Source organism: Robertmurraya sp. (assembly GCF_036676585.1).
GTDB lineage: Bacteria > Bacillota > Bacilli > Bacillales > Cytobacillaceae > Robertmurraya_A.
In genome coordinates this window covers 1-56,043 of sequence record NZ_JAKFCQ010000118.1, presented here as the reverse complement: position 1 = coordinate 56,043, position 56,043 = coordinate 1, and the positions used below count along the sequence as shown (strand labels likewise).

Annotated in this window: 66 protein-coding genes and 1 pseudogene; 20 read left to right on the top strand and 47 right to left on the bottom strand. The window is 39.2% G+C overall.

Annotated elements, in window-relative coordinates; translation table 11 throughout:
• Positions 1 to 31: 31 nt before the first annotated feature.
• Both ACGLXV_RS16080 and ACGLXV_RS16075 read right to left on the bottom strand, forming a co-directional pair.
• On the bottom strand, positions 32 to 589 hold the full coding sequence (locus ACGLXV_RS16080) for a DUF5366 family protein (RefSeq protein ID WP_391559465.1): 558 nt from the start codon (positions 587 to 589) through the stop codon (positions 32 to 34).
• 63 nt (positions 590 to 652) lie between these two features.
• Entirely contained in the window at positions 653 to 865 is a 213-nt protein-coding gene (locus ACGLXV_RS16075; RefSeq protein WP_391559464.1) for a hypothetical protein, read from the bottom strand.
• 294 nt (positions 866 to 1,159) lie between these two features.
• Here ACGLXV_RS16075 and ACGLXV_RS16070 point away from each other — a divergent pair, with 294 nt between their 5' ends.
• Genes ACGLXV_RS16070 through mnhG form a run of 7 tightly spaced genes read left to right on the top strand, consistent with a single transcriptional unit; the run spans position 1,160 to position 6,905 of the window.
• The gene (locus ACGLXV_RS16070; protein WP_391559463.1) at positions 1,160 to 3,565 is read left to right on the top strand and encodes a Na+/H+ antiporter subunit A; all 2,406 of its coding nucleotides are present in this window, start codon (positions 1,160 to 1,162) and stop codon (positions 3,563 to 3,565) included.
• Positions 3,562 to 3,984, top strand: coding sequence for a Na(+)/H(+) antiporter subunit B (locus ACGLXV_RS16065; protein ID WP_119709770.1), 423 nt, complete (start codon positions 3,562 to 3,564; stop codon positions 3,982 to 3,984). Before ACGLXV_RS16070 ends, ACGLXV_RS16065 begins: the two co-directional genes overlap by 4 nt.
• Positions 3,984 to 4,325 (top strand): Na(+)/H(+) antiporter subunit C, encoded by a 342-nt coding sequence (locus tag ACGLXV_RS16060; RefSeq protein WP_119709771.1) that lies wholly within the window; start codon positions 3,984 to 3,986, stop codon positions 4,323 to 4,325. Before ACGLXV_RS16065 ends, ACGLXV_RS16060 begins: the two co-directional genes overlap by 1 nt.
• Positions 4,318 to 5,799: a Na+/H+ antiporter subunit D gene (locus ACGLXV_RS16055; protein WP_391559462.1), complete on the top strand. Its 1,482-nt coding sequence runs from the start codon at positions 4,318 to 4,320 to the stop codon at positions 5,797 to 5,799. Before ACGLXV_RS16060 ends, ACGLXV_RS16055 begins: the two co-directional genes overlap by 8 nt.
• Before the next feature lie 5 nt (positions 5,800 to 5,804).
• On the top strand, positions 5,805 to 6,281 hold the full coding sequence (locus ACGLXV_RS16050; RefSeq protein ID WP_391559461.1) for a Na+/H+ antiporter subunit E: 477 nt from the start codon (positions 5,805 to 5,807) through the stop codon (positions 6,279 to 6,281).
• The gene (locus tag ACGLXV_RS16045) at positions 6,281 to 6,565 is read left to right on the top strand and encodes a Na(+)/H(+) antiporter subunit F1 (RefSeq protein ID WP_119709774.1); all 285 of its coding nucleotides are present in this window, start codon (positions 6,281 to 6,283) and stop codon (positions 6,563 to 6,565) included. Before ACGLXV_RS16050 ends, ACGLXV_RS16045 begins: the two co-directional genes overlap by 1 nt.
• Complete coding sequence (gene mnhG / locus ACGLXV_RS16040; RefSeq protein ID WP_119710705.1) at positions 6,549 to 6,905, top strand: monovalent cation/H(+) antiporter subunit G; 357 nt, start codon at positions 6,549 to 6,551, stop codon at positions 6,903 to 6,905. The genes ACGLXV_RS16045 and mnhG overlap by 17 nt, the downstream gene beginning before the upstream one ends.
• 36 nt (positions 6,906 to 6,941) lie before the next feature.
• Here the strand turns inward: mnhG and ACGLXV_RS16035 are convergent, their stop codons facing one another.
• Positions 6,942 to 7,322, bottom strand: a complete 381-nt coding sequence (locus ACGLXV_RS16035; RefSeq protein ID WP_391559460.1) for a PaaI family thioesterase — start codon at positions 7,320 to 7,322, stop codon at positions 6,942 to 6,944.
• Entirely contained in the window at positions 7,319 to 7,933 is a 615-nt protein-coding gene (locus ACGLXV_RS16030; RefSeq protein ID WP_391559459.1) for a DedA family protein, read from the bottom strand. The genes ACGLXV_RS16035 and ACGLXV_RS16030 overlap by 4 nt, the downstream gene beginning before the upstream one ends.
• Before the next feature lie 178 nt (positions 7,934 to 8,111).
• Here ACGLXV_RS16030 and ACGLXV_RS16025 point away from each other — a divergent pair, with 178 nt between their 5' ends.
• Positions 8,112 to 8,540: a YuzC family spore coat inner layer protein gene (locus tag ACGLXV_RS16025; protein ID WP_391559458.1), complete on the top strand. Its 429-nt coding sequence runs from the start codon at positions 8,112 to 8,114 to the stop codon at positions 8,538 to 8,540.
• A gap of 88 nt (positions 8,541 to 8,628) precedes the next feature.
• Here the strand turns inward: ACGLXV_RS16025 and ACGLXV_RS16020 are convergent, their stop codons facing one another.
• Positions 8,629 to 8,832 (bottom strand): hypothetical protein, encoded by a 204-nt coding sequence (locus ACGLXV_RS16020; protein WP_119709778.1) that lies wholly within the window; start codon positions 8,830 to 8,832, stop codon positions 8,629 to 8,631.
• A 161-nt stretch (positions 8,833 to 8,993) separates the two neighbouring features.
• Positions 8,994 to 9,185 carry a hypothetical protein gene (locus tag ACGLXV_RS16015; protein WP_119709779.1) on the bottom strand — a complete coding sequence of 64 codons (192 nt, stop codon included), beginning with the start codon at positions 9,183 to 9,185 and terminating at the stop codon, positions 8,994 to 8,996.
• A gap of 204 nt (positions 9,186 to 9,389) precedes the next feature.
• Between ACGLXV_RS16015 and ACGLXV_RS16010 the strand changes: the two genes are divergently transcribed.
• A complete protein-coding gene (locus ACGLXV_RS16010) occupies positions 9,390 to 9,860 on the top strand; it encodes a WASHC3/CCDC53 family protein (protein ID WP_119709780.1) in 471 nt (156 codons plus the stop codon).
• A 1-nt stretch (position 9,861) separates the two neighbouring features.
• The gene (locus tag ACGLXV_RS16005) at positions 9,862 to 10,935 is read left to right on the top strand and encodes an alpha/beta fold hydrolase (protein WP_391559457.1); all 1,074 of its coding nucleotides are present in this window, start codon (positions 9,862 to 9,864) and stop codon (positions 10,933 to 10,935) included.
• Positions 10,936 to 11,073: 138 nt separating this feature from the next.
• Here the strand turns inward: ACGLXV_RS16005 and ACGLXV_RS16000 are convergent, their stop codons facing one another.
• The 6 genes from ACGLXV_RS16000 to ACGLXV_RS15975 form a co-directional block, all read right to left on the bottom strand.
• Entirely contained in the window at positions 11,074 to 11,910 is an 837-nt protein-coding gene (locus tag ACGLXV_RS16000) for an undecaprenyl-diphosphate phosphatase (RefSeq protein WP_391559467.1), read from the bottom strand.
• Between the two features lie 46 nt (positions 11,911 to 11,956).
• Positions 11,957 to 12,568 carry a DedA family protein gene (locus ACGLXV_RS15995; protein WP_119709783.1) on the bottom strand — a complete coding sequence of 204 codons (612 nt, stop codon included), beginning with the start codon at positions 12,566 to 12,568 and terminating at the stop codon, positions 11,957 to 11,959.
• Positions 12,569 to 12,691: 123 nt separating this feature from the next.
• Positions 12,692 to 13,285, bottom strand: coding sequence for a sulfite oxidase-like oxidoreductase (locus tag ACGLXV_RS15990; protein WP_391559456.1), 594 nt, complete (start codon positions 13,283 to 13,285; stop codon positions 12,692 to 12,694).
• A 79-nt stretch (positions 13,286 to 13,364) separates the two neighbouring features.
• A complete protein-coding gene (locus tag ACGLXV_RS15985) occupies positions 13,365 to 14,678 on the bottom strand; it encodes a Na+/H+ antiporter family protein (protein ID WP_391559455.1) in 1,314 nt (437 codons plus the stop codon).
• Positions 14,679 to 14,830: 152 nt separating this feature from the next.
• Complete coding sequence (locus tag ACGLXV_RS15980) at positions 14,831 to 16,336, bottom strand: leucyl aminopeptidase (RefSeq protein WP_391559454.1); 1,506 nt, start codon at positions 16,334 to 16,336, stop codon at positions 14,831 to 14,833.
• Positions 16,337 to 16,389: 53 nt separating this feature from the next.
• Entirely contained in the window at positions 16,390 to 16,773 is a 384-nt protein-coding gene (locus tag ACGLXV_RS15975) for a DUF309 domain-containing protein (protein WP_391559453.1), read from the bottom strand.
• Positions 16,774 to 16,897: 124 nt separating this feature from the next.
• Here ACGLXV_RS15975 and ACGLXV_RS15970 point away from each other — a divergent pair, with 124 nt between their 5' ends.
• Positions 16,898 to 17,374 (top strand): divergent PAP2 family protein, encoded by a 477-nt coding sequence (locus ACGLXV_RS15970; protein ID WP_119709788.1) that lies wholly within the window; start codon positions 16,898 to 16,900, stop codon positions 17,372 to 17,374.
• 86 nt (positions 17,375 to 17,460) lie between these two features.
• On the opposite strand, the gene ACGLXV_RS15965 is transcribed toward ACGLXV_RS15970, so the two are convergent.
• The 5 genes from ACGLXV_RS15965 to ACGLXV_RS15945 all read right to left on the bottom strand — a co-directional run bounded on the left by ACGLXV_RS15965 (position 17,461) and on the right by ACGLXV_RS15945 (position 20,831).
• Positions 17,461 to 18,168 (bottom strand): 3D domain-containing protein, encoded by a 708-nt coding sequence (locus ACGLXV_RS15965; RefSeq protein WP_391559452.1) that lies wholly within the window; start codon positions 18,166 to 18,168, stop codon positions 17,461 to 17,463.
• A gap of 133 nt (positions 18,169 to 18,301) precedes the next feature.
• The gene (locus ACGLXV_RS15960; protein WP_160546241.1) at positions 18,302 to 18,625 is read right to left on the bottom strand and encodes a YuiB family protein; all 324 of its coding nucleotides are present in this window, start codon (positions 18,623 to 18,625) and stop codon (positions 18,302 to 18,304) included.
• A 124-nt stretch (positions 18,626 to 18,749) separates the two neighbouring features.
• Complete coding sequence (locus ACGLXV_RS15955) at positions 18,750 to 18,881, bottom strand: YuiA family protein (RefSeq protein ID WP_391559451.1); 132 nt, start codon at positions 18,879 to 18,881, stop codon at positions 18,750 to 18,752.
• Between the two features lie 153 nt (positions 18,882 to 19,034).
• Positions 19,035 to 19,526: an NUDIX domain-containing protein gene (locus ACGLXV_RS15950; RefSeq protein WP_391559450.1), complete on the bottom strand. Its 492-nt coding sequence runs from the start codon at positions 19,524 to 19,526 to the stop codon at positions 19,035 to 19,037.
• 87 nt (positions 19,527 to 19,613) lie between these two features.
• On the bottom strand, positions 19,614 to 20,831 hold the full coding sequence (locus tag ACGLXV_RS15945) for an NAD(P)/FAD-dependent oxidoreductase (protein ID WP_391559449.1): 1,218 nt from the start codon (positions 20,829 to 20,831) through the stop codon (positions 19,614 to 19,616).
• 377 nt (positions 20,832 to 21,208) lie between these two features.
• Between ACGLXV_RS15945 and ACGLXV_RS15940 the strand changes: the two genes are divergently transcribed.
• Entirely contained in the window at positions 21,209 to 22,207 is a 999-nt protein-coding gene (locus ACGLXV_RS15940) for an NAD(P)/FAD-dependent oxidoreductase (RefSeq protein ID WP_391559448.1), read from the top strand.
• A gap of 156 nt (positions 22,208 to 22,363) precedes the next feature.
• On the opposite strand, the gene ACGLXV_RS15935 is transcribed toward ACGLXV_RS15940, so the two are convergent.
• Positions 22,364 to 22,726, bottom strand: coding sequence for a HesB/IscA family protein (locus ACGLXV_RS15935; RefSeq protein WP_119709794.1), 363 nt, complete (start codon positions 22,724 to 22,726; stop codon positions 22,364 to 22,366).
• A 292-nt stretch (positions 22,727 to 23,018) separates the two neighbouring features.
• Here ACGLXV_RS15935 and ACGLXV_RS15930 point away from each other — a divergent pair, with 292 nt between their 5' ends.
• Entirely contained in the window at positions 23,019 to 23,711 is a 693-nt protein-coding gene (locus ACGLXV_RS15930) for a DUF2225 domain-containing protein (RefSeq protein WP_119709795.1), read from the top strand.
• Positions 23,712 to 23,748: 37 nt separating this feature from the next.
• Here ACGLXV_RS15930 and ACGLXV_RS15925 read toward each other — a convergent pair whose 3' ends face one another.
• Positions 23,749 to 23,988, bottom strand: a complete 240-nt coding sequence (locus ACGLXV_RS15925) for a YuzB family protein (RefSeq protein WP_066055496.1) — start codon at positions 23,986 to 23,988, stop codon at positions 23,749 to 23,751.
• A gap of 259 nt (positions 23,989 to 24,247) precedes the next feature.
• Here ACGLXV_RS15925 and ACGLXV_RS15920 point away from each other — a divergent pair, with 259 nt between their 5' ends.
• Entirely contained in the window at positions 24,248 to 25,312 is a 1,065-nt protein-coding gene (locus ACGLXV_RS15920; RefSeq protein WP_391559447.1) for an NAD(P)/FAD-dependent oxidoreductase, read from the top strand.
• Between the two features lie 47 nt (positions 25,313 to 25,359).
• On the opposite strand, the pseudogene recQ reads toward ACGLXV_RS15920, so the two are convergent.
• Together recQ and ACGLXV_RS15910 are read right to left on the bottom strand one after the other, a co-directional pair.
• Positions 25,360 to 27,132 (bottom strand): annotated as a pseudogene (gene recQ, locus ACGLXV_RS15915) (DNA helicase RecQ); the annotation flags it as partial.
• A 16-nt stretch (positions 27,133 to 27,148) separates the two neighbouring features.
• Positions 27,149 to 27,466, bottom strand: coding sequence for a YuzD family protein (locus tag ACGLXV_RS15910; protein ID WP_391559446.1), 318 nt, complete (start codon positions 27,464 to 27,466; stop codon positions 27,149 to 27,151).
• Positions 27,467 to 27,613: 147 nt separating this feature from the next.
• Between ACGLXV_RS15910 and ACGLXV_RS15905 the strand changes: the two genes are divergently transcribed.
• Complete coding sequence (locus ACGLXV_RS15905) at positions 27,614 to 27,850, top strand: NifU family protein (protein ID WP_119709799.1); 237 nt, start codon at positions 27,614 to 27,616, stop codon at positions 27,848 to 27,850.
• 46 nt (positions 27,851 to 27,896) lie between these two features.
• On the opposite strand, the gene thrB is transcribed toward ACGLXV_RS15905, so the two are convergent.
• The 4 genes from thrB to yutH form a co-directional block, all read right to left on the bottom strand.
• Entirely contained in the window at positions 27,897 to 28,817 is a 921-nt protein-coding gene (gene thrB, locus ACGLXV_RS15900) for a homoserine kinase (protein ID WP_391559445.1), read from the bottom strand.
• Entirely contained in the window at positions 28,814 to 29,875 is a 1,062-nt protein-coding gene (thrC, locus tag ACGLXV_RS15895; RefSeq protein WP_391559444.1) for a threonine synthase, read from the bottom strand. Before thrC ends, thrB begins: the two co-directional genes overlap by 4 nt.
• A 3-nt stretch (positions 29,876 to 29,878) precedes the next feature.
• Positions 29,879 to 31,171, bottom strand: coding sequence for a homoserine dehydrogenase (locus ACGLXV_RS15890; RefSeq protein WP_391559443.1), 1,293 nt, complete (start codon positions 31,169 to 31,171; stop codon positions 29,879 to 29,881).
• Between the two features lie 168 nt (positions 31,172 to 31,339).
• Positions 31,340 to 32,341, bottom strand: coding sequence for a spore coat putative kinase YutH (gene yutH, locus ACGLXV_RS15885; protein ID WP_391559442.1), 1,002 nt, complete (start codon positions 32,339 to 32,341; stop codon positions 31,340 to 31,342).
• Between the two features lie 194 nt (positions 32,342 to 32,535).
• Between yutH and ACGLXV_RS15880 the strand changes: the two genes are divergently transcribed.
• Complete coding sequence (locus tag ACGLXV_RS15880; RefSeq protein ID WP_119709804.1) at positions 32,536 to 33,036, top strand: phosphatidylglycerophosphatase A family protein; 501 nt, start codon at positions 32,536 to 32,538, stop codon at positions 33,034 to 33,036.
• Between the two features lie 80 nt (positions 33,037 to 33,116).
• Here the strand turns inward: ACGLXV_RS15880 and ACGLXV_RS15875 are convergent, their stop codons facing one another.
• The 3 genes from ACGLXV_RS15875 to ACGLXV_RS15865 all read right to left on the bottom strand — a co-directional run bounded on the left by ACGLXV_RS15875 (position 33,117) and on the right by ACGLXV_RS15865 (position 36,146).
• A complete protein-coding gene (locus ACGLXV_RS15875) occupies positions 33,117 to 33,881 on the bottom strand; it encodes a TIGR01457 family HAD-type hydrolase (RefSeq protein ID WP_391559441.1) in 765 nt (254 codons plus the stop codon).
• A 489-nt stretch (positions 33,882 to 34,370) separates the two neighbouring features.
• Positions 34,371 to 34,808: a DUF86 domain-containing protein gene (locus tag ACGLXV_RS15870; RefSeq protein ID WP_391559440.1), complete on the bottom strand. Its 438-nt coding sequence runs from the start codon at positions 34,806 to 34,808 to the stop codon at positions 34,371 to 34,373.
• Positions 34,809 to 34,844: 36 nt separating this feature from the next.
• Positions 34,845 to 36,146 carry an EAL domain-containing protein gene (locus ACGLXV_RS15865; protein ID WP_391559439.1) on the bottom strand — a complete coding sequence of 434 codons (1,302 nt, stop codon included), beginning with the start codon at positions 36,144 to 36,146 and terminating at the stop codon, positions 34,845 to 34,847.
• 177 nt (positions 36,147 to 36,323) lie between these two features.
• On the opposite strand from ACGLXV_RS15865, the gene ACGLXV_RS15860 reads away from it, so the two are divergent.
• Together ACGLXV_RS15860 and ACGLXV_RS15855 are read left to right on the top strand one after the other, a co-directional pair.
• Positions 36,324 to 36,590: a DUF3055 domain-containing protein gene (locus tag ACGLXV_RS15860; RefSeq protein ID WP_119709808.1), complete on the top strand. Its 267-nt coding sequence runs from the start codon at positions 36,324 to 36,326 to the stop codon at positions 36,588 to 36,590.
• Between the two features lie 54 nt (positions 36,591 to 36,644).
• Positions 36,645 to 36,944: a cytosolic protein gene (locus tag ACGLXV_RS15855; RefSeq protein WP_391559438.1), complete on the top strand. Its 300-nt coding sequence runs from the start codon at positions 36,645 to 36,647 to the stop codon at positions 36,942 to 36,944.
• A gap of 10 nt (positions 36,945 to 36,954) precedes the next feature.
• Here ACGLXV_RS15855 and ACGLXV_RS15850 read toward each other — a convergent pair whose 3' ends face one another.
• Positions 36,955 to 37,254, bottom strand: a complete 300-nt coding sequence (locus ACGLXV_RS15850; RefSeq protein WP_119709810.1) for a YutD family protein — start codon at positions 37,252 to 37,254, stop codon at positions 36,955 to 36,957.
• A 109-nt stretch (positions 37,255 to 37,363) separates the two neighbouring features.
• Here ACGLXV_RS15850 and ACGLXV_RS15845 point away from each other — a divergent pair, with 109 nt between their 5' ends.
• Positions 37,364 to 38,023 carry a YhcN/YlaJ family sporulation lipoprotein gene (locus ACGLXV_RS15845; protein WP_391559437.1) on the top strand — a complete coding sequence of 220 codons (660 nt, stop codon included), beginning with the start codon at positions 37,364 to 37,366 and terminating at the stop codon, positions 38,021 to 38,023.
• 41 nt (positions 38,024 to 38,064) lie between these two features.
• Here ACGLXV_RS15845 and lipA read toward each other — a convergent pair whose 3' ends face one another.
• Positions 38,065 to 38,982, bottom strand: a complete 918-nt coding sequence (gene lipA / locus ACGLXV_RS15840) for a lipoyl synthase (RefSeq protein WP_119709812.1) — start codon at positions 38,980 to 38,982, stop codon at positions 38,065 to 38,067.
• Positions 38,983 to 39,215: 233 nt separating this feature from the next.
• Between lipA and ACGLXV_RS15835 the strand changes: the two genes are divergently transcribed.
• On the top strand, positions 39,216 to 40,178 hold the full coding sequence (locus ACGLXV_RS15835; protein WP_391559466.1) for a M23 family metallopeptidase: 963 nt from the start codon (positions 39,216 to 39,218) through the stop codon (positions 40,176 to 40,178).
• A gap of 43 nt (positions 40,179 to 40,221) precedes the next feature.
• Here ACGLXV_RS15835 and ACGLXV_RS15830 read toward each other — a convergent pair whose 3' ends face one another.
• The 17 genes from ACGLXV_RS15830 to ACGLXV_RS15750 form a co-directional block, all read right to left on the bottom strand.
• Positions 40,222 to 40,329 carry a methionine/alanine import family NSS transporter small subunit gene (locus tag ACGLXV_RS15830; RefSeq protein WP_119709813.1) on the bottom strand — a complete coding sequence of 36 codons (108 nt, stop codon included), beginning with the start codon at positions 40,327 to 40,329 and terminating at the stop codon, positions 40,222 to 40,224.
• The gene (locus tag ACGLXV_RS15825) at positions 40,329 to 41,846 is read right to left on the bottom strand and encodes a sodium-dependent transporter (RefSeq protein WP_119709814.1); all 1,518 of its coding nucleotides are present in this window, start codon (positions 41,844 to 41,846) and stop codon (positions 40,329 to 40,331) included. The genes ACGLXV_RS15830 and ACGLXV_RS15825 overlap by 1 nt, the downstream gene beginning before the upstream one ends.
• A gap of 334 nt (positions 41,847 to 42,180) precedes the next feature.
• Positions 42,181 to 42,921, bottom strand: a complete 741-nt coding sequence (gene yunB / locus ACGLXV_RS15820; RefSeq protein ID WP_119709815.1) for a sporulation protein YunB — start codon at positions 42,919 to 42,921, stop codon at positions 42,181 to 42,183.
• 88 nt (positions 42,922 to 43,009) lie between these two features.
• Complete coding sequence (locus ACGLXV_RS15815; RefSeq protein ID WP_391559436.1) at positions 43,010 to 44,107, bottom strand: HD-GYP domain-containing protein; 1,098 nt, start codon at positions 44,105 to 44,107, stop codon at positions 43,010 to 43,012.
• A gap of 230 nt (positions 44,108 to 44,337) precedes the next feature.
• A complete protein-coding gene (locus tag ACGLXV_RS15810) occupies positions 44,338 to 44,640 on the bottom strand; it encodes a YunC family protein (protein ID WP_340905284.1) in 303 nt (100 codons plus the stop codon).
• A gap of 71 nt (positions 44,641 to 44,711) precedes the next feature.
• On the bottom strand, positions 44,712 to 46,076 hold the full coding sequence (locus ACGLXV_RS15805) for a bifunctional metallophosphatase/5'-nucleotidase (protein ID WP_391559435.1): 1,365 nt from the start codon (positions 46,074 to 46,076) through the stop codon (positions 44,712 to 44,714).
• A 24-nt stretch (positions 46,077 to 46,100) separates the two neighbouring features.
• Positions 46,101 to 46,943, bottom strand: coding sequence for a DUF72 domain-containing protein (locus ACGLXV_RS15800; protein WP_391559434.1), 843 nt, complete (start codon positions 46,941 to 46,943; stop codon positions 46,101 to 46,103).
• Between the two features lie 82 nt (positions 46,944 to 47,025).
• Positions 47,026 to 48,423 (bottom strand): Fe-S cluster assembly protein SufB, encoded by a 1,398-nt coding sequence (sufB, locus tag ACGLXV_RS15795; RefSeq protein WP_119709820.1) that lies wholly within the window; start codon positions 48,421 to 48,423, stop codon positions 47,026 to 47,028.
• Between the two features lie 44 nt (positions 48,424 to 48,467).
• Positions 48,468 to 48,902, bottom strand: a complete 435-nt coding sequence (gene sufU / locus ACGLXV_RS15790; RefSeq protein ID WP_391559433.1) for a Fe-S cluster assembly sulfur transfer protein SufU — start codon at positions 48,900 to 48,902, stop codon at positions 48,468 to 48,470.
• Complete coding sequence (locus ACGLXV_RS15785) at positions 48,892 to 50,121, bottom strand: cysteine desulfurase (RefSeq protein WP_391559432.1); 1,230 nt, start codon at positions 50,119 to 50,121, stop codon at positions 48,892 to 48,894. Before ACGLXV_RS15785 ends, sufU begins: the two co-directional genes overlap by 11 nt.
• Positions 50,121 to 51,431 (bottom strand): Fe-S cluster assembly protein SufD, encoded by a 1,311-nt coding sequence (sufD, locus tag ACGLXV_RS15780; protein ID WP_119709823.1) that lies wholly within the window; start codon positions 51,429 to 51,431, stop codon positions 50,121 to 50,123. The genes ACGLXV_RS15785 and sufD overlap by 1 nt, the downstream gene beginning before the upstream one ends.
• A 16-nt stretch (positions 51,432 to 51,447) precedes the next feature.
• Positions 51,448 to 52,233: a Fe-S cluster assembly ATPase SufC gene (sufC, locus tag ACGLXV_RS15775; protein WP_119709824.1), complete on the bottom strand. Its 786-nt coding sequence runs from the start codon at positions 52,231 to 52,233 to the stop codon at positions 51,448 to 51,450.
• Between the two features lie 256 nt (positions 52,234 to 52,489).
• Positions 52,490 to 52,630, bottom strand: a complete 141-nt coding sequence (locus ACGLXV_RS15770) for a YuzK family famiily protein (protein ID WP_391559431.1) — start codon at positions 52,628 to 52,630, stop codon at positions 52,490 to 52,492.
• A gap of 238 nt (positions 52,631 to 52,868) precedes the next feature.
• Positions 52,869 to 53,240: a carboxymuconolactone decarboxylase family protein gene (locus ACGLXV_RS15765; RefSeq protein WP_119709825.1), complete on the bottom strand. Its 372-nt coding sequence runs from the start codon at positions 53,238 to 53,240 to the stop codon at positions 52,869 to 52,871.
• A gap of 116 nt (positions 53,241 to 53,356) precedes the next feature.
• The gene (locus ACGLXV_RS15760; RefSeq protein ID WP_391559430.1) at positions 53,357 to 54,205 is read right to left on the bottom strand and encodes a MetQ/NlpA family ABC transporter substrate-binding protein; all 849 of its coding nucleotides are present in this window, start codon (positions 54,203 to 54,205) and stop codon (positions 53,357 to 53,359) included.
• 11 nt (positions 54,206 to 54,216) lie between these two features.
• Entirely contained in the window at positions 54,217 to 54,885 is a 669-nt protein-coding gene (locus ACGLXV_RS15755) for a methionine ABC transporter permease (RefSeq protein WP_119709827.1), read from the bottom strand.
• A complete protein-coding gene (locus tag ACGLXV_RS15750) occupies positions 54,878 to 55,903 on the bottom strand; it encodes a methionine ABC transporter ATP-binding protein (RefSeq protein ID WP_119709828.1) in 1,026 nt (341 codons plus the stop codon). The genes ACGLXV_RS15755 and ACGLXV_RS15750 overlap by 8 nt, the downstream gene beginning before the upstream one ends.
• Between the last annotated feature and the right edge of the window lie 140 nt (positions 55,904 to 56,043).

The following is a 56,043-nucleotide window of genomic DNA, read 5'->3' as shown; positions in this document are numbered from 1 at the left end:
AAACCCCGGATGAGTTCTTCATCCGGGGTTCTTATACTGGTAAACTAGCAACGATGCTGTTGTATACTTTTAACGCAATAAATACGACACCTAACACGAGGGTTGACCAGGTAAGGACCTGAAAAAAAATCAGTCCAATAATTCCAGACAGTGACAGCTTCGAACTTACCTTATACACAAAAAAGACAAAGTAACTTATCGTTGTAATGGCAAAAACGATAGCTAGTATGGTTACATGGGCAGATCCTAAAAGCGATAATACAGAGCCTGAAAAATAAATAATCGCCCCTGCACGCACATCCTTTAAGCTTTCGCCGTTAAAATCCTTCGAAAAAAAGAGTAAGGACAGCTCATTGATCGTATCAGCAATCAGCTTTAAAGCCGCAAAAACCATAAAAAAGACAACGAGTAATAAGATAAGCAACGCAAGCTTGATTCCACTTCTAGAAAAGAATTCTAGCATTCCCACATAAATACCGGTAGCATTTAAAAATTTAAAAAGATGCACCTCAACTAGCATCGCAAAGGACAAGCTAAATAATAAAATAGACACCAAAGGAAAGTAACTTGTTAAATACGTATTTTTCATTGAATTCTCCACATATGATATTCTTTCATTATTATGAAAGATAGGAGAACATATTACAAGTCTTTATGGTCTCTCAATTCTTACATATTCCCTTGCCTTAAACATGCGATACTTCTTTTTCTGAATCTCTAATCCTGGGTCAGTGGTAAAAATCTCAACAACATCGCCCTCCTCATCAGGACTATAAAATTCACGCTTATCTTTTTTATCTAATGTCCATGCCAAGGACACTAAGAGGAGAAAAATGGACAATGAAGCTAGTATTTTCTTTTTCATCCTCACACCTCACTTTAAAATTATTTTGAGGATAAAAGTCTGATTTTATTCAAAAAAATAAAATTTTTTCACTATTTCTTCTGCGTTTCTACCTATTTATTAGTTTAGCTTCAAGTAAGGGATGTTGTGCGCTTAGGGCATGCAAGGTCTGTTTTTTTACGTTATACTTTTTTATATGGCTGTTTCGGTAAAAGAAAGAGGAAAGCATGTTCGGAGAAAAATATGGAAATAGTAATAGGCAGTATTACTTTTAAAAAAACAGTTTTTACTTACATATAAAGAGGGGGTTTTGTTTTGTCTTTGCTACACTTGGCCATTGTTTCACCTCTATTGCTTGCGGTCATCATACCCATTTTTTCCAAAAGCATTAGACAAATACATACAGGATGGTTTGTACTACCATTACCAGTTGTATTATTTAGCTATTTTCTTTCGTTTATTAGTACCACTTCGCACCAAGGTACAGTATATGAAAGCTTTGAGTGGATTCCTTCTCTTGGCATTAATTTTGCGGCTAAAATAGATGGACTTGGATTACTCTTTGCTTTGCTTATTTCAGGAATTGGGGCATTAGTTGTTCTTTATTCGATTTATTATTTAGCAAAGGATAAGGAACAGCTCGGGAGCTTCTACGTGTATCTTCTTCTCTTTATGGGAGCAATGCTCGGTGTGGTCCTTTCCGATAATTTAATTGTTATGTACGGCTTTTGGGAGCTGACTAGTTTTTCATCCTTCTTACTTATCGGCTACTGGTATCATCGAGAAAAGTCGAGATATGGTGCACAAAAGTCTATGTTAATTACCGTTTTCGGTGGACTTGCTATGCTAGGAGGAATCATCCTGCTATACATCATGACAGGATCCTTTAGCATTTCAGAAATTGTCACACAATCAGACGTTGTGTTAGAGCACACCTTACTTATTCCAGCAATACTATGCTTTTTACTTGGTGCTTTTACTAAATCAGCTCAGTTTCCATTCCATATTTGGCTACCTGATGCAATGGAAGCTCCAACACCTGTTAGTGCCTATCTCCATTCGGCAACCATGGTTAAGGCGGGTATTTATCTTGTAGCGAGAATGAGTCCCGTGTTTGCTGAATCACCTGTTTGGCTCTGGCTTGTCGGAGGGTTCGGTATCGTCACATTGTTCTGGGGTTCTTTTTCAGCTGTCAAACAGACTGACTTAAAGAGCATACTTGCCTTCTCTACCGTTAGCCAATTAGGGTTGATTATGTCTCTGTTAGGTGTTGGTGCTGCTGCCCTACACTATGATGGAATAGACGATAATGTTTTTACCGTTGCAACGACAGCTGCTGTCTTTCACTTAATTAATCATGCTACCTTCAAAGGAAGCTTGTTCATGGTCGTAGGAATTGTTGACCATGAAACAGGAACACGTGATATAAGGAAACTTGGCGGTTTGATGCATTTGATGCCGATTACCTTTACGCTTGCACTTATCGGTGCGTTTTCTATGGCTGGCTTGCCACCATTTAACGGATTTTTAAGTAAAGAAATGTTTTTTACTGGTATGGTAAATATTTTAAAATTGGACCTTTTCTCTCTAAGCACTTGGGGATTATTATTTCCTGTTCTTGCTTGGATCGCCAGTGTATTCACGTTTATATACAGTATGAAGCTTGTGTTTAAAACGTTTACTGGTAAATACAAACCGGAACAATTAAAGAAGAAACCACATGAGGCACCGCTTGGAATGCTCATTTCACCAGTTGTACTCGGCTCTTTAGTCATTATTTTTGGATTGTTTCCGAATATTCTTTCCCATAATTTAATTTCACCGGCGATGGCTTCGATTTTACCTAGCCTGCTTTCTCCAGGAGATATGTTTGACGTTCATATTTACTTTTGGCACGGTCCAACTCCAGAATTATTTATGACTCTAGGGGTCGTGATTCTTGGGATTCTTCTGTATTTGACATTACCGAAATGGGAAAGAACCTATGACTTACTGCCTGAAAAATTAACCTTGAACAAGCTATATGACAAAGGACTAGAATCGATTCAATCTGGTTCGTTTAAGCTAACAAGATTTTATATGAATGGCTATATCCGGACGTATTTGGTCTATATTTTTGCATTTTTCATTCTGATTTTAGGCTACACGCTTTATAAGAAAGACGCGTTTTTGATCGACACAGCAAATGTATCAAGCATTGGTATTTATGAGCTGGTTCTTTCCTTGCTTATAGTCGTAGCTACCATTACCATTCTGTTTGCTAAATCAAGACTCACCTCTATTATCTTGCTAGGAGCAGTTGGGTATACGGTTGCCCTTTTCTTTGTTGTTTTCCGTGCACCGGATTTAGCACTTACTCAGCTGGTCATTGAAACAGTGTCTGTTGCATTGTTTCTACTGTGTTTCTATCATTTACCGAAATTCAAAAAGGAAGAATCAAAAATTCCTTTTAAACTCACAAATGCTGTTATTTCTATAGGAGTAGGTGCGATTGTCACCGCTATTGCACTTTCTTCTTATAGTACAAAGCTATTTGATTCGATCTCACAATTTTACGTAGACAATACGTATATCCGTGCTGCAGGGAAAAATATGGTAAACGTCATTCTTGTTGACTTCCGTGGCTTTGATACGTTATTTGAAATCTGTGTACTTGCGATTGCGTCACTTGGTATTTTTGCAATGATTAAACTACGTCTAACAAGGGGGAAAGAAGGATGAGAACGAATGACCTCATTCTACAAACGGTAACAAAAGTGACTTTGTTCATCATTCTCCTCTTCTCTATTCATCTTTTCTTTGCTGGACATTATTATCCGGGTGGAGGATTCATTGGAGGATTGATGACAGCAGGAGCTCTTGTACTCTTGCTGCTAGCGTTTGATATGAAGACGGTGGCCAATATATTACCCGTCAATTACCGCATTATGACGGCAATTGGGCTTCTTTTTTCGATCGGAACAGGGGCAGGATCATTGCTGTTTAATGTTCCATTTTTGACTCATGCATTTAATGATGTTTACTTGCCTATCCTTGGCAAAACATCGTTGCACACAGCAGTGTTATTTGATATCGGTGTGTATCTTGTCGTTATCGGTGTCACAATGACCATTATTCAAACAATAGGGGAGGACGAATAATGGAAATCGTTATGGCGTTTGTAGTTGGTATTATTTTTATGGCAGCCACTTATTTAATGCTTTCTAAAAGTTTACTTCGAATTATTATCGGAACGGGACTTTTAAGTCATGGCACACATTTATTGGTTTTAACTATGGGAGGCCTAAAAAATGGCGCTGCTCCCTTACTTGGAGAACATGCTGCCGGGTACAATGATCCATTGCCACAGGCATTAATATTAACGGCTATCGTTATTGCCTTTGGTGTAACTTCCTTTTTCCTAGTATTAGCTTATCGCGCGTACCAAGAGCTAGGAACGGACAACATGGATCGCTTGAGAGGGACGAAAATAAATGAATAATTTGCTTTTATTACCTATACTGATTCCGCTTTTTACAGCAGTCATATTAATCTTTTTGAATCGCTTTACGATAGCCTCTAGGTGGGTGTCCGTTTTATCCTTATTATCCACCGTATTTGTGTCTATTCTACTTTTTCAAAAGGTTCGAACAGATGGAATTCAAACATTAAACTTAGGAAATTGGGAAGCACCTTTTGGGATTACGTTAGTATCTGATATGCTTTCTTCCCTTCTTGTTTTGACTACAAGTGTCATTGCTTTCGCTTGCTGTCTCTATTCCTTCCGGGCAATTGGAGAGGAAAGAGAAAAGTTCTACTATTATTCTATTTTGCAATTTCTGATTGTCGGGATTAATGGTGCATTTACGACGGGAGATATTTTCAACCTTTTCGTCTTCTTTGAAGTGATGCTTATGAGCTCCTACGTGCTATTGGTTCTAGGCGGAACAAAGGCTCAGCTTCGCGAATCGGTGAAATATATTTTAGTGAATATTATCTCTAGTTCGTTGTTTGTTATTACCGTTGCTTACCTTTACTCGGTCGTAGGAACGCTAAATATGGCACATATCTCCACAAGAATTGCAGAAGTGGGACAGCCTGGTATTTTAACAGTCATTGCCGTGTTATTTTTAATCGTTTTCGGCTTAAAAGGAGCCATTTTCCCGCTTTATTTCTGGCTACCTGGCTCGTATTACGCTCCTCCTGCACCTGTTTTGGCGTTGTTCGGGGCTCTTTTAACCAAGGTTGGGGTCTACTCTATCATGAGGACGTATACACTCTTTTTCCCTCATGACCCTGGCTATACTCACGAGCTCTTAGGGGGACTTGCGGTCATCACGATTATTGTTGGCATTATTGGAGCAATAGCGTACTGGGATATTAAGAAGATTATTATTTATAACATTATCGTTGCTGTTGGGGTTATTTTGTTTGGTGTATCGGTAAATACAACTGAATCTTTGACAGGTGCAATTTTCTATTTGATTCATGACATGCTCATTAAAGCCGCATTATTCCTGCTTGCTGGAGTAGTCATTGCGATTACAGGAACGAGCAACTTAAAGAAAATCAGTGGATTGATTAAGAATTATCCTTTATTAGGCTGGATGTTCTTAGTATCTGCCCTTGCTTTAGCTGGAATTCCCCCATTAAGTGGCTTTGTTGGTAAGCTGTTGATTGTTAAGAGTGGTTTTGGGGCAGAAGCCTATTGGGGTGCTGGAATTGTGTTAATGTCGAGTCTCCTTGTTCTTTTTTCTGTTATGAAAATCTTTATTAATGGGTTTTGGGGCATTCATCGCACATACGAAAAGGAAGAAAAAGCTCCTGTTAGCTGGTTGCTTATCTCTCCCGCTATTTTAGTGATTATTTCTGTGTTGTATGGAGTTGGAGCGGAGCTGGTTTACCCGTATATTTTAGAAGCTGCGGAAACACTTACTAATCCTTCCACCTACATCAATGCCGTCATGAAGGAGTGATAACAATGGCATTTCAAATTCTATTAAATGTTTTTCTAGCTCTTGTTTGGATGTTTTTAAAAGTCTCTAATGAACCGATAGATTTCTTTGTTGGCTACTTTTTCGGGTTATTGCTCGTCTTTACCTTTCGACGTTTTTTCCCTTCCCGCTTTTACTTATTAAGAGTGATAGCAATAATCAACCTGATTGCCATCTTTATTAGAGAGCTTCTTTTATCTAATATAGCTGTTTTAAAGGTAATCATTAAACCAAAGCTTGATATCCAGCCAGGAATTTTTGCTCTTCCTACTGAACTAAAAAATGATTGGGAAATCACTTTGTTATCCAATCTGATCACATTAACACCTGGGACATTAGTTGTTGATATTTCAGATGATAATCGAACTCTTTATATCCATGCGATGGACGCTTCAGATGTGGAGGCAGCCATCTCTAGCATCAAAAATACATTTGAAAAAGCAATCATGGAGGTGAGCAGGTAATGTTACAGTGGGTCATAACCATTTCTTTAGTTTGTATTACCTTATCCATGCTTGCTATGGTGTATCGGGTCATTAAAGGTCCTACAACACCAGACAGGGTGGTTGCACTTGATGCACTAGGAATCTGTCTAGTTGCCATCATCGCGCTTGTTTCCATCATGTTAAAATCAAATGCTTTCCTAGAGGTTATCTTGTTGATTGGAATTTTAGCTTTTATTGGTACAGTTGCCTTCTCCAAGTATTTAGAAAAGGGGGTCATCCTTGAACGTGATCGAAATAGTTAAGGTTATTATCGGGATATGCATCGCACTTGGAGCACTTCTAACGGTCGTTACAGCCGTCGGCCTTATCAGATTACCAGATGTGTATACACGCACACACGCTGCGTCTAAAGCCGCTACATTAGGAGTTATGTTTGTTTTAGCAGGTACCTTTCTATACTTCTACCTATTAGAAGGCCATATGAATTCTCGACTGATTCTTGGAATTGTGTTTATTTTTATGACCTCGCCTGTAGCCGGACATCTTATTGCTAGAGCTGCGTACAATACTAATGTAAAACTTTGGGAAAACAGTGTTCAGGACGATTTAGCTGCAGTGAAAAAAGAACGTGCTGGGGAATAGGAAAAATCCATGTGTGACTTTCACACATGGATTTTTTTATCTTTTTTCAATTACAGCTATTGTACAGCGTGAGACACTAATAAGCTGGTCTTGTTCGTCTGTTATTTTAATATCCCATACCATTGTGGTCCGACCTTGATGAAGCACTGTTCCAGTAGCGGTTACGATACCGTCTCTTTTTGCTTTAATATGATTGGCATTGATTTCTAATCCAACGACTACTTCCTTTTCCTTATTAACCAATTCGTACGCTCCGATTGAAGCAACGCTTTCTGCAAGTGCAACTGATGCACCACCATGGAGAAGGCCGAACGGTTGACGTGTGCGGTCATCTACAGGCATCGTAGCTACGACTCTTCCTTTTTCAATCTGCTTAAATTCAATTCCTAGCGTTTGAATTAATGAGTTTCCCTTCATAAAGTTGAAGACCTCCTAAGCTTTTTTACTTTTTTCCGATTGATCACTTTTATTAAAAGAAACGAACATACAAAAAAGATACTTCCCATTAGTAGTAATTCTGTTTCATACTCGACTAAGATCTCCTTCTGATCACCAAACCAATATCCAAGCGAAAAAACGATACTCAGCCAAATAAAAGCCCCACTGTAGGCAAACAGGGCAAAAACTTTATAGGACAGCTTGCTTAGTCCGTAAATAAATGGGACAAAGTTTCGTAATCCAGGGATAAAGTAACTGAACAGAAGGGAAAAAGCATGGTACTTTTCAATTGATTGGAAGGAACGGTCAATGGTTCGAGCCATCCGTTTGCTCTTTTGAAAGAATGGAAGGAGTCTAACACCTATGTACTTTCCTGCGAGGTAGCTTGTAGTTAGTGCAGCGACTATTCCTAGATACGTAGAAAGAAAGATGCATACTGGATTTAAGGTACCTAGGGAAGCCGCTAAACCCACCGTCATGGCGATTATTTCATTAGGTACCGGCATGCCTACTACTCCAAACCAAAGCCAAAGGAACAGCCCAATATATCCATTTTCCTCAATTATATCAAGAATAAAATCTAACTCCATTCTATCACCTCCAAAAACCACTTTAACAACATAAGTATCTAAGTAAAATTAATTATAGCAAAATATAGAACCAACTAGGTCATTTTAACATTTTTGTAATGTTATCATTAGACATTCTTTCAGAAACATATATTATGTTGGAAATATACCCCATTTTCTAATAAAGGATGTGAAATGGTTGTATTGCTACGATCCTAGAAACCTTCAATACTATTCCGTACCTTTTCAAGCCTATCCACACTACTCTCCATATTACTTCGTAGGCGCACGTCAGTCACCTTGCTATTATCAACCCAATTATTACTTCAGGCCTTTTCAAGAGGTAAATCCACAGTTATTTATGACTTCTGCTAAATATATGCAATCACTGATGAAAGATGCAAGTGTACTTCTTGAAAGAATGGCCGATTCAAAGGAGTTTGCCAAACAGCTTATGAGCAACGCACAAGAATCGAAGCAGAAGCTTGTCGAGGATCAAATAAAGCATACGGGAATTCAGAACATCCCTGTTGTAAGCTATACACCAGATGGTTTAAAACTAGACTTCAGCAGGGATATAGATACGATGAATTGCTGCAACTTGACTCTTACAGTCAGGTGGATGTAAGAGTGTTTGCCAGAATAAAAAGGTTGAAATCCTTAGATGCGATTTCAACCTTTTCGTCGTCACTTTTAGTTTTCTAACATAATTTTTATTAATAGTATGGATAACCATATCCATATGCTGGTGGATAGTATGGATAAGGATATGGATATGGGTATGGGTAGAATGGTCTTGGACGAAAAAATGCGCCACCTAGTAACCCTCCAGCAAAACCACCTAATAATCCAGCCGCAAATGGTGCGCCGAAGAAGAATCTATCTCCACGATGATGTGGTCCAACGTAATGATGTTGCATGCGTATACCTCCTTTTCGTGTCTGTACTTCCCTACACTACTTCATATGCAACAAACACCTAGTTGGAATAGGCTAACGTCCATCATGTGGAAAGATATCATCAAACACATGCTTCTACAAAAAAAAACGTGAATTCTATTAGAATTCACGCCTGTACCCCTTTACTCCTGACCTAAAACTCCAGCTGTTTGGTCACATGATTGTAGGGCTGAGTTTACTTGTTGCAAAGTTTGCTCGATGCGGTCACGGTTAGATCCCTTTTCCACTGTATTTAAAGCATTTTGTAAGCAATCCTTTGCTTCTGATAAGGCACTTACTGAATCTTGAACATATCCTCTAGCATTTTTCTGCATGAAAAAAACCTCCTTATATATGGTACGGAGATATTATTTACCTTTTACAGTAGAATATTCTTTTCCAATGCACATAGTATTGGCATTTTGTTGACAGTTGAGAAATAAGGCAGAGGCAAAAATCCATTTTTCGCACCTTCCCTTAATGCCTGTCTATAATATATAGTGATATTTTTCGTACATTATAAAAGGGAGCTGAGATCATTGCGCAGCGAACAGCTTGATGATTTATATAGCCAAATTAAATTAACTGGATCGAAAGCGGAGGCTTTAGTAAACGATTGGATAAAAAATCGAGTAAACAAAGAGGATATCGTCGGACTACTAGGCAGAAGAACCCAATGGTATGGCAAGCTCATTAAGGAGCTTCAAGATGCTGTGGAAACAGCTTCGGTCCCATTAAACATTCCTACCAAAAGAGATGTGGCAAGTGTTGCAAAACTTACGATTCAAAATGAAGATCGGCTGGAGGATATCCAGCAAAGATTAGCACAAATAGAAACAACCCTACAGCGTTTAGAAGCTACATTGGGCACAAAACCTTCTTCTACCAAAGCCCCCTTACAAAAAGCAAGTAGAAGACCTCTTGACCGTAAAGAAAGAGCAAAGCTTGTTCAAGAAAACCTTGCAAGGCTCTCAGATGCTTTATTAAATCAGTCAAAGCTTGGTGATTAATATGGAAGCTGAACGATTTTCACTTGAGAAAACTCGATGGAATTCACTGTTCCGTGTGTTTACGGACGGAACTCCCATCACAGCATCAACACCTAGACAAGCACTCTGGAAAAGAAACAAAGCCACTTTATGGTACTACCCTGCACCTGTTAAAAAATATCATACACCGCTTTATTTAATTTATTCTTTAGTGAATCAACCAACGATATTGGATTTATTGCCAAACACAAGTTTGATTGGTGCTCTTACCAATGCTGGCTATGAGGTGTATATGATAGACTTCGGAATTCCAAGATACGAAGATCGCGACATGACCATCGACGATTATGTACTCAAGTATATTCAGCCAGGTGCAAGGGTCGCTCTGAAACACTCAAAAAGCGATAGCATTAGTGTCATGGGATTTTGCCTTGGAGGAACACTCGCTGCTATATACGCAGCCATAGCCAAGGAACCGATCGAGAATCTTATTCTCTTTGTCACTCCTGTCGACTTTTCGTATTTTCCAAAGTTTGATCTCCTGCACCAAGCCATCAAGGATGAAACAATCGACCTATCACCTCTTATAGATGGGCTAGGAATTATACCAGCAGCCTTTATGAATTATGGAGTTCGACTGATCACTTCCCCTATCTATATTTCTCCGTATTTATCACTATTAGAAAAAGGACATAACAAGGAATACGTACACAAATGGTCATTATTCAATCAATGGACAAAGGAGCATATTGCCTTTCCGGGTGCCGCCCTTAAGCAAATCGTGAATGACCTAATCATCCACAATAAGTTACTAACAGGAAAATTTACGGTTGGTGGAAAACCAGTACGATTACAACAAATACTTGCTAACCTATTAGTGATTGCTTCAACAAATGATGAACTCGTACCAATAGAGCAAGCTTTGCCTATGATGACATTAGCAGGTAGCCAAGATAAGGAGCTTATTCAGTTGCCAAATGGACATACTGGTATTGCTTCCGGAGCAGGATTACCCACCAACCTTTTTCACTGGTTAGCAAGCCGTTCTCATCCAGTACACATAGTAAGCGAGGAGGGTAATCTAAATTGGAAATAGGAATGTATGATGGAGTTTATGAGTATTTAGGGTTTGCTTATATTGTATTTCAAATGTTTTTTGAAAAAGGAAATGATGTGTTTTATATGGATTTTTTCGAATAAAAGTAAAAGGCCCCCACATGGAGGCCTTTCACTTCTATAAGATAAATACAACAAAGATAATCGTTGCAAGAACAATTCGATAAATCGCAAATGGAATTAATTGAACTTTGTTGATTAGCGCCAGGAAAAAACGAATGGAGATAAGGGCGAATACGAACGCACTAATAAAGCCTGCAATAAAGAATGGCAGTGCATCCATTGTGAAGTATTCCCAGCTATTTAAAAGAGAAATTAAGCTTGCACCAGCCATGATTGGAACAGCCATAATGAATGTAAAATCAGCTGCTGCACGGTGACTTAATCCTAAAATGACTCCACCAGACATTGTCGAACCCGAACGAGAAAATCCTGGCCATAATGCAATACATTGGAACAATCCAATAATAATGGCTTGCTTGTACGAAATCTGATCGACCGTTTCCACCTTTGGCTTTTTATCCTTTGGCATTAGATCAGCAATAATCATGAGTACAGCACCAGCAACAAGTCCGATTAATACCGTTTCAGTTGTAAAAAGATGCTCATCAATATAGTCATCAAATAAGACACCAAGAATACCAGCTGGAAGAAGACCAACGATTACTTGAGAAAGTCTAAGCTTTTTCCCACCATACTCTTGTTTAGCTTTTCTTGATGAAAGTCCCAATAACTGAATAAAACGGTCTTTGAATACAATAACAACTGCTAAAATAGAACCAAGTTGAATGACAACCTTAAACGTGTTAGCCACTTCACTGCCGAACAATTCTTTTGATTTAAAAAGCATATCATCCACAATAATCATATGACCGGTTGAGGAAACTGGAGCAAATTCCGTTAACCCCTCTACAAGGCCTAAAATAATCGCAACAAATATATCCCATACATTCATCAATTACATACCTCTGTTTCTATTAATTCGTTCCATGCATGAACGCTTACTTTTTATAAAAAAATCTTCTTCCGAAAAAGATAAGTACCGCCAAAATCGCAATAGCACCTACTGCATAAATAATATCGGAATACACTTCTGTGTAACTTAAAATCTGTGTCCAATTTTCTCCGAGCTTTGCGCCAATAACAATTAGAAGCGTGTTCCAAATCGCTGTTCCTAAGAGAGTAAAGAGTAGGAACAACGGCATTTTCATATTAGACATCCCGGCAGGTACAGAAATAAGACTTCTTAATAACGGAACCATTCGGCAAAAGAAAACAGTCCATATTCCGTAACGGTCAAACCAAGCATCCGCTTTGTATACATCTTCTCTTTTTAATTGAAGATATTTACCCCAACGGTCTACAATCTTCTCTAGCCGTTCTACATCCAGAATCGTACCAATATAGTATAAAATCGTTCCACCAACCACTGATCCGGCCGTTGACGCAACGATCATCATCGCTACGGACAATTCAGTTTTGGTTGTCATAAATCCACTAAACGGTAAAACAAGTTCAGATGGAATTGGTGGGAACACATTTTCTATTACAATAATTAAAAATACCCCAAGATACCCATAGTTCTCAATAATACTAAAAATCCATTCTTCCATAATTTCCTCCTTGCCAAACAGCCCTTTTCAAATCAATACGTTCTGTCTTCAACTTCATAATTGTAATCATTGGAGCAATGCCCTGTCTACCTTCTTTTTAAAATATGGATGAATTTCCCTCTTCTAATCCCAAGTAAAACGTTCTTCCTTCCATGGGTTCCCATAATTGTGATAGCCATTTTTCTCCCAAAAACCTGGTTTATCATCTTTGGAAAACTCGATTGCCCGAAGCCATTTGGCACTTTTCCAAAAGTACAAATGTGGGATCACCGCACGCAGCGGATATCCATGCTCAGGTGTGAGCGGCACTCCATTAAAGCTGTGAGCGAGCAAACTTGTCTCTTTTGCAAAGTCTTCAAAAGGAATATTAGCTGACCAGCCTTCTTCTGCATGAAAAATGACATGTTCTACTCCCTCTAACAATACAACCGCATCCAGCACTGCACGCGTACTTATTCCACTCCATGTATTATCAAGCTTCGACCACCCAGTCACACAATGAATATCGTTTTGATATTCTGTTTGTGGTAACTCCATAAGCTCAGAAAAAGTGAAAACTACTTCCTTTTTCACTTCACCAAATAGGCGAAGAGTCCATTCATTTAAGTTTTTATAATATGGAATATTCCCGTGATGTAATACAGGAAAAGTGGTTGTTACATTTTGATTAGGAGGAACACGGTCGTTTGTCTTCTTGCTTACTTTTCCAAAGTACATACAAGCACTCCCCTATTGTTAATATGTATAAGCGAATCAAAAAATGCAGCCTTCATTAAGAAAGCTGCACTTTCACCTATTATAATACCATAGCCGCGATCCAACCAAAAATGACAAGCGGGATATTGTAATGAATAAAGGTTGGCACACATGTGTCCCAAATATGATTATGCTGACCATCTGCATTCAATCCTGCTGTAGGACCGAGCGTACTATCAGAAGCCGGAGAACCTGCATCTCCTAGTGCTGCTGCTGTACCTACTAATGCGATCGTAGCCATCGGACTAAAGCCTAGTTCCATACAAAGTGGCACGAAAATGGTAGCAATGATAGGGATGGTAGAGAAAGAAGATCCAATTCCCATAGTAACTAGCAAACCTACTACTAGCATCAATAAAGCAGCCAGCCCCTGGTTTCCACCAATCACATTCGCAGACTGTTGAACAAGTTCATCCACGGCCCCAGTTGCTTTTAATACTTCGGCAAATCCAAAGGCCGATAACATTACAAATCCAATAAAGGCCATCATTTTCATTCCATCTGTTAGAAGCTCGTCCGCCTCTCGCCACTTCACGGAACCACTCAAGTAGATAATGATGATCCCTGCAAGAGCACCGATGATCATTGAATCGAGGAGAATTTGCACGATTAAAGCACCAATGATGGCTAGTACGGCAAAAACGATTGCTAACTTACTTTGTTCTTGCTTTTCTACTTTAATTAATTCGTGGGTCACATAGTTTCTTCCTTTACGGTAAGAAAAGAAAATGGCAATTACTAATCCTACTAAAAGACCCGCTGTCGGAATTAGCATTGCTGTCGGAATATCTGCTGGGTCTATTCTGAGTCCACTATCAGACATATTAGTAGCTAGTATATCGTGAAAGATTTTTCCAAATCCTGCTGGTAAAAGGATATAAGGGGCTGTTAACCCGAATGTTAAAACGGATGCTATTAATCTTCTATCTATTTTCAACTCATTCATCACATTTAATAGTGGTGGAATTAAAATAGGAATAAACGCAATATGGATGGGAATCAGGTTTTGCGAGAAGCAAGCCATTAATAAAATCGCAAAAACGATGAGCGCTTTTGAATAAACTTTAGCTTTAGAATCACCATTCTTTTGAACCATTTTTAAGACGGCATCGACCAAAACATTTGGTAGCCCTGTTTTTGATATGGCAATAGCGAAGCCACCTAATAAAGCGTAACTTAAGGCAACCTCCGCACTTCCTCCTAATCCTCCAGAGAAGACTTCAATTGTTTTTTCAATCGATAATCCACCGGTTAGTCCTCCCACGATCGCTCCGATAATGAGGGATAACACGACATTTACTCGAAATAAACTTAATATTAGCATAACAAGCACGGCAAGGATGACTGCATTCATGTTGTATAAGTGCTCCTTTCTATAAACAATCCTTTAGTTTGGTAAATTGGTAGAGTAATAAAACACAAGAATTAAAATAGCACAGATTTTCAAAGCCTGTCAAGGAAATAAAAAAACTCTAAGGACTTTTTATCCCTAGAGTTTTTTACCAATTATTTAATTACTTCAAATCGTTCAACAAAGAGGGCGAGTGTTCTTGTCATAACACCTGTTGCTCCGTCTGGCCCTAAGTCTGACGCTTTAGAAGTGGTAGCTGTCCCAGCAATATCTAAATGTACCCATGGGGTGTTTTCGGCAAACTCTCCGACAAAGGCTCCACCCATGATCGCGTGACCTTCTCGACCAGGTGAATTGTTAAGATCAGCAATCTTACTATTTCTTACTCTTTCTTTATCCTTTTCGAAAAGAGGTAGACGCCACATAGGTTCACCAGCTTCAGAAGAGGCTTCAAGCACTTGCTCAAATAATCCTTCATGATTCGTTAACGCACCAGTTGTATCTGTACCGAGCGCGATGATTACACCACCAGTAAGCGTTGCTACGTCAACCAAATACTGCGCTCCATGGAACTTGGCGTATGTGACAGCATCTGCCAAGACTAATCTTCCTTCTGCATCCGTATTTAATACCTCAATCGTTTTCCCACTCATAGACGTTATCACATCGTCTGGCTTAAAGGCTGTACCACTAATCATGTTATCAGTCGAAGGAATGACGGCAACCACATTTTGCTCAGGACGTAATTCACCGATGATTTCCATTGCTCCAAGCACGGCAGCAGCACCACCCATATCGGTTTTCATTCCAACAATGCCATCCTTTGGCTTGATCGAGTATCCGCCCGTATCAAAGGTAACTCCCTTACCTACTAGACCAATTACATCGGTCCATTCCTCTTTCCCTTGATACTTCAGAACAATCATCTTTGGCGGTTCGCTTGATCCTTGGTTAACGGCTAACATCGCACCCATACCAAGCTTTAGCATATCTTCCTTATCAAGAATTTCTATTTCAAATTCGTATTTTTCTCCTAGCTGCTTTGCGTAATTAGCCATATCGGTAGCTGTTAGCATATTTCCAGGTAAGTTTACTAGTGTACGAGCAGAATTTGTTCCTTTGCCGTATACATATCCTACGGTTAACGCAGCCTGATGGTCTTCCTTTTCTAACTGTTCACTGTACACATGGACATTTTCAATCCTTTTTTCCGGCTCATTCGATTTTTGCTTATAGCCTTTAAACTCATACGTAGCTAAAGCAAGTGCTTCTCCGACAGCATGAGCCACATCCAACGCGTCTAGTTCTTTCCCTATGAAAGAATCTAAATGAACAGCTATCTCAGTTAGCCTTGCTGATTGAATTTGTTTACACACCGCTCCGAATGATTCGCGTATTGAAGCAAAGGTAGCTTGATCTTCTTTTCCAAGTCCAACAATATATAAATTTCTTGCTCCAATTTTTCCAAATGTATGTATTTTCGTTAAACTCTTCTTTTTCGCGGACAAGTCACCGCTTTTCACTAATTCTGTTAAATAACCATCAAATTGATCATCTAGAACTTTTAAGTCACCGTCGAACTTTACTGGCTTATCAAATAACCCAACGACTAATGCGTCCAATTTCACGGAAAAATCAATTTTATCATATACGGAAAACATACCGTCACCTCCATCAGTTATAAAGCTATTATATAAAAAAATATTTCGAATATCTAATTATCTTCTTCTAAAAATAAATAGTACTGGGGTAGGCTTGGAAGAGTCGCTACTTTTTCAAAGGGAATTCGATCAATATGTTGTGGTATAATAGTAATACACTGGTAAATAAATGCATGAAGCTTTTCAATATCCAGACCCCAGTGCATGGGACGATACGAGTCTAAATATTCATAAGCCACCTTCATCATTGATCTTGCACCAACAACATTACCGTATTCGTAATGATAAATGGCTACACTCATTTGTAATAAACCTTTTAAAAAGTAATTTCCTTTATCAGTCATCCACATTTCTTCCAGTAAATCGTGACAAGTATAATAATCACCTTCATTAAAAGAAATAAAAAACTCATAATATTCAGCTGGATAGTGTGACAATGACTTCCCCCCCTAAATGATGCTCCATTTACCACTATCTTAGCAAAGGAAAATGGGAAAATCATGTTATAACCTATAATTTTTGTGGTATTGATCCATGATGGAGAAAAGAGGTATATATCTTATGGAATTATTATTTAACTTCCCATTTATCGCTTCCTTGATAGCAATCTTTTTTGCTCAATTTGTAAAGGTTCCTATTCAGTATCTCGCTACACGGAAGATTGATTGGTCCCTGCTTACAAGTACAGGAGGAATGCCTAGCTCCCATTCTGCTGCTGTAACCGCACTGTCTACCGGCGTGGCTTTCGAAGCTGGAATTGACTCCGCTATATTCGCTGTATCAGCTGTGTTTGCTATTATAACCATGTTTGATGCTACAGGTGTGCGAAGGCAAGCTGGAGAACAGGCTATTGTATTAAATCAGCTTGTACATGACTTTCATAAATTTCTAGATGAAGCAAAAGGGTGGCCGAATAAGCCAGAACAAGAGAAACGAAAAGAGTTAAAAGAACTCCTAGGGCACAAACCAATTGAAGTATTCTTCGGAGGAATCACAGGTGTACTCGTTGCGTTCTTCCTACGGTTCATCACTACATAAACAATGATAATATTTCCACTTAACTATTCAGGCTATTTTGGAAAACTAAAAAGGCAAGTTCCTCTCATGAGAAACTCGCCTTTTTCTTATTTACTTTCTGAGCTCGTATATTGCTGACGGAATACTTGTAATGCCTTGTCCTCATTTAAGGTACGAAGCTCTTCTTCAGTTAGCTTTCCATCGCCTTTTTCAATCACATACACTTCTAGTGTTTTCTTACCCCAGTTGTTGTACACATCTTCAACTGTTTCAAAATAAAGGTCTACTTTATTGCCTTTGATCGCTCCACCTTTATCGGCAACAACTCCGTATCCGTAACCAGGAATAAAGAGAATGGTTCCGATTGGAAAAACATTTAAATCCGCAGCTACTGTTGAAAATAAGTCTCTCGTTACCTTCACACCTGAATATGTAATTCCAAACTCTGGATGCCCAGGGTTCTTCCCAGTTGATTCAACTCCTGCAGTGTAGCCAGTGGCAGTTACCGTTGCTTTCGGGTATTGTCCCCAATCAAATGCTTCTTCAAGCTTTGGCGGGGCACCGATTACTTCTTCACTAGATGAGATTAATGTTTCTTCACTAGCTATATTATTTAAGAATTTAAATGCCAATCCAATCTGTTTTACGGTGTGATCAATGACAGAATCTTCAGCGTCCACTTCGTCACCGTAATTTGTATTTGCCAATAGAGATTCAGCTTTTACACCTGAGATACTTTGAAATGTTGCACCTAAAGCTCCAATAAACAACACCATCAACATAACACGCCTTATTAACAATTTCACTATTTTCATCTTTTTTCACTCCTCCCAAAAATAGTCATTTCCCATTTTTGAAAGAAGTATTCATATTTTAGTGAATTAATAGACTTTGGTATATTTTAACAAGTTGACAAATGAAACAAAAAAACCTCCACTGATGTGAAGGCTAAAACATGCGATATCCTCTGTTTCTTAACATTTTTATCGTTATTCCTGCAAGTATCGCTCCTGCCATTCCGCTGCTTAAAATCAGAATGTCTGCAAGTGCTAGATTCATAAATCGGTTCCCCAAGTCTTGAAATGCAGCAGCACTATTTGTAAAATACTCACTGAAGCTAACTACATCAACAATGAGAATCGAAACGATTGGATAAATGATTGCCATAATCCACGACATTCTTAGTAGCATATTTAAGATGAATCCGATTCCAAAAAATAAAACAAAAAACAAAAGCATCGATATTGGTAGAACAAATATCGTCATTGGCATTTGGTTGTTTCCCCCTTCACACATCAACTTTTAGTGTACTAAAAGCAAGCGTTTTTCGTCAATAAAATGGCGGGGGGAAAAAAGGACAAAAAAATACTCCGCATCATATACGGAGGAAGTTTGGTTATTTTGATTCTTTCTGTTTTCCAGTTCCCCCACAGCTTGGGCATGTTTCTGAACCACCAAGTAAAAGCTGGAAGTACCCCTTGCCTGAGCAATAAAGACATTCCTTTGTTTCTACCTTCACTGCATTCATTTTCCTCAACCTTTCCAAACGACTGAATTTTCAGATAATATATCATAAAAAAACAAAAATGGAAAGTAAGAAAATCTTCCAAAAACGAAGGGTGGAAACGCATACAAGTGTTTTTTTCTCTGTTTTCCATACTTTTTCTAAATTTTTAAACAATTACAAAAACAACTTATATGATGTGTATCCGAATTGCTGTCCTGGATCAATACTATCGACTTTCATTCTCTCTTGAGATCTCATCGCTTCAACCATAAACGCGAGCATGATTGAAGCTGTATTCTCATCCAGCAATTGGTCTGGATGAATAAAAGCAGCCTCATACAGCTCATTTTCTTGAATTACAATGCTTTCCTCAAGGACTGTTTGCTGCAGAAGAAACATAATCATATTGTCACTAATCTCATGCTTGATGACCCCTGTTCGTACTCCAAGCAATTGGTCCACACGGCAGGTTAAGCCTGTTTCTTCTTTTACCTCTCGAATAACAGCCTCGTCTACTGTTTCCCCTTCATCTACAAACCCCGCAGGTAAGGACCACTTCCCCTTTAGTCCCCCGTACTTCTTTTTTACCACAAGCCATTCACCATGTGCATTTATGACCAAACCAGCCACTGCCAGCCAAACCTTTCCTCTTTCCGTATTCTTCAATTCCCACACCCCACTTATACGATAATTATATCACCGATAATATCAAAAAAAGAACAAGCTGTTTGTGCAGCTTGTTCTTCTCATCTATTATAGAACGTTGAATTTTCCTTTTTTCAGAACTAATGAAGGTCCGCCAATCATAAATAATGCACGGTTATCAACCATCTTCTTCATGAATGAAGCCGTTCCACCAGTCATCTTCTTACCAAATGCTACTCCGATTGCATCGTCGTGTCCAAGTGAGCAAACTGTACCTTTGTTATCGAATGTAAAGTGACCTAACTCACCTTTGTCACGGATAAGAGATACTAGGTTGCTTGCACAAAGTTCACCTTGTTGCATCGCAATTTGAGCAGTTGGTGGGTATGGACGATTCACCTTCTCGTCGATAATTAGTGAGCAATCACCGATAATGAATACGTTGTCGTGTCCTGGAACACGTAGGTCAGGTTGAACCTTTACGCGACCTCTCATCGCTTCAAAACCAGAGTTTTCAATGATTGAGCTACCGCGAACTCCTGCAGCCCAAACCACTGTTGCAGCCTTAATTTCTTCTACTTCGTCTTCGCCTTTACCAACAACAATTCCATTTTCAGTTGCTTCTTTAATAGCTGTACCGATCATGAATGTTACACCTTTACGCTCTAATTGAGCAGTTGCGTAGCTAACTAGCTCTGGATCAAATCCAGGAAGTACCATTGGAGCAGCCTCTACACAAATTAGTTTTACTTTACCGAAATCAATATCGTACTCGCGGCAAAGCTCAGGAACACGGTTAGTTAATTCACCTAAGAATTCAATTCCTGTAAATCCTGCACCACCAACAACGATTGTTAATCTTTCATCTTTCTTTTCTTCTTCCATGTTGTACGTAGCAAATTGATATTCAATATGTTCACGAAGTTGACGTGCAGCATTGATATTAGCAATCGCAAATGCATGCTCTTTCAAACCTTTAATTCCGAACGTTTCTGGCTCTGCACCTAGTGATATCACAAGGTAATCGTACTCAACCTCACCTTTTTCAAGAACCACTTTCTTCTCTTCATGGTTAATAGAAAGAACCGTACCTTTGATGAATTCTACTTTATTTGTGTCAATAACATCCGTTACATTGTAACGTACACGGTCATGGTGTAATGTACCAGCTGACGCTTCATGTAACCATGTTGTTTCATAGTGGTAATCATTTTTGTTAATAAGGACGATATCCGCTTCATTTACTCCAACTTGCTTTTGTAATCTTGTTACTGTCATTAATCCACCGTATCCGGCACCTAATACTACGATTTTTGGCTTTCTCAAGACGTTCAAACCCACCTTTTTTATATATAGTTTTTTTGTGTTTTTTTTATCTTCCGCTTCTATAAAGGAATTTATTTTATAATAACTACGAAAAAGTTTGTGATGTTTTTCACGAAAGAAGACAAGAAAATGTTGAAAAAAAGACACAAAAAGTTAACAATATGTCTACATATCATCATATTCCTTTTCATTCACTTTTTCAAGCAGAAAATCTACCAAAAAACGATCATATAAATGGTAAACTTTTCTGACAATCTTCATGTTCTTAGTGACTTATTCCTAAGGGAGTTTCATTATTTAGTCATAACTCCGAGCCATTTTTAATACTTTTGGTAGTATGAAATGATAAATCCTACACATAGTTAGGGGGATATAGAATGAAAGAGGACCAGACAGTTTACGACATTACCATTATTGGCGGAGGACCTACTGGACTATTTACTGCCTTCTATGGGGGAATGAGACAAGCAACGGTTAAATTGATTGAAAGCTTGCCACAGTTAGGTGGGCAGTTGTCCGCTTTATACCCTGAAAAATATATATATGATGTTGCTGGATTTCCTAAAGTCCGGGCCCAGCAGTTAGTCAATAACCTGAAGGAGCAAATGGCTACATTTAATCAAACAATTTGCTTAGAGCAATCCGTTGAAAAAATTGAGAAACAAACGGATGGAATCTTTAAGTTAACAACGAATAAAGAAGTCCATTTTTCAAAAACAATCATCATCACCGCTGGAAACGGAGCCTTTCAACCTCGACGTTTAGAGCTAGAAAACTCCTCCCAATACGAAGGAAAAAATCTATACTACTTTATTGACGATCTTCACCAATTCGCTGGTCAAAAGGTGGTCGTATTTGGAGGGGGAGATTCAGCGGTTGATTGGGCTTTAATGCTCGAACCAATTGCAGAAAAAGTAACGATTGTTCACCGTCGTGAAAAGTTCCGGGCTCACGAGCACAGTGTACAAAACCTTCAACATTCCAAGGTGGAGATAAAAACTCCCTACGTCCCTGCTGATTTACTTTCGAACAGCAAAGGAGACATTGCTCAAGTTGTGCTAAAGAATGTGAATGATAAAACAGAAGAAACCGTCGAAGTAGATTCTGTGATTTGTAACTACGGATTCGTTTCATCCCTTGGTCCCATCAAGGAATGGGGACTTGAGATTTCAAAAAACACCATCGTTGTGAATTCAAAAATGGAAACCAATATTCCCGGCATTTATGCAGCGGGCGATATCTGTACGTACGAAGGAAAAGTAAAGCTTATTGCCTGCGGCTTCGGTGAAGCACCAACGGCCGTTAACAACGCAAAAACATTTATTGATCCAAAGGCGAAGACTCAGCCATTGCATAGTTCTTCGATGTTTAAATAGAAAAGCGGAAGCAGCTTGATCAGGGGCGACAGGCATAAGATGAATCGTGCAGGAAGGCCTGCCTTCTGGAGCGATTTAGCTTATGACCCGAGCCCCTAGCTGCTGGAGCTGGACAGAGAAAAGAGAAAAAAAGTGCAAGGATGACCCTTGCACTTTTTAGCATTCTTCCGGTGTACCTTGGTTGGTTGCTGTACGGAAAGAGGAACCACACCCACATGAAGCTATGGCATTAGGATTTTCGATGGTGAAGCCGCCACCCATCAGGGAGTGCTTATAGTCAATAACGGTTCCTACTAACGCAGGAGCACTTTCTTTATCAACTAAGAATGTAATTCCATGTTGAACAAGCTCCTTGTCCCCTTCTTCTACTTCATGAGCAAATCCAAGACCATACGATAGGCCACTGCAGCCGCCACCTTTAATCGCTACGCGTAAGTACGCATTTTCCTCTTCATTCTCTTTCATCATATCTTTTATTTGAAGTGCAGCCGCTTCTGTCACAGTAATAATGTCTTTCATGATTATTCATTCCTCCCTCGAACATCTTTACTTTTAGTATATACAGCAATGCCTTTATACTCAACTGAACGGACTTATAAAAATGGAATTGGTTTTGATAAATGGGCATTGGGTTAATTGAGCAGGGACTGGGGAGAAATGTTGCTTTGTTGATACTTTAACATTCTGGAACCCCTTGGCACCAAACCCTCTTCTTTTCAAATATAATATTTTTATAGTTCTTTTATCACAAATAATAAGGTACAATAGTATTATATAAACGATCGTAAAAATAAAAGGGGTGTGTGAGAATATGACTGAACTACAGCCGCTTTATGATAAAAAATGTGAATGCATGATGTGTAAAACTAAGTTTACGACTAAGAAGCTTCGCTCACGTTTTGTAGTAGTAAAGTCCTATGATACTGACTTTGCCCCTACATATGAAAATATTGAAAATGATCCTAACCTTTATTTTGTCGCGGTATGTCCGAAATGCGGCTTTTCTTTTACAGATGACTTTGCGCCTTATTTTCCACCAGGCAGCAAGGAAATCATTGATTCTAAAATAGCCCAACAGTGGCTACCCCGCAGTTTTGGTGAGGTAAGGACGTATCCAGAGGCCGCAAAAACAATCAAACTTGCCGCCTATTGTGGAACATTGAAAAAAGAAAAGCATGTATCTATTGCTGGTTTATATATGAGATTGGCTTGGATCTACAGAGCATTGCTAGATCACGAGCAGGAGCAACGATTTATGAAGCTTGCTGTGGACGAGTATATGGAAGCATATATCACTGATGATTATCGCGGAACACAAATGACCGAACTTCGGCTTCTCTATATGATTGCTGAGCTATCTAGACGGACGGGTCAGATCGACCAATCGGTAAAATATTTTTCAAAGGTCATTGAAAAACAAGGAAGCTTTAATGAGGCAAAGATCGTTGAAATGGCAAGAGATCGTTGGCAGGAAATACGTGAAAAGCAAAAAACAAAAATATAAAAAGGGTCTACCTTTGAGGTGACCCTTTTTTTGTATGTTAAAACATCGGATTTTCTTCTAAATAACGATAAATATTTTCTACCAGTTCATCAGGTGTATCCCCAGAAACGACTTCTCCATTTACTAGTGCATACAGTGTTGATGCGCATTTGCCACAATAGCCAAGGCACCCATATTCAATGATATCCAGGTCATAATCCTTTTCTAGCTGTTCGAGTGCTTTTTGAGCACCACTTGCTAAATTACTTATACAAAACTCTATAATTGGTTTTATCATTTCTCCCACCTCTACTTAGTAAATGTACCTTGTCCAACCAAAAAGTTCAAGTAGGTAGTTTCCTTCCAAAAATTTTAATTGTCAAGAAATTGTACTGAATGTGTTGTGGTTTTGTCACAATTTCGTTATACTTTTTATGGTGTTTTGAAACATATATAATGTTTATCTATCGATTTATCATTGTAATATGTCATCATATTGCAAACGTTTTTATAAGAGAGAATAGCAACTCAACTGTAGAGATAAAGGGGAAATTATTATGAAGAATCTCGTTATTCTCGGCGGAGGCTACGGGGGAATGAGAATACTCGCACGCTTATTACCCTCTCAACTTCCAGACGATGTAACCATCACGCTAGTTGATAAAATTCCTTACCACTGTTTAAAAACAGAATATTACGCTCTTGCAGCTGGTACGATTTCCGATCAGCATGTACGGGTAGCTTTCCCTGAGCACCCTAGGCTTACAATCAAATACGGAGAAGTTAAAGATATTAATCTTGAAGAGAAAACCGTTCTCGTGAATAATGATGTAATCACTTACGACGATTTAGTAATTGGGCTAGGTTGTGAGGATAAATACCACAATGTCCCAGGTGCAGATCGTCATACGTATAGCATTCAATCGATTGAGAAGTCTAGAACAACGTATCAAGCATTGAACAACCTATCCCCTGGCTCTGTTGTCAGCATTGTTGGGGCTGGTTTGAGCGGTGTAGAACTAGCAAGTGAATTAAATGAAAGCAGACCTGATTTAAAGGTAAAGCTATTCGACCGCGGAAATCATATCTTATCTGCCTTCCCTGTTCGTTTAGGAACGTATGTGGAAAATTGGTTTGATAATCACGGAGTAGAAATTGTTAACAATTCACATATCACAAAGGTAGAAGAAAATACTCTATACAATCACGATGAGCCACTACACTCGGATGCGATTGTATGGACTGCAGGCATTCAGCCAGTAGAGATTATTCGAAACCTTGATGTCGAAAAGGATCATCAAGGGCGAGTGGTGCTAACTGTTCATCACAATTTGCCTCATGATGAACATGTATATGTCGTGGGTGACTGTGCAAGTCTACCGCACGCACCTAGCGCTCAATTAGCTGAAGGACAAGCGGAACAGATTGTACAAATTCTCTTAAAAAGATGGGCAAATGAACCGCTTCCTGAGACAATGCCGGTTATTAAGTTAAAGGGAGTTCTCGGCTCTTTAGGCAAAAAGCATGGCTTTGGGTTAGTAGCAGAACGCCCTATCACAGGACGGGTGGCAAGACTATTAAAATCAGGAATTCTATGGATGTATAAATATCATAATGGCTAATATAAATAAGCTCTCCTACCATGGTAGGAGAGCTTATTTTATTGAGCAGGGACTTTACTAGAAAAGCTACGGATCACTTCCATAAACTTTTCTCCATACTTGTTCAGCTTATTTTGACCAACACCGTTCACGTTTAAAAATTCTTCCGGTGTTTGAGGCATTTTTGCACACATATCCTTCAAGGTAGCATCCGAGAAAACGACAAACGGTGGAACTTTTTCTTTCTCGGCCAAGCTTCTTCTTATGGCACGAAGCTCTTCGAATAAAGGGTTGTCCACCTCCGTAATGGTACTCGTCTTTACGGCTTCCTTTCTGAGTACTTTCTCATTCCCAACTAATACTTCTCTTCCAGCAGGTGTGACATATATCGTTGGATAAGATCCATGCTCCACACCAATCAGTTCACGGGTGATAAGAAACTCAATTTCTTCGCTAACCTCTTTCGCACTTTTTGTCTTTAAAATCCCGTAGGTGCTTAGCTGATCAAAACGAAAGTCGTAGACCTTTTTATTTTTTGAACCAGTTAGTACTTGAGCAACTAGATTTTTCCCGTATTTCTGACCCATACGAATGATACACGATAAAATCATTTGTGCTTCCTTTGTAACATCCACGCTCGTTCTCGTATCTTTACAGTTCCCACAGCGCCCACAATCGGTTGCCTCTTCTTCGCCAAAGTACTCTAAAATATGTGAGTGCAGGCATGCTTCTGTATGGCAATAGTCGATCATTGATTGAAGCTTTTCGAGCTCCTGACTCATGCGGCTGCGATCAGCAGACTGATCAATTAAAAAGCGCTGAATTTGAACATCTTGAGGGGAATATAAAACGACACATTCACTTTTAAGGCCATCTCTACCTGCACGTCCTGCTTCCTGATAATAGCTTTCCATATTCTTCGGAAGCTGATAGTGAAGCACATATCGAATATTCGATTTATCGATTCCCATCCCAAATGCGGAGGTAGCAATCATAACACTACTTTCGTCTTTTAAAAATAATTCCTGTTCTGAATTCCGTTCCTCGTCACTCATGCCCGCATGGTATCGAGTGACTGAAATTTTTTCTTTCTTTAATCGCTCATACAGCTGATCGACCATTTTTCTTGTGGCAGCATAGATGATGCCACTTTCTTTATTGTTTTTCTTGACATAACTCTTTATAAAGGCATTCCGATCTTGGCCTTTGACAACCGAAAAGGTTAGATTCTCACGCTCAAATCCTGTAATCACACTGTTCGCATCGTTTATGTGTAAGGTTTTGCATATGTCTTCTCTTACTTGTGGAGTCGCAGTCGCAGTTAATGCTAAAACGACTGGTTTTTCTTGTAAGCTGCGAATAAACTTTTGAATTTGTAAATAACTCGGACGAAAATCGTGTCCCCATTGTGAGATACAGTGTGCCTCGTCAATCGCGATAAACGGAATACGTATCATTTGCAGACTTTGCAGAAAATCACTTGATTCGAGTCGTTCTGGTGCAAGATACAAAAGTTTATATTTTCCTTCCTTCGCACCGGTCAACCTTTCTTGAATCTCTTTGCTCGTTAACGAGCTATTAATATAGGTCGCAGAAACACCTGCCTGAAGAAGCGTGTCTACTTGATCCTTCATTAAAGAAATCAATGGGGAAATTACAATCGTTGTTCCTTCAAACAGTAGGGCTGGTATTTGATAACAAAGTGATTTCCCTCCACCAGTTGGCATAATACAAATTCCATCATTCCCGTTAAGCACCGTTTGAATAATTTGTTCTTGACCCTTTCGAAAGCTAGAATATCCAAAATAAGATTGGAGTAAATGCACTGCTTGATCGATCAAAACTCAGGTCTCCTCTCTATTCGCTTGCCTTATACCCATGCCTCTCCATTGCCGAATAGATCGTTTTAAGCTTCGGGTTACCTTCCCCTACCACTTCATCTTCTAGGACAACAACCGGATAAAACATATCTTCCTCAATGACACGTTCAGCAAAGGCTTGCTTTTTCTCATCGTTTGGTGGTTGATAAATATCTACATAGGTTATTTGAAATGGTTGGTTTAAGTACTTTCTTCCAATTGCCGCTTCCAACCATTCGTAGGTTTCTTTTGATGATGGTAAATTCACACAGCTTGGGCAAAGTACTTCTGCCCCGTATACTACAAGCTCAATCATGTTCCTTCCCCCTTTTACTCACTATGTCTATTTTACATGATAAAAGGAGCAGAACACACTAGTTTGACGATTTTTGGATTTGAGTATTACCAATAGATTTTTTTAATTAAAATGATTATAATAAGGAGTATGAAGGGAGCGATTTAGATGGCAGAGCAAGAAATGTTTGAACAAGTTCAAGAGGTACTAAATAAATTACGTCCATTCCTTCTTCGTGATGGTGGGGACTGTGAATTAGTAGACGTTGAGGATGGCATCGTTAAGCTTCGTTTGTTAGGCGCATGCGGTAGCTGCCCAAGCTCAACAATTACTTTAAAAGCTGGAATTGAGCGTGCTCTTTTAGAGGAAGTTCCAGGCGTAGTGGAAGTAGAACAAGTTTTCTAATTTAATTATTGAAGAAAAAAGCGATTTCCTGCGAAATCGCTTTTTCTTATTTTTCTAGTCTCTTGACCTTTTTTTGCACACGGCTTCCGTCTTTGTCTATTTGCAAAGAGTAGAACGATACATGAGGCAAATACGGCTCCATACGACCGATTACCTCTTGTCCGAGCCCTTTTTCTACAAAGCAGATGACACTTGGACCAGCACCACTTAGTGCAACTCCAAAGGCACCATATTGAAGCGCTAAGTCTTCAACTTGCTCCAGTTCTGGCACAATTGATTTTCTGTAAGGCTGATGAAACAAGTCCTTGCTCATCATTTTACCTGCTAATGGTAAATTCCCTTGTAAAAGAGCTGCCACTAGCACGTTCGACACAGAACTAGCACGAACAGCTGTAGCGTATGAAAGTTCTGAAGGCAAGACGCCTCGAGAGGCTTTTGTCAGCAACTCTTCTTTTGGTACGACCATGACAATATCAAAAGCAAGATCTGTATAGGTTAAAAAATCAACCTCTTCCCCGATCTGCGTTCCTACAATCAAACCACCGTAAAGAGCTGCACCTGCATTATCTGGATGCCCCTCCATGACAGAAGCAATCTTCATTTTTTCCTCTTTTGTAAGCCCTAGTTCGCCTACGTGATCAGCGAGTTCAATCGCTGCAACAATCGCTGCAGCACTTGAACCAAGACCTCTTGCTAATGGAATATCACTTTTCATTTTTATCAAACATGGAGATAAACTCTTTCCATATTTCTCAGCAATTTCGATGGCTGTTGACACAATAAAGTTTGTTTCATCCTTCGGAAATACCTCAAGCTCTTCTGAAAGCATTTCAATTTGCCATTTCGCTGCTTTTTCTACTTCAAGTGATAAATAAAGATTTAGTGCTAACCCGACAGAATCGAAGCCAGGTCCTAAATTGGCCGTACTTGCTGGTACATCGATGATAAGTACAGCTTCTTCACTCATTGATGAACAACCCCTCGAATGTGGTTCGCAACAGCTTGTTCATCATTTGGTAACAATACCGGCTTAATTGGGCTGCACTCGATCGCTGTATTAGGATCCTTCAATCCATTTCCAGTCAAGATTGCAACAATTTTGCTACCCTTAGCGATGGTTCCATTTTGCAATTGCTTATATACACCAGCAATAGACGCACATGATGCAGGCTCAGCAAATACACCTTCTGTTGATGCAAGTTTTTGATATGCAGCGAGAATTTCTTCATCGCTCACTTCATCTATTTTCCCTGCTGATTCTTCGACTGCAGCAGAAGCTAAATGCCAGCTTGCTGGATTTCCGATACGAATCGCAGTTGCAATTGTTTCAGGGTTTTCAAACACACGGTTATGAACGATTGCTGCTGCCCCTTCTGCTTCGAAACCATGCATCTTTGGTAATGCAGTTCCCTTTGCCTCATGATATTCCTTAAAGCCTTTCCAGTACGCACTGATATTCCCCGCATTCCCAACAGGGATAGCTAAAATATCTGGCGCTCCACCTAGCTGGTCGCACACTTCAAATGCAGCAGTTTTTTGTCCTTCAAGTCGGTATGGATTCACCGAGTTAACTAATGCAACAGGCTCAGATTCACTGATTTTACGTACCATTGCTAAAGCTTGGTCAAAGTTTCCTTCAATAGAGATAATCTCTGCTCCGTACATGATTGCTTGCGCTAGCTTACCCATTGCAATCTTACCTTCAGGAATTACAACAATACAACGCATCCCAGCTCTTGCTGCGTATGCTGCAGCTGCTGCAGACGTATTTCCTGTTGATGCACAGATAACTGTATCGCTTCCTTCTTCCTTCGCCTTGGCAACTGCCATAACCATACCACGGTCTTTAAAAGAACCCGTTGGATTTGTTCCCTCTGTCTTAACGTAAAGTTCTACTCCCCACTCTTTTGAAAGATTCTCAAGATAAATTAATGGAGTATTGCCTTCGTTTAATGTTAATTTAGGAGTGTTCTCACTTACAGGAAGAAACTCTTTATATTCTTGAATTAACCCTTGCCACCTCATGTTCTACTTGCTCCCTTCCACTCGATACGAGCTCTTGATTTGCTTTGTTGTTTCTAGGTCTCTTAATTTTACTAAAATATCCTCGTAATCCTGTAAAGAAGCATGGTGTGTGACTAACACAATTTCTGCTAAGCCTTTTTCCTTCACTGGAAGCTGAAGAATTTTTTCAAAACTTACATGATGTTCTGAGAAAATAGAAGTGATGTTTGCAAATACTCCTACTTCATCTTTCACTAATAAACGCAAGAAATACTTCGATCTGATTTCATGAGCTTCTTTCAGCTTTTTCGGGTATTGTGGAGTAACCGCACTTGTACCATTTACACCAAGACGCATGTTTTTCATCACTCCAACTAGATCTGAAACAATAGCTGTCGCTGTTGGAAGGCTCCCAGCTCCTGGTCCGTAAAACATCGTTTCTCCTACCGCTTCCCCGTAAACGTACACTGCATTGTATTCGTTATGAACAGATGCTAACGGATGCGAATCTACTAAGAATGTTGGCTGAACACTTACCTCAACTTTATCATCGTCAAGATCCGCGATACCGATCAGCTTCATTGTATATCCAAGCTGCTTTCCGTATTCTAAGTCTTCTTCAGTAATATCGGTAATTCCTTTTACTTTTACATCATCTAAATCAATTTTCATTGAAAAGCCAAGAGTTGAAAGGATGGCCATCTTTCTTGCGGCATCAAGCCCTTCTACATCAGCTGTTGGATCACTTTCAGCAAAACCAAGATCTTGCGCTTCTTTTAATACCTCTTCATACGCACTTCCGTCCTGAGCCATTTTCGTTAAAATGAAGTTGGTTGTTCCATTTACAATTCCCATCATCTTCGTAATACGATCAGAGGCTAAACCATCTACTAGACCTCTTAAAATAGGAATTCCACCTGCTACACTTGCCTCATAAAACAAGTCACAGCCATTATCAGAAGCTGCAGTGAGTAGCTGCGAACCATAGAGAGCCATTAAATCCTTGTTTGCTGTCACCACATGTTTCTTATTATTTAGAGCTGTTAGAAGATGTTGCCTCGTTTCCTCAACACCACCCATTACTTCAATAACCACATCGATTTCCGAATCTTGTAGTATATCATTAGGATTTGTTGTTAACATTTCTCTATTTAAACTTACATCTCTTTGTTTGTCGATATCTTTTACTAACACTTTTTTTATTTGAACAGGACAGCCAACTTGGTGCATGAGTTTGTCTTGATGATTTTCAATAATTTTCACTACACCCGTACCGACCGTGCCTAAACCTAGTAATCCAATTGAGATAGCTTTCATCCTTTTCCCCTCCTACGTGTATTTCTGGAATGAACAGTTGTTTGTGTATAGTAGACATTATAGATGGAGGGACTCAATATTACAAGGGTTAATTATAGGAAGAATTTATTTGCAAGCGCTTTATCCCTTGTATTATTTGATTATTTCGAGAAATATATTTTTTCTATATTATAGCCAATCCAACTTCGGTATCTTCATTCTGCGAACCGGCACCTCTGCCAGTTGATAAAAAGACGATAAAAATTCTTCATGTTCCTTTGTTTGATCGAGACTTTTAACGAATCGATCCTGTAAACTATTTTTTTCCTGCTCGGAGCTGGTGATATAGTAGTTCTCGACATTATCAAAGAAATGAAGGGGAAATAGCAATCTTGCGTACAACAGTCGCCATGAAAAAGAGGATAGTGGCATCACTGTTTGATAATCCTGAAAGAACTGACTTACCTCTGGCTCGTATAGCTTAATATTGGTAAAATATCGGTCTCTTGTCCATTCTGCTAAATCCCGACTGCAGTGGTCAAACACCCACTCAAATGGATTTTTCATATAGATTTGATTTCCCCATGTATGTTTTGTAAAACGAACATGACAGATCGTTCCACTGTCAACCGCTTGTGGATCATCATCAAGCTCCGTATCAACTAAGTATTGAATAGCATTTTCGGCAAGCCCCATATAATAAGGAAATGCTTCTAAGAATAACCGTTCAAATTCATGGTCTGGCTGCTTATAAAGCATATCATTCCATACCCGTTCCATTTGATCTAGCCGTTGCTCCCAGTACTGCTTCCATTTTCCGATTCGGTTGATTTTGTTTGTTTGGAAATTAACTGTTCTTCCCCTGTAATGGAATTTAGACAGTTTACGACCTATATGTTGCTGACTTCTATTTGTAGACATATGACAAACAAGAACTACATACTTCCCCTGCTGACTCTCAATTAACGATTCTCCTGATTCTTTTTGTAAAAACTGACAAGTGTTTCGATCCCCTTGATTCAAGACATGTGTAGAAAGCTGCATGAGCTCAGATAGATTTTCCTCAGGCAGGGAGCTTACAGGTACGAGCATATACATTTGATTTTTTATTCTTCCTGACTCATATCGTCCTACCGAGAGTGGCTCTTCTATTTGAAGTTGAAAATGTTCAATTAATATTTCTCGAAGCATACATACACCCACTTTTGTTTGTTTTACTACCTATGTATATGTTCATGGCAAAGAAAACTTGTGTTTTGTTGTATAAGGGATACCGAAGTGACAAATGCTTCAAAGGTAGACCGTGCACCCAAAATTGGTTCCGTGCATAATTTTAATGATATAGTTATATATATAGTGAAAATGAGAGAGAAAAGGTGAAGCGAATGGCTGAAGAGAAGAAGATGAGTCTATCAGAAGAAACAGCACGTAAATGGCTACACGAGCGAGGCGTGGAAGTTCAAGACATTGCTGACCTTGTCTATTTTCTACAGGAAAAGTACCATCCTGATTTACAGATGAAAGACTGCATTGAAAATGTGGAGCGAGTGCTTTCTAAAAGAGAAGTTCAAAATGCCATTTTAACCGGAATTCAGTTAGACATTATGGCTGAAAAAAAATTGATGGAAGAGCCGTTGCAATCCATTATTGAGGTGGATGAAGGACTTTATGGAGTTGACGAGGTTCTCGCTTTCTCCATCGTCAATGTGTACGGTTCCATCGGTTTTACGAACTACGGGTATATTGATAAATTAAAACCTGGGATACTAAAAGACCTCAATGACAAGTCTTCAGGAAAATGCCACACCTTCTTAGATGACATTGTTGGCGCAGTTGCCGCTGCTGCTTCTAGCCGGTTAGCGCATCGTGCTCAGAATACAGAGTGACACTCGAAAAGCGGAATTAGCTTGGACACGGGCTAGACAATAGAAAGGGATGAACACGAGTGTTCATCCCTTTCCTTCACTTATACTTCCCACTGATCCAACGAGTCAAGAACATAGGTTGGCTGCTTTTCGTACCCTTGTAACAGCTCCTTCGTCGTGACGCCTGTGTGAACTAATAATGTGTCTAGACCTGCGTTCATTCCAGCCAAAATATCCGTGTCATAATAGTCTCCTACCATGATGGTGTCTTCTTTTCTTGTTCCTAGTACCTCAAGCGCTTGCTCCATAATGATGGCCTCTGGCTTTCCAATAAAAATTGGTTTTGTTGCGGTTGAGACAGCGATCACTGAAGTGAGTGATCCATTTCCAGGCAACAATCCACGCTCTGTTGGAATCGCAATATCTGCGTTCGTTGAAATAAATGTTGCCCCCGATCGAACCGCTAAACAAGCAGTGGCAAGCTTTTCATATGTAATGTCACGGTCAATTCCACATACCACAAAGTCAACATCTGTCTCAGATTGCTGAAATCCTTTCTCAGCTAATGCTGTTTTAAGTCCCTCTTCACCAATACAATACACGATTGCGTCTTGTTTTTGCTTAGCGATATAGTTTGCTGTTGCCATGCTAGTTGTAAATACTTGGTCATCGGTCGTTGGAATGCCGAAATCACGTAGTTTTGTTGCTACCTGGCTAGGTGTTCTTGAGGAATTGTTGGTTACAAATAAATACGGTATCTTTTGCTCCTTTAACTGCTTCACGAAATCTGCTGCTTCCTGAATTAATTCAGTTCCTCTATACATCGTCCCGTCTAGGTCGATTAGGTATCCTTTATACTTTTTCATTTTTTTAGCTCCTGATTATTTTTTTATGTGGTTTTCGATAAAGGGTGGATTTCTTGCAATTTTCTTAAGCTATTGCAGGTTTTGCTATGAGAATTAGCTTAAATTTACGAATTCTATCAGAACCTAGCTACAAGTTGGAAGATTTTTTTGCGATCCTCAGATTTTACTTGCTATTCTTAAGTTTTATTTGCGATTCTTGGAATTTACTTGCGATCCCCAAATTTTATTTGCGATTCTCAGAATTTATTTGCGATCCTCAAATTTTATTTGCGATTCTCAGAATTTATTTGCGATCCTCAAATTTATTTGCGATTCTCAGAATTTATTTGCGATCCTCAAATTTTATTTGCGATTCTCAAAATTACTTGCGAAACTCAAAATTTATTTGCGATCCCTTTTTGGACCCTATTCAAATACCACAATCCTCCTTAATTATTCTGCACAAAACAGAGGGAAAACACAAAAAAGCCTCAACAGCAGAGGCTTTGCTTAGTTTTTAAATGCGGTGACTGGACCGAGTTCGTTCGTTAAGTACTGTCTTACAGCATCAGAAACAAGCTTAATCGATGGAAGGATCCGTGAAAAAGTATTCTTCACATCTTCATGATCAATCCTTGTATAATCCTGAACGAGTGTTTTGCGATATTGAACCATCACTTTCAAGTCCAGGCTCATATTAGGCGAAATGACTTTTTCATCCTCTAGTATATCGATAATATCCTCATAGCTACCAGGGTCACGCATGATAAATCCGTCGATCATCGCGTTGCCAACATCAAGGATAGATTCAATCATCATGTGTGTAAGGCGCTCAAGTGCAGCCTGTTCAAGAGCCGTACTCCACTCATTCTTTCCTTCAAACTGCTGTATTTGCTTTTCTAAATAAATTAATCTTTCTTCAATTAATTCTCTATCAACAAAGTACACGTATCGTCGCTCCTTTCCTAATAGCACAATTTTTGTTTATACAGATGCTAGTCCATGAGTTAACGAAGCTGGCCTAGCAAATAAGTATCCTTGTGCTAAATCAACACGATTTCTGAATAAGACAGAGGCTTCCTCTTCACTTTCAATTCCTTCAGCAACAACGAGAGATCCGGCCTCACGGGCAACAAGAAGAAGTCCCTTAAGCATAGATTCTTTCACTGAGTTTTTGTCAATATCCTGAATGACGGAACGGTCAATTTTAATAATATCAGGCATAATTTCACTAATAGTGTTTAATGACGCATAACCTGCACCCGTATCGTCCACCGCAATACGGAATCCAAAATTTCTTAGGAGGTTGATATTATAAATAAAGTATTCCATACCATCGATGGAATCTCTCTCTGTAATTTCAATCGTAATTTGAGTCGGCGAGATATTTTTATATTTCCCCATCAGTTTCTTTAGGTCACGAATGAACTTTTGATTTCCCACCGTAATCGGGGTAAAGTTAATGAAAATATCGTGTGTACATCCTGTATCATTAATTTGTTGCAGTGCTTTTTCTAGAACAATTAATTCTAAGTCATATAACATTCCTGTTTGGCGTGCAACCGAAAATAGATGTAATGGGTTTTCATATTCCGTTCCCTTTGGTCCTCTTGTTAGCATTTCCCAGGCACGGATTTCCTTCGTGGCTACATCAAAGATCGGTTGGGCGAGAAGCAAAATATTCTTTTGCGCGACAATTCTGCTCAGACTATAAAGAAGCTCATTGAACTCCGTTTGCACTCGCTTTTCTGCCATTGCCAACGCTTGCTGCCCAGCCTTTAAGATCGCTTCCTGAATGGAGTATTGCTTCTTTTCAACAAACATATAGCCTGATTCAAACTGAATGTATAAGCTTGGAAATTGGTCACATACCCTTTTTTCTGTTTCCCGTAAAACCTTCTTCATCACCTGATCGATTTCAGAAATACAGTGCTGTTCATGATCTACCTTAATAAATAAAGTGACTCCATCACTGTTGTAATCGTGCAACAAAAGCAGATCATCATCCTCAATTTGCTCTTGAATAACCTGTTGAAAATTCATCTTTAACTTTTTAATAAAATCTATATATTGCTTCTCACTTAACTGCTCATAAATGTCTTTTATATTAGATATGTTAAACACAATAACAGCCACTTCATGGCCTTGATTGAAGGATTTTTGTACCCCTTGAATAATCGGGTCTCTTATGACGAATTGTGGAGGATACATTCGAATGGACCTTAGAGGCCAGACTACCTTTCTCCACTGTAATAAGTTATTTAATGACTTCGTGGTCCATGCCATTTCGTCTCATTCCTCTCAGAAGTTCGCGGTGAAAACTATTTCCATTGTAACATAAATTAGGAAAAGCTAGAGGCTTTTCCTATTCTATATTTCTCTTCAGAACAAGCATCTAGTATGGGCTTGTTTGTTCTGTTAAGATGATAGTAGACGTTACATTGAGACATAGGGGTGACTAGGATGGGAGATCGTTTTTTTCTATATGATGAATTAGTGAATACAAAAACACGTTTTATAAGCTTTATGGGTGAAAACACTCGATTTGACTTAGCCATTATTCAATCAGATAGATATTATGGCAAACATATTGTTCTTGATATTCAAGGTAGTCGATTTGCGATCATTGGTCCAGATGATTTAAAAGAAGAAGGATATTTAGAGTATGCTTTTCAGCTTTCTGAGGAAGATGCGGAAGAATTACGTTCCTTTTTAATGGAATTAACGTAAGTTTTGAATTCTTTCCTTTACCTCTCACATACTAATGAGAGAGGGGGAAAGACCATGAGTGATGAGAAGTATACAGATTTTTCAAATGTAGAGGTTGGGAGAAGTTATATTCCTCCTCAACAAACACCAGAAGGTCCATATGGCTCTCCTTATAAGGCAGACGAGCCTCTACAAGGCAAACAGGAACTTGCAGGGGCAACGGAACAGCGTTCTTATAGTGCATTCAATTACGAAAATAAAACGCTCCATGAGGGGCTCCCTAGACAAATGGACGGAGCACATCCAACACATGATGATCCAACAAGGGATACTCAGGCTCCTTATAAGAATAATCCATTCATGGACGAAAAATGACGTGTATCCGCTACACGTCATTTTTTATCGTATTGGTATTTTTTACACGCTTAGCTACAAAGTAGGGACACCCAAAGTTACAGTATTCATACAGATATTCTGTTAATGTACTGATTTTCGTGTCAAATGTTGCTTTATGATTACTATCCTCAAAGAACCCTCGTAGACGGAGTTGACCGTAACCCCAATCACCCACGATATAGTCATACTTCGTTAATATATCGCTGTAACGAGCCTTAAAGGCCTCTTCATTGAATCCATTTGTTCGTTCTTCTACAACTTCGTAACATATATTCCCGATACAGATCATTTGTCCACCTCACTAACTCATCTATTTTAAATTATAACTGATTCTCCATGAATTACTAAGAGGAAAAAAGAATTATCGTGGTCATTCTATAAAAGAGGGGGTGTAAATCTTGAAAAACTCAATGATAATCCTTGGAATTTGTGCAATGACAACACTTACTGCTTGCCAAAATAATCTTGGGCGTGATGATGTTCAGAACGAACGAAGCAATGCACTAAGCGTTAATGACCCAACTGGTGATATATACAATCGAGATAAGAATAGCTCTGAAGATTTTGGTTATGCAAGACATAAAAAGGACGAAATGGCTCGTACACAGTCCCAAAATCACTATGCTGCCATTGATCGTGAAAAGGTGGCCGATATCATCGGTGAGTATTGCACAGATGTTCCTAATGTAGACGATATCTCCACATTAGTAACAGATGAGGAAGTTCTCATAGTGTACCATACCGATTCTAGTGATCGTAATTTAACAGCTGACCAAGTAAAGCGTATGGCTATGTCCGTTATACCGAGATGGTACCATGTATATGTTAGTGATAATGAAGCACTTCGTCCAAATGTAGAGAATTTTGCCAACCTCGGTCCGAATAGTGCAAATACGGAAACTGGAATCAACCAGCTCATTAAGCAAATGCTAGCTTCTCCTCAAGGAAAAAGCATGAGCACAGGTGAAAATGCGAATGGTGAAGCCCAAGGAGAGCTTAATGAAGAAATGGACAAAGATGATATAAGCCAACAGATGAAGGCGAAAATGAACCAATAAGAAAAAGAGGCTTACGAACTTCGTAATGCCTCTTTCTCATATTATGCTTCCTTCGCTTCTTTTTCACCTAATAATTGCTTGTGCTTAGCTGCTGCATTTACCTGCTCATCTGCATGGTAAGAGGAACGTACAAGCGGACCAGCTTCACAGTGGCTAAAGCCTTTGCTAAGGGCAATTTCCTTTAGTTCAGCAAATTCTTCAGGGCGGTAGTATTTTTCAACTGGTAGATGCTTTTTAGACGGCTGCAGATACTGCCCAATTGTTAAAATATCAACGTTATTTGCTCGTAAATCATCCATTGCTTCAAGTAGGTCTTCCTTTGTTTCACCTAAACCAATCATAATGGAAGACTTTGTAGGAATATCCGGTTGCATTTCCTTTGCTCTTCTTAAGAACTCAAGTGAACGGTCGTATTTTGCACGTGCTCTCACACGATCCGATAAGCGTTTCACCGTTTCAATATTATGATTCAAGATGTCAGGACGCGCATCCATTAGCATACGAAGATTCTCTTCTACTCCACCCATATCTGACGGAAGTACTTCAATACTTGTGAAAGGGCTCTTTCTGCGAATGGCACGAACGGTTTCTGCAAATACTGCTGCACCACCGTCTTTTAAGTCATCACGCGCTACAGCCGTAACAACCACATGCTTTAGGTTCATTAACACAACAGAATCAGCCACACGTTCTGGTTCTTGAAGGTCAAGTTCTGTCGGAAGACCAGTTTTAACCGCACAGAAACGACAAGCACGAGTACAAATATCACCTAGGATCATAAATGTAGCAGTACGTCTAACAGCCCAACATTCATGAATATTAGGGCATTTTGCTTCTTCACAAACGGTATGAAGTTTTTTTTCTCTCATCATTTTTTTCAAGCCTGTATAATTTTCGTTCGTGTTTAATTTAATTTTCAACCACTCGGGTTTACGTAAATGTTCTTGGTTTTTGCTCAACTTCCCACACCATCCTTATATGATAAGTGTTTTTTTCACACTATGTAGCTATTTCAGACTACTCCTGAATCACTTTAACATAATGAAGATTATACGACAAGCAAGAGACTTACTATTACCAGTAATTGATATATATTGTTTTAAATGTTTTAAGACAAACTAAAGCATGTTAATTCTTTTGAAGGAGGATCATCGTGCGGAAACTGCTAAAAGGAATCTTTATTTTTCTTGTTATGATGCTATTATTACCTATTGATCGATATGCACACGCTGAAACCGATCAACAGACCATTTATGCAAAGCGACTCGAGCTATATAAAGAAGTTGAAGCAGCTACCAATATTCCTTGGTACTATATGGCCGCTGTTGACCAATATGAAAGAAGTCTTAGGCAGTCTCGACGTGATTTGCCGAAAGCAGAGGGTCTTACTGGCATTTACTACAAACCAGAGGAATGGGTTGGCCCGCTGAACCCAAATCATGAAGATGAGAATCCGATGTCCATTAAGTACTTTAATGGTTCTGGAGTCGATGGGAACGGGGATGGCAAGGCAAGTTTGAAAGATGACGAAGATGTTCTATTTGCTTTTGCAAATTTCATCCTATCTTACGGGACGGACCATGATAATATAAAGATTGGTCTTTGGGATTATTATAAACGAGATAAAACAGTAGGGATTATTATCGGAAAGTCCGAAATTTATAAAAAATATGGTCGACTAGATCTTGATAGTCACGCCTTTCCAGTACCTCTTAGATCGGATTATAGCTATCGAAACACATGGGGAGACGCTCGTGGCTGGGGTGGACGACGCATGCATGAAGGAACAGATATTTTTGCCCACTATGGCGTTCCTGTTCGTGCAACCTCATATGGCATTGTTGAGATGAAAGGATGGAACCGTTTTGGCGGCTGGCGAATCGGGATACGTGATATTAACAATAACTATCATTATTTTGCCCATTTAAGCGGCTTTAGTAAGGACTTAAAGGTAGGACAAATCGTTGAACCTGGAATGGTCATAGGCGGTGTCGGAAGTTCTGGTTATGGACCTCCTGGTACGTCAGGTAAATTCCCACCACATCTTCATTATGGAATGTATCGTGATAATGGATATACAGAATGGAGCTTTGATCCGTTTCCGCATTTAAAACTTTGGGAACGTCAAGAACGTGCAAGTAAAAGAAAAAAATAAAGGACTAACGGATTTAAATCCGCTAGTCCTTCTTTTATATATTTTAATTTGCCTTTTTCGTTTTGGAAACTGCATTAGCAATACTAGCTGCTAATCCACCCCATAGAATGACCATACCCAAAACCATCATAACAATCGCACTGGTTGACATTATTTTGAAACCCCCTTGCTATCAGTTGAAGGTAAATCTAATGCTCCTTTTTGCCACTTGAAAGCAGCGAATACAAATCCAACCACAATTGCAGCTACTGCAACACCCCAACCTGTATATAATAGGAAGCTTGTTGGATATCCTTCGTAGTTTTCTTTTAAGTTATTGATGAAGTTTTGAATCATCATATATCCTAAAACAACTGGTGTAATAACTCCTAAGCAGATTTTCCACCATGCACCTAATAGCATATCTGACATGCTATCAGCGTGCTGTTGAAGATCCTTCATTTCACGTAGTACCCATGCTACCAACACTACTTCAACAAAACCAGCTACAACAATACCAAATTGGTTAATGAAATAGTCAGCAGCATCAAGGAAGTATAATCCACCTTGAGTAGCAAATAGAATCGAAATGACCGCAGAGATTCCTCCACCAATTGCTACCGCTTTGTTACGTGATACTTTAAATTTGTCTTGAATACCAGCTACATATGTTTCAATGATTGAAATTAAAGATGTTAAACCTGCTAATACTAAACATAGGAAGAAAATAGATCCTAAAAGACCGTTAAATGCAGGGAATTCACTAATGATTTGCGGGAAAACTACGAAAGCTAACCCTACTCCACCTGCAACTACCTCACTGACAGCCACACCTTGTTGTTGGGCCATAAAACCTAGTGCAGCAAATACTCCAATACCTGCTAATAATTCAAAACCAGAGTTAGCAAAAGCAGTGATAAATGCATTATTTGTTAAATCTGTCTTCTTTGGTAGATAACTAGAATACGTAACCATAATCGCAAAACCAATGGATAAGCTGAAGAAAATTTGACCGTATGCAGCAACCCAAACCTTAGGTTCTGCAATTAAGCTCCAGTTTGGCTTGAAGAATGCATCCAAACCTTGAGCAGCTCCATCTAATGTTACAGCGCGAACAACGATTACAAGGAATAAAATAACTAGTGCCGGAATAAAGATCTTGTTCGCTGCTTCAATACCCTTTTTAACACCTTTGAAAAGAACACCAAGTGCAATTACCCAAACTAGTACTAAAGGAATAAAAACGCTAGGAACGATGCTACCAACCTGTCCTGGTGCTTCAGCAAGCTTTAAATAGTCTCCGAATAGGAATGCTCCTGGATCCTTGCCCCATTTTTCTCCGAAAGAGAAGTAAGCAAATGACATTGCCCAAGCGATAATAACAGCATAGTATGTTGAGATAACAAATGAAATCGCAACTTGCCACCAGCCAAGCCATTCAGTTTTCTTGTTTAGACGAGCGAATGTTAATGGAGCTGATCCGCGATATTTATGACCTAGTGTAAACTCTAGAACGAGAAGCGGGATACCAGCAGTTAAAATCGCGAATAAGTACGGTAAAAAGAATGCTCCTCCTCCATTTTCATAAGCTACTGCGGGAAAACGCCAGATATTTCCTAGTCCTACAGCTGATCCAACTGCTGCCATGATAAAACCTGCACGAGTCCCCCATTGTGGACGATTATCCATAGTAAAAATGACCTCCTACTGAGTCCCAAACTTTTTTCCTTATTTTAGAAAATAATTGGAACTTTTTATATTTTCTGATTATTTAATTTAATCTAAAATTAGTATAGCTATTTTTTGTCCATCTGTCAAAACATTATTTTCAGAATAATAATTTAGTTTAACACGTTAATATAGTAGAAGTTTTTAAAAATGTGAAAAGACTAACATTTCAGAATATTATTCTCGCATACTTCTTTCCCCTCCTCTCTCCATCTCATCCACCCCTTTCTTCCTACTTTTCTATAGAAAAAAAGTCAGAAGAACACAGATATCCTCTGACTTTTTCACTTACTGATTAGTTGTCCATTGGCAGTTCAATTGATGCACCAGAATCACCGCCGCCACCGTTATAAAACTGAGGAACTTCACCTTTTATTAGACCAGTCGCAACCGGCACATCCTCTTTAACGGTAATAATTTCCGTAGCAAATGGAATGATGATCTGTACCTTTACTTCCACTTGAACATGAATTTCCACCCACGTATTATTAATTCCCATTTCTTCTTTCACTGTCCTGAAGGTGGAGGTTACTGAACCTATGGAGTTAAATTTTATTGGTATTTTTGGCCCTAAGTTCCCTAATAGGGCATTATTGGTAGCCTGACCTAATGGAACATAATAAACGATACCGTTTTCCTTTTTATCCGTATTGATTTCAATATCGGTGAAGGATTCAAGCTCTGAGAGGTCTCCTTTTTCTGCTTTTTTAATATTGTCTTGTACCAACTCAGTTACTTCTGCTTTCACACGGTTTAGATGTTCTGCGTTTAGGAACACCACATCTCCATCACCGGTCTCTTCGAATTTTATATCCATAACGTTTGTTATTTTTTTACTTACTGCATTATTTATGACGAGTGAAGCAATTTTTCGAGTTTGTGAGTTTGCATAGCTAACAAGTGTAGGCTTTAGCCCCTCATTTATTATCCAAAGACCAGCTGCTGTTGAAAAGATGAAGAACACGAAGGTAAGTAAAAAAACGTATCTGAACGGCAATGGACCTCTCCGCGGCAGACGACCGCGAAATTTACGCAAGACAAATCCCCCCTTTACAAGCTATATGTATGCTGTAAAGGAGGGAACTAGCGCAAAAATATGAATTTTTTTATCTTTGATAGACTAGTTACGCTTTTTTAGGAAAGGTCGTGTCGCATTCGACGATCATTGTTGTTAAGCTTTTGCTTAGGTCTAGTTCGTACGGGTCAATGCTTTTACCATCTTCTTCAATGATCCTTACAACCGGCCGGTCGCTGACTCCCATATTTTGTTTGGATACAACTCCTTTACGGCCATCATCAAGTATAACCGTAATTCCAACAGGGTAAATGGCTACCCCTTTACGAAATGCCTCTATTATTTTTGGATCAAAAAGGGTTCCTGATCCGGCAAACAAAATTTCTAGGCCATGATGGGGTAACATAGCATCACGATACACACGATTTGAGGTAACCGCATCAAACACATCAGCTACCGCAATGATTTTCGCAAGCTGATGAATATCTTCGCCTTCGATACCGCGTGGATATCCGGTCCCATTTAGCCGTTCATGATGCTGATACGCGCAATGAGCGACAATTAGGGACATCGCTGGAACATTACGAAGCATTTGGAATCCTTCTTCAGGATGCTTTTTAATCTCATCGTATTCTTGATCTGTTAATTTTCCAGGCTTCTGAAGAATATCACATGGTACTTTCATTTTCCCTACATCGTGAAGTATGGCTCCCATCCCTAGTATTTCAAGGTCTCTAGGAGGAAGCTTTAACTTCATTCCAATCGCCAGAGAATACATGGTCACGTGTAAGGAATGTGTGAAGATATAGTTATCATATGTATAGACATCAGCTAACATGGTTAACAGATTTTCATTATTTTTCAACTCAAATAAAAGTTGTCGAATCAGATCTTTAAATCTTTTTGACGCTTTTTCAATAACAAATGTGGAATTAAATTTGCTATCCATTTGAAGCTCTTGGAAGGTCGTTTCAATTGTTTGGACAGCCTCTCTTCGAATCGAATCGGGGAGTACCTCGATATACTCGATCCCTTCTGTTACAGAATCTTTTATATATATGTAGGTGATGCCCAGCAGTTGTAAGCGATTAAGCATTTTTTCGTTTAACTCTACTCCCTCGCTTAGTAAAATCTGACCTTTATCACTTCTAACTGTTTTTCCTAGTATAGTTCCAGATTCTACATTAGCGGTAGCTACTAGTCTCATTATAGTTCTCCTGTATTAGTCTGACTGACATTATTCAACAAGTCCTGACAAATTCCAACTTTATCTTTTAAGATAACTCTATTACCGACTAAATTTCAACATACTTTAGTACCTAATTTTAAAAATAAATAGGCCAAATGACTACTTTTACTTATGAATAAGGACAAACCTATTTCCTATTACCATTATTTCCAATTAAAAGTAAAAAAAGGCGCATATTCTGCGCCTTTTTAAATCATTTTTAACATAGCATCTTTTCCAAGCATACCCTTTGTAATCCCTAAATTTTCCGCTTCATACGTAACGGATTCTAAAGGTGCCTCTAAAAGCTGCTCAATGGTTTTAACACCAACTGCTCTACCGGCAATAACTTTTCTATCCTTAAGCTTTTCATTGAGAAGTGCCACATCAAGAGCACCACACATGATGTATCCTTTATCATTACTCACTACGAGCAAATTCGTTTTTGGAAGTTTAACTGATACACTTAAAAAAGTGTGTCCATTGATTTCAATAGGTGAAAGCTCAATCACTTGCTACACTCTCCTTTCTTCCTTATCAACTTATGTAATAGGAAGAAAAAATGTGAGTTTCATTTGCCTAGCTATTGCAAGTTTTGAAGCTTCCAGCGCAATAAATCACGCATAAATTCTGGGAAGAAGAATACTTTATGCTCCGCTCTTCTAATTTCAGGAAACAGCTGACCAAAAGTAAACATGTCTGGAATGGCTAATTGATAGCGTGCTTCTCTTTCAATTTTCTTACCATTAATATAAAAAGAGAGTCCATTATTCCCATGCTTCACCTCGACACCCTCAAAAATCATTTTCCCCATGAAAGTGCCACGAAATCCAAACCCCTTTATCACCATATTCTCCCATTCCTCATCTAATGCAAGTCTGATGACTTCTTGATATTCAGCACCTGAAAGGTCGACCACCGCAGGATTTATTGGATGTGGACAAATCGTTAATAAATCGTATTCCGTAACCGTTTCACTTGGTAAGTCGCGCAATATTAACCCTTCGTTTAAAAAGGCACTATCTACGTTACACCAGCTGCGAAGAGTTTCACAAAGAAGGCGAGCTAACACTTCCCTCGAGCGGTAAGGCTCTTGTATTCTAGCAACCTCGGTAAAAAGCAACGCCTTTCCTTCTTCATACAGCCGGTTCTCCTCTTCCTTTTCGTTTTCAACATAAGGAAGTTTATTTGAATCATATGCTATTGCTCGCTTTTTCCTCACGCGAAGTGTCTCGCTATCAATCGTAAGTGTAATATGGCCAACAAACATTCCGTACTTTCCTGCAGCACCAAGAATGACACCATTTATTTCTTTTCCTTCATGAAACACATGATGGGTATGCGCCCCTAAAATCACATCAATTTCAGGAAATTGCTCAGCAATGGCTTCATCATCATGTATGCCTAAATGAGAGAGGAGAATGATGATGTCTGCCTTTTCTTTTATTTGTGCTAACTGGCGCTTTAGTTCTGCCATCGGTTCGGATAATTCCCAGCCCAGCTGTCCATAAAAATGTGAAAAATAGGCGGTCAAACCTATTACAGCAACACGTGCTTTATTTTTCAGCTCATAAATATGATATGGCTCTACCCACTGAGGACGAGTACCCTTAGCCGTAAAAAAATTAGCTACAATAACATCAAATGTTCTCTTTTGATATAGAGTGTCTAAGTCTTCGAAGGAGAGAGTAATTCCTTCATTATTTCCAATCGTTACGGCCGTGTATCCCACTTCATTTAATAGCTCGGTGTTCCGCTTTCCCCGTGTAGCATCTGTAAGAGGATGCCAACGGTCCATATGATCACCTATGTCAAAAAGAAGAACGTCTTCGTTTGCACTTTGATGAAGGTCTCTCCTTCTCTGCAAGAAAGAGCTGATTCTTGTCCAGTGCTCGAAATGGCTATGTAGGTCATTCGTGTGATAAATATGGATATCTTCTAAGGTCATACTGTCTCTCCCCTTACAAAAATGCTAAAACAAATCAAGCTGGCGAGGAGCTAAGTTTTCATACTCGATTCCGAGTAGATCAATCAACTCAAGCGCATTATCAGCGGCATCTCCACCAGAATTATTATTAAAAACGATATATAGATGTTCCGTTTCTTTTTCTAGCTTTTTTATATGCTCTACCCATTGTTGCAATTCATTCTGATTATACCGATATAAGTATCTGACTTCCCGCCAGTTTTCTGTACGTTTTTGCCAACCATGTACGTTTCGTCCATGAAATCGAATCAACAGCTTCTCTTTCCCTAGCGATTCGAGCACAGTAGGGACAGACCCCTCTCCCGATTGCGGTTCATCACAAATGCTATGAATCCAATCTTCTTCCTTCATAAATTGAATCGTTCGCTCATAAAAGGAAGGACGAAACCACGATTGATGACGAAATTCGAGAGCGCATGGGATATCACCCATCTGTTTTTTGCACCAACGCAAGTATTCCACATGCTCCCTTTTACAATCAAACCATGGGGGAAACTGAAACAAGACAATAGCTAACTTTTCGCTTTCTATATAAGGTGTAAGAGAATCCTTAAACCCTTGAAACATTTGCTCTTTGCTTTCAAAAGGAATGTCACCTCTCGAATGCCCAGTCATCCCTTGATATGCCTTGACAATAAAACGAAAGGAGGGAGGAGTATCCCGGGTCCATTTTTGCGCATTTTTTGTAGGCTGTATCGCATAAAAGGAAGAATCGACTTCGACAGTTGGAAAAAAACCAGCATACTCTTTTAACTTATTTCTAGGTGAGGTATGTGGACCGTACAATCGATCATGGTCACCCCAACCAGTCACTCCAATATAGATCATTCCACCCCTCCATCTATTGTCATCATCATATCATATGTATGAAAAAACGTTCACCTCCTAGGGTGAACGTTTCCTGTATTTCTTAACCGATAGAACCTTCCATTTCGAACTTGATTAGACGGTTCATTTCAACTGCATATTCCATCGGAAGTTCTTTCGTGAATGGTTCGATAAAGCCCATTACGATCATTTCTGTTGCTTCTTCTTCAGAAATACCACGGCTCATTAGATAGAACAATTGCTCCTCAGAAACCTTTGAAACCTTCGCTTCATGCTCTAAAGAGATGTTGTCGTTTAAGATTTCGTTGTAAGGAATGGTATCTGAAGTAGACTGATTATCCATGATCAGCGTGTCACACTCAATGTTCGCACGTGCTCCGTCTGCTTTACGTCCAAAATGAACGATCCCACGGTACGTTACTTTTCCACCTTGCTTCGAAATCGACTTCGAAACAATGGTAGAAGACGTGTTAGGAGCTAAGTGAATCATCTTCGCTCCAGCATCTTGGTGTTGACCTTTACCAGCTAGTGCGATTGATAAGGTCATTCCACGAGCCCCTTCGCCCTTAAGAATTACCGCTGGGTATTTCATAGTCAGCTTAGAACCGATATTTCCATCGATCCATTCCATTGTTGCGTTTGCTTCACAAACCGCACGCTTTGTAACCAGGTTAAACACGTTGTTTGCCCAGTTTTGAATCGTTGTATAACGGCAGTAAGCATCTTTCTTGATAATGATTTCAACAACCGCACTATGAAGGGAGTTTGTTGTGTAAACAGGTGCTGTACAACCTTCTACATAGTGTACATGTGCGCCTTCATCAACAATGATAAGCGTACGCTCGAACTGCCCCATGTTTTCAGAGTTGATACGGAAATATGCTTGAAGTGGAGTTTCTACCTTTACACCTTTTGGTACATAGATGAAAGATCCACCTGACCATACAGCAGAGTTTAATGCAGCAAATTTGTTATCTGTTGGAGGAATAACTTTTGCCCAGTGCTCACGGAAAATGTCTTCATTTTCACGAAGTGCAGAATCAGTGTCCTTAAACACAATTCCTAGGTTTTCAAGATCTTCCTGCATGTTGTGATATACAACCTCAGATTCGTACTGAGCAGATACACCTGCTAAGTATTTTTGTTCAGCTTCTGGAATACCAAGCTTATCAAATGTTTGTTTAATTTCTTCAGGAACTTCATCCCAAGAACGTTCTGTCTTTTCAGAAGGTTTTACGTAGTACGTAATTTCATCAAAATTTAATGCCGCTAAATCTCCACCCCATTGTGGCATTGGCATATTGTAAAAATGCTCAAGTGATTTCAAACGGAAATCAAGCATCCATTGTGGCTCTTGCTTCATTTTTGAGATTTCTTCCACGATTTCACGTGTTAATCCACGCTTCGAGCGGAAGATAGACACATCTTTATCGGCAAAGCCATATTTGTAATCACCGATTTCAGGCGCTTTTTTAGCCATTGTCGTGTTCCTCCATTCGTAGGAGCATGCGTTTATGCTTCCCCTTATTGTTCTTCTTTAATGCCCTTTTCCATTGCTTTCCACGCTAGAGTCGCACACTTAATTCGCGCTGGAAACTTGGAAACACCTTGTAATGCTTCTATATCACCTAAGTCTAGGCTATCATCGTATTCCTTGCCTTGCATCATTTGAGAAAACACATCAGATAACTTTAATGCTTCTTCAAGCTTTTTCCCTTTGATGGCCTGCGTCATCATAGATGCAGATGACATAGAGATTGAACAGCCTTCCCCTTCAAATTTTGCATCCTTCACGACACCTTCCTCGAGCTTAAGTGTAAGCTGAATCCGGTCTCCACATGTTGGATTATTCATATTGATGGTTAGGCTATCGTTTTCTAAAACCCCTTTATTACGAGGGTTTTTGTAATGATCCATAATTACCTGTCTATAGAGGGTATCTAAATGATTAGAAGACATCGCTAAAATACTCCTTTGTTTTGATAAGCCCTTCCACAAGCTTATCAATCTCTTCTTCGGTGTTGTACAGGTAAAAGCTGGCACGAGCTGTTGCAGAAGCCTTTAACCATTTCATTAGCGGCTGTGCACAATGATGTCCAGCACGTACGGCAATACCTTCCGCGTCAAGCACTGTTGCCACATCATGTGGATGAACATCATCGATATTGAAAGTAACCACACCAGCACGAAGACCTGGATCTTTCGGACCGTAGATCGTCATTCCTTCAATTCGTGATAATTTCTCCATCGCATAAGCAGCTAACTTATGCTCATGTGCTTCTATATTTTCTAAGCCAATTTGTTCTAGGAAATCAATCGCAGCACCAAGTCCAACAGCTCCCGCAATAATTGGGGTACCTGCTTCAAACTTCCAAGGAAGCTCTTTCCAAGTAGATTCGTATAAATCTACAAAGTCAATCATTTCTCCACCTGTTTCAACTGGCTCCATTTTTTCTAAATGCTGTTTCTTCCCATAGAGAACTCCAATTCCAGTTGGTCCACACATTTTATGACCTGAAAAAGCAAGGAAGTCGCAGTCTAGATCCTGTACATCAATCTTCATATGAGGAGCAGCTTGGGCACCGTCAACCACCATTACCGCACCATTTTCATGAGCGATCTTGGCAATTTCTTTAATTGGGTTCATGACTCCTAGAACATTCGAAACCTTCATTACGGAAACAATCTTTGTATTTGATGTAATTGTTGCTCTTACATCGTCTAGGCTAATTGTTCCATCCTCTTGAAGGGGAATGTACTTAAGAGTAGCACCCGTTTTTTTCGCTACTTGCTGCCAAGGAATAATATTGGCATGGTGCTCCATAAAGGTGATGACAATTTCATCACCCTCACGAAGATTGTCTGTACCATAGCTGTGAGCGACAAAATTTAATGCTGTAGTCGCTCCACGAGTGAAGATAATCTCTTCCGTAGATTTTGCATTGATAAACCTTCTAACCTTTTCACGTGCCCCTTCATATGCGTCGGTTGCTTTTGTACCAAGCGTGTGAACGCCTCGGTGCACATTCGAATTGTATTCTTTATAATATTTCTCTAACGTTTCGATTACCGAAATAGGCTTTTGAGAAGTTGCTGCGCTATCAAGATACACTAATGGTTTGCCGTTCACTTCTTGATGTAGAATCGGAAAGTGACTGCGAATATCCTGAATATTCATTATCTTACTTTCCTTTCGATAACTTCCACTAATTGCTTTTTCACACCTTCGATTGGAAGCTCGTTAACAACAGGAGCTAAGAAGCCATGAATAACAAGGCGTTCTGCTTCTGTTTTAGGAATTCCACGGCTCATTAGGTAGTAAAGTTGAAGTGGATCCACACGTCCTACTGAAGCTGCGTGTCCTGCCGTTACATCATCTTCATCAATAAGAAGAATAGGGTTAGCATCCCCACGTGCTTTTTCACTAAGCATTAAAACGCGTGATTCTTGCTCCGCATTAGACTTGGTTGCACCGTACTCGATTTTTCCAATCCCGTTAAAGATAGAAGTTGCACTGTCTTTCGTTACACCATGCTTGAGGATTTGGCCATCCGTGTGCTTGCCCCAGTGAACAACACTTGTTGTGAAGTTTTGTGTTTGCTCTCCACGTCCAACAGTTACCATTTTCATGTCGCCAACAGAGCCATCTCCAACAAGATTTGTTACGTTATCAGAAATAGTGTTGCCATCATTCATTAAACCAAGTGCCCACTCAATCCGAGAGTCACGTCCTGTTACTCCACGGCGATTCACGTACGTCGTTACACCCGTTGCTAATGTATCAACTGCACCATATTGAACAGTAGCATTTGTACCTGTAACCACTTCTGTAATGATATTGAAGATTGAATTTGCTTCTTCCACAGTTGAAATATAGTTCTCAACATATGTGACAGAGCTATTGTCTTCAGCTACTACAAGAACATGGTTGAACACATTTGCTTCCTTGTCATCATGGATAAATACCGCTTGAACTGGTGTTGAAACTTCTACATTTTTAGGAACATATAAGAATACTCCACCGTTCATAAATGCTGCATGAAGAGCAGTAAGCTTGTGTTCATCAACCTTTACACCGTCTTTCATGAAGTACTTTTGTAAAAGGTCTCCATGCTCACGAGCAGCTGTAAAGATATCTACAAACACCACGCCTTGATTTTTCAGTTCTTCTGAAACAGAAAGAATCGTCGGGCGGTTATTGCGTTGAATGTATAATGTTTTCTCGCCTTCTTCTGTACCGATCAATGATTTTACTTCTTCCGGAAGATCAGCAAGAGAAGCATAATCTTCACTCTTTACGATATGCTTATCGAATTGAGTAAAGTTCCATTTTGTAATATTTGTTTTATCAGGTCTAGGAAGTGATAGGCTTTCAGCTGTCGCTAACGCATTTACGCGAAGTTCCGTTAACCAAGCTGGCTCACCCATCTCTTTTGAAAAAGAAGTCACATATTCCTTATCGAATGGTAATACGGTTTCTGTAGTCATGTCTGGTCCCCCCAACTTACGCTTCTTGCCCGACAGTTTCGTCCTCAATGCCAAGCTCTTTTTTAATCCAATCATATCCTTCAGCTTCTAAACGTTGAGCAAGCTCAGGGCCACCAGATTTAACGATACGTCCTTGCATCATTACGTGGACTTTGTCCGGTGTAATGTAGTTTAATAAACGTTGGTAGTGAGTGATCATTAAGCATCCAAACTCAGAGCTACGCATTTCGTTAATTCCTTTTGATACAACCTTTAACGCGTCGATATCTAATCCAGAGTCGATTTCGTCAAGGATCGCAATCTTCGGCTGAATCATCATTAATTGTAGAATTTCGTTACGCTTCTTCTCTCCACCAGAGAACCCTTCGTTTAAGTAACGTTGAGCCATATCTGGGTCCATTTCTAAAAACTCCATGTTTTTGTCCATTTGACGGATGAATTTCATTAAAGAAACTTCGTCTCCCTCTTCACGACGGCTGTTAATAGCTGAACGTAAGAAGTCGGCATTTGTTACCCCACTAATTTCACTTGGGTATTGCATCGCTAAAAATAGACCAGCACGAGCACGCTCATCTACTTCCATTTCAAGTACATCTTCTCCATCAAGAGAAATTGAACCAGAAGTTACTTCATATTTAGGATGTCCCATAATCGCAGAAGACAAAGTAGATTTACCAGTTCCGTTAGGTCCCATGATTGCGTGGATTTCTCCACCTTTAATTTCAAGAGTTACCCCTTTTAGAATTTCTTTTTCATCGATTGACACATGTAAATCCTTAATGGATAAAGTTGATCCTGACATATCTATTACCTCCGTTATTTGAAAGAAAATTAGTTATCTCTTTACTATAAAAACTTTATTTTCATTCTCATTTTATTCTCATTACAATCTTATAACAAATGAAATGTGATATCAACTCTTATGAACCTCTTCTCGACATATTACCTACCTATTTTTTTCTCCGACTATCTTTTCTATGTACGATACCATTGGCTCAACTGAAAAACCAGTGGAAATCTCCACTGGTCCTTATTTCTTCTATATATTATATAAGCTACTAGGCATGAACCCTACGATCCAAATCAGCAATCATTCTTCGACTTTGCAAATAATTTTGTTGCCTTGCTTTTTCAATTTTCATTCTTACCTTATGTCTTCGACTGTAGGTTTCATATCCTACTCCATGAGCTGCATACATCGCCTTTTCCATCTCGCTCGTGTAGTTCAACCTTAGTTGACTGATAATGAATCCATCCCTTCCAAATATCGCTTTATTCGACTCTTTTGGTCACATCTATCGTAACATAGATCAAATCTTTAGAACAAAGCCGAAAAAACACGATATTTAAGGATGAAAACGAGTAAGACTTTGTTAGAAAAACTTACCTTATGATTTCCAGTGTTTTCTTGCCAAATGCTCTCGATATGAGCTTAACTCACTGTTTTAATTGATTAAAATCATCCATTGTATTTTGTACAAGGGTAACGGCCTGGCTTAGAGCCGCTCCACCACCAAACGCTGCAGTCACCCCAACTGCTTCAAGAATTTCTTGCTCAGTTGCCCCTTGATCCATGCATCCTTTGATATGGTAGATGATGCAATATTCATCCTGAGAATATAAGCTAATTCCTAATGCAATTAATTGCTTTTGTTTTTGAGACAAGACTCCCTCTTTAAAGCATGCTTCTGTGAATGCATTAAAATGGCTAGCGATATCTGGCATTTTCTGAGTAAACGTGCCAAGTCCTAGTTTATAATCATGTAGAGCTTCTTCACTCGGATTACTTGCAATAAATCCTTGATCCATTTGTCCCACTCCAGTCTTTAAATTATGTAGTATCACATATGTTAGTATCCTTGAAATAAGACAAATTATTACATAAAAAAAACAGATGCCTCTTTAAGAGACATCTGCATTTTTTATTATTCTGATACAGGTACTACAGCACCTTTGTACTTTTCAAGAATGAAATCTTGAATTTCTTTTGAGTGTAACACTTCTACTAAAGCTTTGATTGCTTCAGAGTTTTCGTCTTCCTTACGAACAGCGATTACGTTTACGTATGGAGACTCTTTGTCTTCGATTGCGATTGAATCTTCAATTGGGTTCAGACCTGCATCGATTGCATAGTTTGAGTTGATAAGTACTGCATCGCCTTCATTATTGTTAAAGATTTGTGGTAATAATGATGCTTCGTACTCTGTGTCAAAGTGAAGATCTTTAGGATTTTCTGCGATATCCTCAACCGTTGCTTCTACGTTATTTACGCCTTCTTTAAGAGTGATTAATCCCTCTTTTTCAAGCATTGTTAAAATACGACCGTGGTCTGCTACTGAGCTGCTCATGATGATATGTGCTCCTTCTGGAAGCTCATCTAAGCTTTTGTACTTTTTAGAGTACACACCCATTGGTTCGATATGAATTCCACCAGCATTAGCGAAATCATAGCCATGCTCAGCCATTTGAGACTCAAGGTAAGGAATGTGTTGGAAATAGTTTGCATCAAGATCACCAGATTCTAACGCTTGGTTAGGTAGGATGTAATCTTGGAATGTTTCAATCTTTAATTCAATTCCTTTTTCTTCTAAAAGCGCCTTTGCTTCTTCTAGAATTTCAGCATGTGGTACGTTAGAAGCTCCAACTACTAATTCAGTTGTTTCTGCTGCTTCTTCGCCTTCACCAGCGTTAGACTCATCTTCATTCGCTGTACCGCAAGCTGCAAGAACTAGAGCAACTGCTAATGATAAAAATAAGCTTAAAAATTTCTTCATTTTTGTCTCTCCTATCTTTTGTCTAGTTTTGATGTTATAGAATCTCCAATAAATTGGATAATAAACACAATAATTAAAATGATGACAGTTGCAACAAGGGTTACGTCACTACGACTTCTTTGGAACCCTTCTAGATATGCTAGGTTTCCTAAACCACCCGCACCAATTACACCAGCCATTGCTGTATAACTCACCAAAGCAATAGCCGTAACCGTAATACCAGATACTAAAGCTGGCAGTGATTCAGGAATAAGCACCTTAAAAATAATCGTGCTTGTCTTAGCTCCCATTGATTTAGCCGCTTCAATAACTCCTTTATCAATCTCACGCAATCCGATTTCCACCATTCTCGCGTAAAACGGAGCCGCACCAATAATTAATGCTGGTAAAGCTGCATTTTCACCTATCATTGTATCTAGGATAAGCTTCGTAAAAGGAATCAGAAGAACAATTAATATAATAAAGGGAATCGAGCGGAAGACGTTCACTACAGAACTGATCACTTTATTCACTAATGCATTTTCCCAAATATTACCCTTAGCTGTTAAAAATAATAAAAGTCCTAAAATTAAACCAAGAACAAATGTAATAACAACTGATATAGCTGTCATATAAAGGGTTTCATTCGTTGCTTCAATCATTTTTTCCCAGTTCACGTTTGGTAAAAGCGTCTCAAGCATTCGAAATCACCTCCACTCCCACCTGTTGTGACTCGATATATGCAATGGCCTTTGAAAGATCTTCCCTTTCCCCATCTAAGTGGATGAAAAGTGTTCCATAAGATCCATTTTGTGTTTGCGATATTTTGCCTTGCAGGATATTAACAGTCACTTGGTAATTACGAATAAGATTTGTAATCAGCGGTTGCTCTGCTGCTTCTCCAACAAAGCCTAATTGGACGACCGTACCATGCGGATACAGTTCCAATAGATGTTCAATCGTTTCCTTCGTTTCTTCTGGCTCTGTTACCTGCTGAACAAATCGTTTCGTAATTTCTTCCTTAGGATGCTTAAATACATCTAGTACTGGGCCAAGTTCAACAACCTTTCCACCTTCCATAACAGCTACACGATGGCAAATCTTTCTGATAACGTGCATTTCATGTGTGATAAGGACAATGGTTAATCCTAAACGCTTATTAATATCTACTAATAGCTCTAGAATCGAATCTGTTGTTTGTGGATCAAGAGCAGATGTAGCCTCGTCACAAAGGAGAACCTTTGGATTGTTAGCAAGTGCTCTCGCAATTCCTACTCTTTGTTTTTGCCCTCCACTCAATTGAGAAGGATAAGCGTCTTCTCTTCCTTCTAATCCAACTAAACGAATAAGCTCGTCTACTCTTTTCATTCTTTGACCTTTAGGAACTCCTGCAATTTCAAGTGGAAATGCAATATTTTCTCTAACTGTTCGAGACCATAAAAGGTTAAAATGTTGAAAAATCATGCTTATTTCCTGTCTAGCTTTACGAAGGCTACTACCTTTAATTTTCGATACTTCATTTTTTGCCACAATAACGGATCCCTCAGTTGGAATTTCTAATCCGTTAAGCATACGAATAAGCGTACTTTTCCCTGCTCCACTATAACCAATTACCCCGAAGATTTCTCCTTCAGTAATCTCTAGGTTTACGTTATCAACAGCCGTTACTTTTCCTTGTCTTGAAGAATAAATCTTTTTCACGTCTTTTATCGAGATCAAAGGTTTCTCCTCCTTCCATTTCCGATTATTCTGATAAAACTACATGGTATCATGCTACAAGAAGGCTCCATTCTATAGGTTCTATCATCCGTATCATTCCTATTCGAATGAGAGCTTTCTTGTTAGAAAAGCGCAAGCGC

Bases quoted from the DNA above. Each gene is read 5' to 3' on its own strand.
- ACGLXV_RS16080 (WP_391559465.1), bottom strand. From the start codon at position 589: ATGAAAAATACGTATTTAACAAGTTACTTTCCTTTGGTGTCTATTTTA.
- ACGLXV_RS16075 (WP_391559464.1), bottom strand. From the start codon at position 865: ATGAAAAAGAAAATACTAGCTTCATTGTCCATTTTTCTCCTCTTAGTG.
- ACGLXV_RS16065 (WP_119709770.1), top strand. From the start codon at position 3,562: ATGAGAACGAATGACCTCATTCTACAAACGGTAACAAAAGTGACTTTG.
- ACGLXV_RS16060 (WP_119709771.1), top strand. From the start codon at position 3,984: ATGGAAATCGTTATGGCGTTTGTAGTTGGTATTATTTTTATGGCAGCC.
- ACGLXV_RS16055 (WP_391559462.1), top strand. From the start codon at position 4,318: ATGAATAATTTGCTTTTATTACCTATACTGATTCCGCTTTTTACAGCA.
- ACGLXV_RS16050 (WP_391559461.1), top strand. From the start codon at position 5,805: ATGGCATTTCAAATTCTATTAAATGTTTTTCTAGCTCTTGTTTGGATG.
- ACGLXV_RS16045 (WP_119709774.1), top strand. From the start codon at position 6,281: ATGTTACAGTGGGTCATAACCATTTCTTTAGTTTGTATTACCTTATCC.
- ACGLXV_RS16035 (WP_391559460.1), bottom strand. From the start codon at position 7,322: ATGAAGGGAAACTCATTAATTCAAACGCTAGGAATTGAATTTAAGCAG.
- ACGLXV_RS16030 (WP_391559459.1), bottom strand. From the start codon at position 7,933: ATGGAGTTAGATTTTATTCTTGATATAATTGAGGAAAATGGATATATT.
- ACGLXV_RS16020 (WP_119709778.1), bottom strand. From the start codon at position 8,832: ATGCAACATCATTACGTTGGACCACATCATCGTGGAGATAGATTCTTC.
- ACGLXV_RS16015 (WP_119709779.1), bottom strand. From the start codon at position 9,185: ATGCAGAAAAATGCTAGAGGATATGTTCAAGATTCAGTAAGTGCCTTA.
- ACGLXV_RS16005 (WP_391559457.1), top strand. From the start codon at position 9,862: ATGGAAGCTGAACGATTTTCACTTGAGAAAACTCGATGGAATTCACTG.
- ACGLXV_RS16000 (WP_391559467.1), bottom strand. From the start codon at position 11,910: ATGAATGTATGGGATATATTTGTTGCGATTATTTTAGGCCTTGTAGAG.
- ACGLXV_RS15995 (WP_119709783.1), bottom strand. From the start codon at position 12,568: ATGGAAGAATGGATTTTTAGTATTATTGAGAACTATGGGTATCTTGGG.
- ACGLXV_RS15990 (WP_391559456.1), bottom strand. From the start codon at position 13,285: ATGTACTTTGGAAAAGTAAGCAAGAAGACAAACGACCGTGTTCCTCCT.
- ACGLXV_RS15985 (WP_391559455.1), bottom strand. From the start codon at position 14,678: ATGAATGCAGTCATCCTTGCCGTGCTTGTTATGCTAATATTAAGTTTA.
- ACGLXV_RS15980 (WP_391559454.1), bottom strand. From the start codon at position 16,336: ATGTTTTCCGTATATGATAAAATTGATTTTTCCGTGAAATTGGACGCA.
- ACGLXV_RS15970 (WP_119709788.1), top strand. From the start codon at position 16,898: ATGGAATTATTATTTAACTTCCCATTTATCGCTTCCTTGATAGCAATC.
- ACGLXV_RS15965 (WP_391559452.1), bottom strand. From the start codon at position 18,168: ATGAAAATAGTGAAATTGTTAATAAGGCGTGTTATGTTGATGGTGTTG.
- ACGLXV_RS15960 (WP_160546241.1), bottom strand. From the start codon at position 18,625: ATGCCAATGACGATATTTGTTCTACCAATATCGATGCTTTTGTTTTTT.
- ACGLXV_RS15955 (WP_391559451.1), bottom strand. From the start codon at position 18,881: ATGAATGCAGTGAAGGTAGAAACAAAGGAATGTCTTTATTGCTCAGGC.
- ACGLXV_RS15940 (WP_391559448.1), top strand. From the start codon at position 21,209: ATGAAAGAGGACCAGACAGTTTACGACATTACCATTATTGGCGGAGGA.
- ACGLXV_RS15935 (WP_119709794.1), bottom strand. From the start codon at position 22,726: ATGAAAGACATTATTACTGTGACAGAAGCGGCTGCACTTCAAATAAAA.
- ACGLXV_RS15930 (WP_119709795.1), top strand. From the start codon at position 23,019: ATGACTGAACTACAGCCGCTTTATGATAAAAAATGTGAATGCATGATG.
- ACGLXV_RS15925 (WP_066055496.1), bottom strand. From the start codon at position 23,988: ATGATAAAACCAATTATAGAGTTTTGTATAAGTAATTTAGCAAGTGGT.
- ACGLXV_RS15920 (WP_391559447.1), top strand. From the start codon at position 24,248: ATGAAGAATCTCGTTATTCTCGGCGGAGGCTACGGGGGAATGAGAATA.
- ACGLXV_RS15910 (WP_391559446.1), bottom strand. From the start codon at position 27,466: ATGATTGAGCTTGTAGTATACGGGGCAGAAGTACTTTGCCCAAGCTGT.
- ACGLXV_RS15905 (WP_119709799.1), top strand. From the start codon at position 27,614: ATGGCAGAGCAAGAAATGTTTGAACAAGTTCAAGAGGTACTAAATAAA.
- thrB (WP_391559445.1), bottom strand. From the start codon at position 28,817: ATGAGTGAAGAAGCTGTACTTATCATCGATGTACCAGCAAGTACGGCC.
- thrC (WP_391559444.1), bottom strand. From the start codon at position 29,875: ATGAGGTGGCAAGGGTTAATTCAAGAATATAAAGAGTTTCTTCCTGTA.
- ACGLXV_RS15890 (WP_391559443.1), bottom strand. From the start codon at position 31,171: ATGAAAGCTATCTCAATTGGATTACTAGGTTTAGGCACGGTCGGTACG.
- yutH (WP_391559442.1), bottom strand. From the start codon at position 32,341: ATGCTTCGAGAAATATTAATTGAACATTTTCAACTTCAAATAGAAGAG.
- ACGLXV_RS15880 (WP_119709804.1), top strand. From the start codon at position 32,536: ATGGCTGAAGAGAAGAAGATGAGTCTATCAGAAGAAACAGCACGTAAA.
- ACGLXV_RS15875 (WP_391559441.1), bottom strand. From the start codon at position 33,881: ATGAAAAAGTATAAAGGATACCTAATCGACCTAGACGGGACGATGTAT.
- ACGLXV_RS15865 (WP_391559439.1), bottom strand. From the start codon at position 36,146: ATGGCATGGACCACGAAGTCATTAAATAACTTATTACAGTGGAGAAAG.
- ACGLXV_RS15860 (WP_119709808.1), top strand. From the start codon at position 36,324: ATGGGAGATCGTTTTTTTCTATATGATGAATTAGTGAATACAAAAACA.
- ACGLXV_RS15855 (WP_391559438.1), top strand. From the start codon at position 36,645: ATGAGTGATGAGAAGTATACAGATTTTTCAAATGTAGAGGTTGGGAGA.
- ACGLXV_RS15850 (WP_119709810.1), bottom strand. From the start codon at position 37,254: ATGATCTGTATCGGGAATATATGTTACGAAGTTGTAGAAGAACGAACA.
- ACGLXV_RS15835 (WP_391559466.1), top strand. From the start codon at position 39,216: ATGATGCTATTATTACCTATTGATCGATATGCACACGCTGAAACCGAT.
- ACGLXV_RS15830 (WP_119709813.1), bottom strand. From the start codon at position 40,329: ATGTCAACCAGTGCGATTGTTATGATGGTTTTGGGTATGGTCATTCTA.
- ACGLXV_RS15825 (WP_119709814.1), bottom strand. From the start codon at position 41,846: ATGGATAATCGTCCACAATGGGGGACTCGTGCAGGTTTTATCATGGCA.
- ACGLXV_RS15815 (WP_391559436.1), bottom strand. From the start codon at position 44,107: ATGAGACTAGTAGCTACCGCTAATGTAGAATCTGGAACTATACTAGGA.
- ACGLXV_RS15805 (WP_391559435.1), bottom strand. From the start codon at position 46,076: ATGACCTTAGAAGATATCCATATTTATCACACGAATGACCTACATAGC.
- ACGLXV_RS15800 (WP_391559434.1), bottom strand. From the start codon at position 46,943: ATGATCTATATTGGAGTGACTGGTTGGGGTGACCATGATCGATTGTAC.
- sufB (WP_119709820.1), bottom strand. From the start codon at position 48,423: ATGGCTAAAAAAGCGCCTGAAATCGGTGATTACAAATATGGCTTTGCC.
- sufU (WP_391559433.1), bottom strand. From the start codon at position 48,902: ATGTCTTCTAATCATTTAGATACCCTCTATAGACAGGTAATTATGGAT.
- ACGLXV_RS15785 (WP_391559432.1), bottom strand. From the start codon at position 50,121: ATGAATATTCAGGATATTCGCAGTCACTTTCCGATTCTACATCAAGAA.
- sufD (WP_119709823.1), bottom strand. From the start codon at position 51,431: ATGACTACAGAAACCGTATTACCATTCGATAAGGAATATGTGACTTCT.
- sufC (WP_119709824.1), bottom strand. From the start codon at position 52,233: ATGTCAGGATCAACTTTATCCATTAAGGATTTACATGTGTCAATCGAT.
- ACGLXV_RS15770 (WP_391559431.1), bottom strand. From the start codon at position 52,630: ATGTATGCAGCTCATGGAGTAGGATATGAAACCTACAGTCGAAGACAT.
- ACGLXV_RS15765 (WP_119709825.1), bottom strand. From the start codon at position 53,240: ATGGATCAAGGATTTATTGCAAGTAATCCGAGTGAAGAAGCTCTACAT.
- ACGLXV_RS15760 (WP_391559430.1), bottom strand. From the start codon at position 54,205: ATGAAGAAATTTTTAAGCTTATTTTTATCATTAGCAGTTGCTCTAGTT.
- ACGLXV_RS15755 (WP_119709827.1), bottom strand. From the start codon at position 54,885: ATGCTTGAGACGCTTTTACCAAACGTGAACTGGGAAAAAATGATTGAA.